We start from the raw sequence: 55,534 nt of genomic DNA, 5'->3' as shown, positions 1-55,534 counted from the left end.
ATGTCCGCCACCGCCTCCGCCACCCGGCTGCCCGACCTGCTGCGCCGGCAGGTCGCGGCCCGCCCCGACGCGGTCGCCGTCCGCTGCGCGGACCGGCAGCTGACGTACCGCGGCCTCGACGCCGCCGCGGGCCGCCTCGCGGCGCGCCTGACCCGGCTCGGCGCCGGCCCCGGCACCCCCGTGGGCCTGTATGCCGAGCCCTCCCTCGACCTGATGACCGGGGTGTGGGGCATCCTCGCCGCGGGCGGCGCCTACCTGCCGCTGTCGCCGGACTACCCGCAGGACCGGCTGCGCTACATGGTCGAGCACGCCGCGCTGGGGTACGTGGTGACGCAGAGACATCTGGCGTTGCGGTTACGCGAGTTGGTCCCCGACGGCACACGGATCGTGGTGGTGGACGAGCCCGACGCGCACGACGCCGACCCCACCGGCACGAGCTACGAGGGCTACGACGGCTCCGAGAGGTACGAGAGGTACGAGAGCTGCGACGGCTCCGAGAGGTACGGGAGCTACGACGGTTCCGCGGCCCATGGCGGCGGCCCGCAGGCCCCCGGCGGCGGCCCGGCCGAAGCCCGTCCCGACGACCTCGCCTACGTCATCTACACCTCCGGCTCCACCGGCCGCCCCAAGGGCGTGATGATCGAGCACCGCAGCATCGTCTCCCAGCTGCGCTGGCTGACCGACTGCGGCCACCTCGGCCCCGGCACCACCGTGCTCCAGAAGACCCCCATGAGCTTCGACGCCGCCCAGTGGGAGCTCCTCGCCCCCGCCGCCGGCGGCCAGGTGGTCATGGCGGCGCCCGGCAGCTACCGGGACCCCGAGGCCCTGGTCGACACGATCACCGCGTACGACGTCACCACCCTGCAGTGCGTCCCGACCCTCCTCCAGGCCCTCCTCGACACCGAACGCCTGCCCTCCTGCGCCTCCCTGCGCCGGGTGTTCTCCGGCGGCGAGGCCCTCACCGTCAAGCTGGCCCGCGCCTTCGCCGCCCAGCTGCCGCACGCCTCGCTGGTCAACCTGTACGGGCCCACCGAGTGCACGATCAACGCCACCGCCCACCAGGTCGACCTCGCCGCCCTCGCCGACGAGGACCCGGCCGCGATCGTCTCGATCGGCGTACCCGTCGACAACACCCGCTGCTTCATCCTCGACGAGAACCTGCACCCGGTGAACATCGGCGAGAAGGGCGAGCTGTACATCGGCGGCGTCCAGCTGGCCCGTGGTTATCTCAACCTCCCCGAGCAGACGAAGGAACGGTTCCTCACCGTCCCCTTCCTCCCCTCCGAGCGCCTCTACCGCACCGGCGACCTCGCCGCGTGGAACACCGACGGCACCATCCGCTTCTGCGGCCGCGCCGACACCCAGGTCAAACTGCGCGGCTACCGCGTCGAACTGGAGGAGATCACCTCCGCCATCGAGGAGCACACCTGGGTCCGGCGCGCGGCCGCGCTCGTCGCCGACGACCCCCGCACCGGCTTCCAGCAGCTGTGCGCCCTCGTCGAGCTCAACCCCAAGGAAGCCGCCCTGATGGACCAGGGCAATCACGGCTCCCACCACCAGTCCAAGTCGAGCAAGCTCCAGGTCAAGGCCCAGCTGTCCAACCCGGGCCTGCGCGAGCCCGCCGAACTGGCCGGCCGCCCCGCCGTCGCCCTGCCCGGCTTCGCCGAGACCCCGCGCCAGCGCCGCGAGGCGTTCGCCCGCAAGACCTACCGCTTCTACGAGGGCGGCAAGGTCACCCGCGACGACCTGCGCGAACTGCTCGCCGCCCCGGGCCGGGTGCCGGCGTACGCGCGGGGCGTCGAGGAACTGACGTACGCCGAACTCGGCACGATCCTGCGCTGGTTCGGCCCCTTCCAGAGCCTCGAGCGGCTGCTGCCGAAGTACGCGTACGCCTCCCCCGGCGCCCTGTACGCCACCCAGCTGTACCTGGAGACGGACGGCTCCGTCGCCGGAGTCGACGCCGGCGTCCACTACTTCCACCCCGTCGACCACGCCCTCGTCCGCGTCGGGGACGGCACCGGCACGGGCGGCGGACTGCGCGTGCACTTCCTGGGCAAGCGGCGCGCGATCGAGCCCGTGTACAGCAACAACATCCTGGAGGTCCTGGAGTTCGAGACCGGCCACATGCTGGGCGTCTTCGACGAGGTGCTCCCCGCGTACGGGCTCACGATCCGGCCCTGCGCCCACGAGGAGACCGTCAAGGCCGCCCTCGACGTGGCCGCCGAGGACCACTACCTCGGCACGTTCGCGATCGTGCCCCACACCACCCCGGCCGACGGCCCGGCCACCGACCCCGTCGAGCTGTACGTCCAGGCCCACCCCGGCCACGTGGTCGGCCTGCCCGGCGGCCTGTACCGCCACGAGGCGGCCGCACCGGGCGCCGACGGTGGCATGGGCGGCGACGGGGGCGACTTCGTCCGGATCTCCTCCGGCATCGTCGAGAAGCGCCACGTCATCGCCATCAACCAGGGCGTGTACGAGGACGCCGCCTTCGGCATCACCGCCGTCAGCCGCGCCGCCGACGAGGACGGCTGGCTGGAGTACATCCACCTCGGCCGCACCCTGCACCGGCTCCAGCGCAACGCCCTGCGCCTGGGCCTGATGTCGTCCGGCTACTCCTCCAAGACCGGCAACCCGCTGCCGTCCGCCCGCCGCGCCGACCACCTCCTCGCGGCCGCCGGCATCGCCCCCGGACCCTCGTACTTCTTCCTCGGCGGCAAGGTCAGCGAGGAGCAGGTCTCCTCCACCGGCATGCGCGAGGACTCCGTCCACATGCGCGGCCCGACGGAGATGATCCGCGACGACCTCGCCCGGCTGCTGCCCGACTACATGATCCCCAACCGGGTGGTCGTGCTCGACACGCTCCCCCTGACCGCCAACGGGAAGATCGACTACGCGGCGCTCGCCGCCCGCGAGGACCTCACCGGCCCCACCTCCCCGGGCACCGCCCTCGTCCCGCCGCGCACCCCCCTCGAAGAACGGCTCGCGGAGGCCTGGGGCAAGGCGCTCAAGTACGAGGCCGTGTCGATGGACGACAGCTTCTTCGCCTCCGGCGGCAACTCGCTGATCGCGATGACCCTGACCCGCTGGATCAACCGCGAGTTCGGCGTCACGCTGCCCATGCAGACCCTCTTCGACTACCCGCGCCTGGCCGACCTCGCCGGCCGCCTCGCCGACGGCGACGCCGCCGCCCGGCCCGCCTCCCGCCTGGTCCGCCTGCACGACGGCGGCCCCGGCGCCCCCGTCTTCTGCTGGCCGGGCCTGGGCGGCTACCCCATGAACCTGCGGTCGCTGGCGCGCGAGGCGGCCACCGGCGGGCCGTTCTACGGGGTCCAGGCGGCCGGCATCAACGCCGGCGAGACCCCCTTCGCCACCATCGGCGCCATGGCCGCCGCCGACATCGCCGAGATCCGCCGGATCCAGCCCGAGGGCCCGTACACGCTGTGGGGCTACTCCTTCGGCGCGCGCGTCGCCTTCGAGACCGCCTGGCAGCTGGAGCAGGCCGGGCAGCGGGTCGCGGACCTGCTGCTGATCTGCCCCGGCAACCCCGAGGTGCGCGCCGCCGACGGCAGCGCCTACGGCCGGCAGTGCTCGTACGACAACCCCGGCTACCTGACGATCCTGTACTCGGTGTTCGCGGGCACCCTCTCCGGCCCCGGACTGGAGCGCTGCCTGGCGGCCGTCCGGGACGAGGACGCCTTCGTGGACTTCGTCGCCGGCCGCTACCCGGAACTGGACCCGGAAGTGATCCGCCGCATCACGCGGATCGTCGGTGAGACGTACGAATTCGACTACACCTTCCACGAACTGGCCGAACGCCGGCTGGCCGCCCCCGTGACCCTGGTCCGCGCGGCGGGCGACGACTACTCCTTCATCGAGGGCAGCTCCGGCTACAGCGCCGAGCCGCCCCTCGTCCTCGGCCTGGCCGCCGACCACTACCAGGTGCTCAAGGAGGGCCAGGGCCTGGCGGAACTGGTGACGTCGATCAGCACCCGCGAGAACACCGCCGCGAACACCGGCGCGAACAACGGCGCGAACCCCCATGAGACCGAATCCGACTGACTGACCGTTGAAAGGAACCCCGCTCATGCCGCACGTCCACGTCCAGCACTACCCGAAGGACGACCTGACCCCCGAGCGCCTGAAGGCCTTCGACGACGCGGTCACCGCCGCCGTCACCGACACCTTCGGCGTCACCGAGGACAAGGTGTCCATCGCGCTCGAAACGGTGGCGCCGCAGGACTGGCGCGACCAGGTCGTGGCCGTGTTCGCCGCGCGCCGGGAGCTGCTCATCAAGGCCCCCGGCTACTGGAAGGAGGCGTGAGCCCGTTGAGCCCGCACATGAGCCGCGTCGCGCCTCCGGTGGAGTACACCGAGGAGGTCCACGAGGCCCTCCACGAGGGCCGGGCGGTCGTGGCGCTGGAGTCCAACGTCATCACGCACGGCCTGCCGTACCCGGACAACGCCGCCACGGCCCGCAAGGTCGAGGACGCCGTCCGGGCCGGCGGGGCGGTGCCCGCGACCGTCCATGTCGACCGGGGCGCGATCCGCGTGGGCATGACGGACGCGGACATCGAACGGTTCGCCGCCCTGCCGGGCATCCCGAAGGTCTCCAGCCGGGACCTTCCGGTGGTGCTCGCGCGGGGCGGCCCCGGCGCCACCACCGTGGCCTCCTCGGTGGCGGCCGCCGAACTCGCCGGGATCCGCTGGTTCTCCTCGGCCGGTATCGGCGGCGTCCACCGGGGCGCGCAGGAGACGTTCGACATCTCCTCGGACCTCGTCCAGTTCACGCGCTCGCGGGTGGCGGTGGTCTGCGCGGGCGCGAAGATGATCCTGGACCTGGGCCTGACCCTGGAGTTCCTGGAGACCCACTGCGTGCCCGTCGTCGCCCACCGTTCCGACGACTTCCCCGCCTTCTACTGCCGTACGAGCGGCCACCGCGCGCCGCACCGGATCGACGACGAGGCCGTCCTGGCCCGGGCGGTGGCGACCCACTGGGCGCTGGGCAGCCCGACCTCGTTCCTGATCACGACCCCGGTCCGGGAGACGGACGCCATCGACGCGGCCGAGGTCGAGGCCGCGATCGGCGAGGCGGTGGCGGCCGCCGAGCGCGACGGCGTCGTCGGCCAGGGCCTGACGAAGTACCTTATGCGGGCGGTCGACACGGCCACCGGTGGGCGCTCGGCCCGTGCCAACATGGCGGTGCTGGCGACCTGCGCCCAGACGGCGGGCCGCCTGGCCGCCGCGTACAGCACGGCAGGGACGGACTCATGACGAGCACGGCACGCACCCCTCTCACCGTCACCGCGGACGAGATCACGGCCACCGCCGACATCCGCCTGGCGGTCTTCGACCTGGACGGCACCCTGGTCGACACCCCGCGGGCGATCGTGACCACCTTCGAGGCGGCCTTCGCCGAGCTCACCTCCCGTGATCCGATGGCCGGGAAGGCCGTGGCCCCCTCGGCCATCCGGGCGACCATCGGCCTGCCCCTGCCCCGCGCCTGGTCCACGCTGCTGGAGCTGCCCGAGTCCGACCCGCTCGTCACCGCCGGCGTCGAGGCGTACCTGCGGCTCTTCCGCGAGATCGTGCTGCCGCGCTCGCGCGAACTGCTCTTCCCCGGCGTCGAGTCGGGACTGGCGCGGCTGCGGGCGCGCGGGGTCGTCCTCGCCGTCGCCACCAGCAAGCTCCAGGCCAGCGCGGAGGCGCTGCTGGAGGCGGCCGGGCTGCGCGGGCTGTTCGCGGTCGTGGTCGGTGCCGACCGGGTCAGCCGTCCCAAGCCGGACCCGGAGTCCGGCCAGGTGATCCTGGACCGCCTCGGCCTGCCGGCCGCGCGCGCCGTGATGGTCGGCGACACCACGCACGACCTGCTGATGGCACGGGCGGCGGGGATGCGGTCGGTCGCCGTGACGTACGGCATCCACCCGGCGGACCGGCTCGCGCAGGCGGAACCGACGTGGGTGGCCCACACGTTCGACGAGGTGATCGGCGCGATCGTGTCGGCACGTTGAGGTACGGCAACGGAGGGGGCGGGGCCATGGTGACGGTGGACGTTGACCTGCGGAAGCTGACGGAGCGGGACCTCCCGGCCGTCTGGGAGATGTCGACCGACCCGGTCGCCCTGCGCATGGCGGCGTTCACCGCCCCGGATCCGTACGACCGGGCCGCCTTCGACACGTTCTGGACGCGGACCCTGGGTGACCCGGCCGTGGGCGCGCACGCGATCGTGCTCGACGGCTCGATGGTGGGCTCGCTCATGCTCTTCGGCCCGCCCGAGCGGCGGACGGTGGGCTACTGGGTCGCCCGCGCCCACTGGGGGCGTGGCATCGCCACGGCGGCCCTGCGCGAGCTGCTCGCGCGGGAGCCGCACCGGCCGCTGCACGCGCGGGTGGCGACGGACAACGCGGCATCGCTGCGGGTGCTGACCCGATGCGGCTTCGTCGTAACAGGTACGGAAACGAACTGGGCGCACGGACGGGGCGCGGACACGGAGGAATACATGCTGAGCCTTGGAGCGGTGACCCTGACCCCGTGGTCGGACGCCGACTTCCCGCTGCTGGAGCGCCTGAACGCGCCCGACATGACCGTCTACCTGGGCGGCCCGGAAGCGGCGGACCGCCTCGCCGACCGCCAGCGGCGCTACGTCGCCCTGAGCGCGGCGGCTCCGGCGGCGGGCCGGATGTTCCGGGTGTCGCTGACGGAGACGGGCGAGGACATCGGGTCGGTCGGCTACTGGGAGCGGGAATGGCGCGACGAGGAGGTGTACGAGACGGGGTGGGGCGTGCTGCCGGAGTTCCAGGGACGGGGGCTGGCGGTGGCGGCGGTCGCCGCGGCGGCGTCCCACGCGGCCGCCCACGGCACACGGCCGGCGCTGCACGCCTTCCCGGGCGTGGACCACGCGGCGTCGAACGCGGTGTGCCGCCGGGCGGGCTTCACGCTGCTGGGCGAGACCCAGTTCGAGTACCCCCCGGGCATCTTCCACACCACCCACGACTGGCGCCTCCCCCTGACGCCCTGACCGCCCGCCGGCCCGGCCTCGCCGCGCCGGGGGGCGGAGCCCCGGGGCCGGCACCGCCGGGGGGCGGAGCCCCGGGGCCGGCACCGCCGGGGGGCCGCCGGCCCAGCCGGAGGGTCACGGCGTCAGGACCAGGCGGCCCCGAGTCCCCGGCTTCGCCAGGTGCGCGTGCGCCTCCGCGGCCGCCGCCAACGGATACGTCTGCCCGACCCGCAGGGTCAGCACCCCCGAATCCACCAGCCGAGCCAGCCGCCCCAGCAGCTCGCCGTCGGCCACGACCTCCTGCTCGACCACCCGCACCTCCCGCACCCCCGCCGGCCCAGCCCCCGGGTGCAGCCCCACGTACACCCCGCCGTCCCGTACGAAGCCCAGCGCCGCCTGCCCCAGCACCGCCGCGTCCAGCACCCCGTCCACCACCGGCGCATCCCTCTCCTCGCCCCGCGCCACGAACCCCACCGCCCCCAGCGACCGCACCAGCTCCTCGTCCTGCGCTCCCGCCAGGCCCGTCACCACCAGCCCGGCCGCCGCCGCGAGCTGGACCGCCAGCCCGCCCACGACCCCCGCCGCCCCGGTGACCAGCACCGACGCCCCGGCCGGCAGCCCCAGCAGGTCCACCGCGCGGGCCGCCGTCAGCCCGCTCAGCGGCAGCACCGCCGCCTCCGCCACGCCCACCGACTCCGGCGCCGCCGCCACCGCCGAGGCGTCCAGGACGACGTACTCCGCGTGCGATCCCAGCGGCTTCACCGGCCCGTAGTGCAGGCCCACCACCCGCTGCCCGGCCGTCCAGCCCGTGACTCCCTCGCCCACCGCGTCGACGTCGCCGGCGACGTCCCAGCCCAGCCCGAGCGGACCGGCGTCGCCGCCGCCGAAGACCCCGGCGCGCACCGCCCCGTCCACGGGGTTGAGCCCCGCCGCCCGTACCCGGATCCGTACCTGCCCCGCCGCCGGCACCGGCACCGCGACCTCCGCGATCCGCACCTGCTCCGGGCCGCCGAAACCCTCGACCACGACCGCCTTCATCATGGAATTCTCCCTCTCACGTGCTTCGTTCGTTCCGATGCGCACTAACTTAGGGAGAGGTACTTTCCTTTCGTAAGTACGCACTCCAAAGTGCGTACCCCACCCCGGCGTTCGCCGGGCCGTGACACAGAAAGCAGGCCGCCGCCCATGCCCACCCGCACCGCCGCCGCCCGCCGCGAAGAGGCCCGCAGCGCCTACGACGCCTTCCTCAAGGACTGCCCCACCAGCCAGCTCCTCGCCCGCATCAGCGACAAGTGGGTCAGCCTCATCGTCCCGGCCCTCCAGCAGGCCCCCGGCCCCCTGCGCTACAGCGACCTCGGCCGCCGCATCCCCGGCGTCAGCCAGAAGATGCTCACCCAGACCCTCCGCTCCCTCGAACGCGACGGCATCGTCACCCGTACCGTCACCCCCACCGTCCCCGTCCGCGTCGACTACGCCCTCACCCCGCTCGGCTCCAGCCTCGGCTGCCTGCTCTCCTCCGTGAAGCTCTGGGCCGAGAACCACTTCGACGAGGTCAGCGCCCACCGCGCCACGTACGACGCGTCCGAGACCGAGTCCGCGGCCGAGTCCGGGTCCGCCCCCTGAGGACCCCGGAAAACCCCGCCCCCGCCCCGCCCCCCAATGGCATGCTGATTTCGTGAACGGTCCCGACATCCACCTCACCCTCGCCCCCGAGCTGCGCCTGTTCGCCCCGCCGAGCCGCCGCGCCGACCGCGTGCCGACGCCCACCGACGGCTCGTCCAGCCTCGGCCACGTCGTCGAGTCCGCCGGAGTCCCGCTCACCGAGGTCGGCCGGCTGCTCGTCGACGGCGAGGAGGTCCCGGTCAGCTACGTCCCCACCGGCGGCCAGTCGGTCGAGGTGCTCAGCGTCAGCCGCCCCCAGGAGGTGCCCGGCGCGCCGCTCCGTTTCCTCCTCGACGTCCACCTCGGCACCCTCGCCCGCCGCCTGCGCCTGCTCGGCGTCGACGCCGCGTACGACAACGAGGACCCGGGCGACCCCGCCCTCGCCGCCCGTTCCGCCGCCGAGCAGCGCGTCCTGCTCTCCCGCGACCGCGGCCTGCTGCGCCGCCGCGAGATCTGGGCCGGCGCGTACATCTACAGCGACAACCCCGACGAGCAACTGCGAGACGTCCTCAGCCGGTTCGCCCCCGCCCTGACCCCGTGGACCCGCTGCACCGCCTGCAACGGCCCGCTGCACGACGCCGACAAGGACAGCGTCGGCGACCGCCTCCAGGGCGGCACCCACCGCTCGTACGACGTCTTCGCCCAGTGCTCCGCGTGCGAGCGCGTCTACTGGCGCGGCGCCCACCACGCCCGCCTGGAGCGCATCGTCGACGCGTCCGTGGCCGAGTTCGGCGGCGCCCGCGCCTGACCCGGGCCGCGGGGCCGGGCCGGACCGTACCGGCCCGGCCCCGTGCCTCAGAAGGCGTACGCGTCGCCCGTGTCCAGTGCCAGCACCGCGTGCTCGTTGTTGACCAGGTTGCGGTCGGTCGCCCCGCCGTTCCACCACGTGTCCACCCGGACCACCACCTCCGAGGGCCGGTCCGCCAGCGCCAGGACCAGCCCGATGTGCCGGCCCTGCCCGTGCAGCGGCATCGAGCCCGTCTCGCACAGCACCTCGCGCATCCCGGCCCGGGCGCAGCCCTCCGTCAGCCGCTGCTCGGCGGCCAGGTCCGCGGACAGGCGCAGGCGCAGCGTGGCGCCCGGCACCACCGCCGGCCCGTTGTTCTCGGGGACCAACCAGACCGCCAGTCGGCCCCGCGTCAGCGACACCCGGCCGTGGTACGCCACATCGGCCTCGGCGTCGGCCTCCGCCGGCCCGACCGGCCCGACCGGCCCCGCGGGCCGGTCGGCCGGAGCCGCCCCGGCCGCCCCGGCCACCCCGGCCGTCCCGGCGACTCCGGCCAGCCCGAGGACCAGCGACGCGACCACACTTCGTACGACGACGGCTGCTGCTGCACGCACCGCGACCACCTCCACGCGCGGACGCTAGCCCCACCCGCACCTCACAAGTCGGACCATCACACGAACGAGGGCGCGCCCACCCCCATCCGCACGCACACCCCGCACCCCCGCCGCCCCCTCATCCCCACCACCGCCCCACCTCCTCATGCCACCCTTGCCCCCATGCTGATCACCCGCTCCGTCGCCCTCTTCGCCCTCGCCGCCGTCCTGGAGATCGGCGGCGCATGGCTGGTCTGGCAAGGCGTCAAGGAGCACAAGGGCTGGATCTGGATCGGCGCCGGAGTCATCGCCCTCGGCCTCTACGGTTTCGTCGCCACCCTCCAGCCCCAGGGCGACTTCGCCCGCGTCCTCGCGGCGTACGGCGGCGTCTTCGTCGCCGGGTCACTGGCCTGGGGCGTCGTCGCCGACGGCTACCGCCCCGACCGCTGGGACGTCATCGGCGCCCTGGTCTGCCTGGCCGGCATGGCCCTGATCATGTACGCGCCCCGCGGCCGCTGAGGCCCGCCCGGACAGCGTCCTATGCTGGCCGGGTATCGATCGCCTGACCGAGGAGAGCGCCCCCATGACCAGCCGTACCGCCGTCGTCACCGGGGCCAGCAGCGGAATCGGCGCCGCCACCGCCCGGCAGCTCGCCGCCGTCGGCTACCACGTCGTCCTCACCGCCCGCCGCAAGGACCGGATCGAGAACCTCGCCGCCGAGCTCACCGCCGCCGGCCACGCCGCCACCGCCCACGCCCTCGACGTGACCGACCGCGCCGCCGTCGACGCCTTCGCGGCCTCCCTCTCCCGCTGTGACGTCCTCGTCAACAACGCCGGCGGGGCCATCGGCGCCGAGCCCGTCGCCACCGGCGACCCGGCCGACTGGCGCACGATGTACGAGGTCAACGTCATCGGCACCCTCAACACCACCCAGGCCCTGCTGCCCGCCCTCGTCGAGAGCGGTAACGGCACGGTGGTCGTCCTGTCCTCCACCGCCGGCCACGCCACGTACGAGGGCGGCGCGGGCTACGTCGCCGCCAAGAACGGCGCCCGCGTACTCGCCGAGACCCTCCGCCTGGAGATCGTCGGACAGCCCGTACGCGTGATCGAGATCGCCCCCGGCATGGTCCGCACCGAGGAGTTCGCCACCACCCGCTTCCGCGGCGACAAGGAGAAGGCGGCCAAGGTCTACGCGGGCGTCGCCGAGCCCCTCACCGCCGACGACGTGGCCGACACCATCACCTGGGCCGTGACCCGCCCCAGCCACGTCAACATCGACCTCCTGGTGGTCCGCCCCCGCGCCCAGGCCTCGAACACCAAGGTCCACCGCGAGCTCTGACGCTCCGACCGCCCCGCCCGACGCCCGGCCCCGAAACGTACCGGGCGCCGGGCGCGGTCAGCCGACGCCGTCAGTCGGCCTCAACCCCCACCGCCTCCAGCAGCTGCGGCGTGAGGCAGTTGCACCCCGCCACCTCGTCTGTCAGCGGCCCCGGCGCGAACTCCGTGCTCTCCGGTTTCCCGTCCGGCGCCGTGAAGCTCAGGTAGTCCGCGAACCGGCCGCACACCCCCGTCCGCCGCCGCGGTCGGCGACAGCACCGCCGCCCCCGCCGCATCCCGGCGCACCGCCGCCACCGGGGCAGCGCGCACCTGCACCTTCACCCCGGCGAACGGCCAGACGTCCCCGCTGTCCAGCAGCACCGGCTCCGCCATTGGCAGCCAGCTCTCCACCGCCGTGGCCTGCCCGTCGTCCCGCCACTCCGGCTTGCTGAACACCGCGAACGACGGCGCCACCAGCCCCGCCACCCTGCGGCTGTGATCCCCCGTCGCCCTGCGCAGCGCGGCATCCGCCTTCCGCTCCGCCCACAGTGCGCCGGTCGTCACCCTGACCACGCTCTCGGCGTCCTTCCAGTCCGCGGCGGTACGGCGCTCCCACTCGTACGCGCTGAAGACCTTCTCTGCCTCCGCCTGCGTGATCACCAGCGCCGGAGCCGCCGCGACCGACGGCTTCGCCGCACCACCACCCCCGCCACTCCCGCCACGGCACCCGGCCACCCCGGCCACGACCACGCACACGACAGCGGCCGAGACCGACCGCGTACCCCACCTCCACAGGCCCATCCGCCTGCCCCCTCCCCCTGGACCGGCTCTTCCGGGTCTTGCCTCACCCCACCGGGTCGGGACGCGGTACCGGCAGCAGCTGCGGCCGCTTGGCCGTACGCCCGTCGCCCGACGAACGGCCCCGCAGCCGCCGGCCCAGCCACGGCCCCAGGAACGACGCCACCCACCGGGCCTCGTCCACCGCCATCCGCCAGCCCGTGGGCACCGCCACCGGCCCGCCGGGCAGCGGCAGGGTCCACGTGCCGTCGCTCCCCGGCAGCCCCAGGGCGTCCGCCAGCGCCGCCGCGATCCGCTCGTGCCCCAGCGGCGCCGCGTGCAGCCGGTCCGCCGCCCACAGCCGCCGGTCGGTGACCACCGGGTGACCGGCGCACTCGGCCACGGCCACCCCGTGCCGGTCCGCCGCCTCCCGGATCCGCTCGTTCAGCGCGACCACGCGCGGACCCAGCGGACGCGCCACCGGCGTGATCATCGCGATGTCGGGGAACGTCACCGTCGCGACCCGCGCCCCCTGCGCGGTCAGCGCCGCGAACATCGCCTCCAGGTGCCCGGCTACCTCGTCCGCGTCGAACCGCGGCCGCAGCACGTCGTTGACCCCCGCGACCACTGTCGCCAGACCGGGCCGCAGCGCCAGGGCCGGCGCGAGCTGCTCGGCCCGGACCTGCCCGGCCAGCCGGCCGCGCACGGCCAGATTGGCGTACCGCACGCCCGGCCGGTGCGCCGCGAGCCCCTCGGCCAGCCGATCCGCGAACCCCCGCAGCCCCACCACGTCGTCACCGTCGCCGACACCCTCGGTCTGGCTGTCCCCGAGCGCGACGTACCGCAGCTCCGCCTCACCCATGCCCGGCCCGCCGCTCCTCCAGAACCGCCACCGTGCGCACGTACCAGTCCCGGTTGGCCCGCTCGAACTCCAGCCCCCGCAGACACGTCAGGTACGGCCCGATCCGGTCACCGTGCCGCAGGAAGTCCTCCTCGCCCCGCTCCCCGCGCATCGCCCGCAGCAGCCCGCCGAACAGCTCGATCCGCCCCTCCGCGAACGCGATCCGCTCCGTGAGCTGCGCGATCAGCGCCCCGGTGTCCACGTGATCGGCCGCCTGCACCTTGACCAGCAGGTCGTCACGGATGAACACGGGCTTGGTGGCGGCGGCCGTGAACCGCTCCAGCTCCGCCAGCCCCGCCTCGGTGACCGTGAACAGCCGCTTGTTGGGCCGGGTGTCCTGCACCACCTCCCGCCCCGCGATCAGCCCCTCGCGCTCCAGCTTGGCCAGCTCGGCGTACAGCTGCTGCGGCAACGCGTGCCAGAAGTTCGCCACCCCCATGCCGAACGCCTTGGCCAGCTGATACCCGCTCAGCTCCTCGTCGAGCAGCGCCGCGAGCGCCGCATGACGCAAAGCCACAGCCGCCACCTCCTCCTCTGCCTCTACCCAGGACCCTCACCCCCATGATAGTCAAGAATCTGACTATTCCCATGCATGACTATGCCAGGAGAAGCCATGACGACACCGACAGTGGCCCGCTTCCGCGCAGCGGTCGAAGCCCAGGACCTCACCGCCATCGGCGACCTGTTCACCGACGACGTCCGCCTCTACAGCCCCGTGAAGTTCACGCCCTTCGAGGGCAAGCCGATGGTGCTGGGCCTCTTCGGGGTCCTCCTGCGCACCTTCGAGGACTTCCGGTACGTCGGCCACTTCGACGGCGCCGCCGAAACCTGCACCGACGGCACCGCGACCCCGGCGGCGGGCCTGGTCTTCCGCGCCACGGTCGACGGCAAGCAGATCCACGGCATCGACCTGATCCACCTCGACCCCGAGGACCGCATCCGCGAGTTCACGGTGATGGTCCGCCCCCAGTCAGCGGTCCACACCCTCGGCGAAGCGGTCCTCAAGGGCCTCACCGAAGCCGGCCTGACCTGACCCACCCGCCCGCCCCGGGACCCCTCACTCGAAGGGGTCCCCCTCGGCGGACAGCAGCTGCGGATCCCGGCAGTTGCACCCCACCACCTCGGCCGCCCCACCCCCACCACCCGGCACCTCGATCAACACGGTCATGCTCCGCTTCACGTCGACCCGGCTCCACTTCGCCTGCTTGCCACCGAGGAGGACGTCCACGGGATCGCCCTTGCCGAGCCGGATGTACGCACTCGCCTTCGCGGCCACCGTCCGCTCGTTCTGCACGAGGGAGCAGGCAACCAGGGCCTTGCCGTTCTCCAGCCGCAGCACCGGCAGTTCCGGGCCGCTCGTGGCGTAGTCGTAGCCGGACGCGACCGTCCCCTCCTCCGACTTCCTCGGCTTGAAATGCTCGACCGTGCCGCTGGTCAGCTCACCCGGCGCGAACCAGTCGCCCTTCGGGCCCCCGTCGGCAGGGGCGGTGCCGAGATACTCCGCGTAGCGCTCGCACACCTGCCGATCCGCCGTCGCGGTCGGCGACAACACCACCGCGCCCGACAGGTCGCGGCGCACCGCAGACAGCGGCGTCGGCCGCACCTTCACCTCCACCGGCTGGTACGGCGATGCGTTGGGGAAGCCCGAGGGATCGAACCCCGGTCCGGCAGCCACCCACGACGCCAGGGCGGCCTTCCATTCCCCACCGGGCCCCTCCTGCACGAAATAGTGCACGCCGGACTGCGGATCGTTGTCCCGGCCGTCCGGCTTGCCGAAGACCGCGAACGACCTCGGATAGCCGGGCTGGTCCCGTTCAGCGGGGATCATGAACACCAGCCGGGTGAACCTGGCCGCGTTGACCCTCTTGTCCGACACCCGCCGACGGTCGTAGCCCGCCTGCTGCTCCGCCAGCAGCGGACCGGTCGCCACTTTGGCGATCCCCTCCTTGTCCCGCCAGTCAGTGGACGCCAGGCTCTCCCGCTCGAACCGGTCGAACACCTTCTCCGCCTCGCCCACCGTGAGGACCAACGGCACAGCCACCGGCTCCGCCGCCCCCGACGTACACCCACCCGTCCCCGCGACCAGCGCCGCCAGCACAACCCCGACGGCCACCCCCCTGCCCCACCCCATCCGGCACTCCCCTCCCCAGGCACCTCACCCACACGGGCGAATTCGCACCAAACGCCGAAAACATCCGCACGCCAGATCTAGCGTCGGTCACAAGAACGGCCCCCGCCCGGGATGGCAGTCCTGAGCGAGGGCCTCACCGTCAAGGAAGAAAGGCCTTCCTCGTGGCTGACCAGGACCCTAGCGCGCCCATACGGTTCATGGACCTGACCGACCCCCAATACGCCTACATGTTCGGCTTCTTGCAGGCCGACGGGCACCTCGCACAGGGCGCCGGGCAGAAGGGGCGTCTCACCGTGGAGATCAACGCGCGGGACATCGACATCCTGCGCGAGTTCCAGCAGCTCACGCCGTACCGCAGCACAATCACCGAACGCACGCGCAGCACGAACTTCGCCGCGAGCCACCACTCCGCGACCTGGACCCTGTGCGCCCTCGAAGCACGGATCACGCTCAACCGGCTCGGGCTGCCCTACGGCCGCAAGTCCACGAAGATCGCGCCTCCGCGCTGCGCGTTCTCCCGCCGGGACTACATCCGCGGTGTCATCGACGCCGACGGGTCCGTCGGCTACACCGGCAAGGGGCTTCCCTTCATCTCGCTGACCACCTCGAGCACTGCCGTCGGCGCCTACCTGTGCCACTACGCGAAGAAGGTCACCGGCACAGAACGGCTCATCAGGCGCAACGCGCGCGACGGCGTGTACAACGTGCTCTACACCAAGGAGGCGGCCCAGGAGCTCGCAGAGCACCTGTACTACCCGGGCTGCCTCGCCCTCCGCCGCAAGGGGACCGCCGCCGCGTCCCTGGCCGCGTGGGAGCGACCCGCCGGCATGAGGAAGCAGGGGCCGCAACGGCGGTGGAGCATGGCCGACGACACCACCCTGCTGGAGATCGGCGACCCGGCAGTCGCCGCCACCGCACTCGGTCGGTCCGAGTCCGCCTGCAGGCAGCGCCTGGGGCGCCTGCGCACCGGCTGCGGCCCCTGGCCCGCATCGCCGTAGCGCACCGCAGCACGAGGGGGGGTGCCGCACACGCGGCACCCCCCCTCGGCATTGCATCTCAGCCCTTGACGCAGATCAGCGCCTTCAGCTTGGCCACGACCTGCACCAGGTCGCGCTGCTGGTCCATCACCTGCTCGATCGGCTTGTACGCGGCCGGGATCTCGTCCAGGACACCGGAGTCCTTACGGCACTCCACGCCCCTCGTCTGCTCCGCCAGGTCCCGCACGGAGAACCGCTTCTTCGCCGCCGTCCGGCTCATCTTCCGGCCCGCTCCGTGCGACGCCGAGTTGAAGGCCTTCTCGTTGCCCAGGCCCTTCACGATGTACGAGCTCGTCCCCATCGACCCCGGGATGATCCCGTACTCGCCGCTGCCGGCGCGGATCGCGCCCTTCCGCGTGACCAGCAGGTCCATGCCGTCGTACCGCTCCTCCGCCACGTAGTTGTGGTGGCAGCTGATCTCCTGCTCGAAGGAGACCTTCGCCTTGCGGAACTCCCGCCGCAGAACCTCCTTGAACAGGCTCATCATCACGGCGCGGTTGTACTTGGCGTACTCCTGCGCCCAGAACAGGTCGTTGCGGTACGCCTCCATCTCCGGAGTCGCCGCGAGGAACACCGCGAGGTCGCGGTCGACCAGGTTCTGGTTGTGGGAGAGCCCGCGGGCGACGTTGATGTGGAAGTCCGCCAACTCGTTGCCGATGTTGCGCGACCCCGAGTGCAGGGTGAGCCAGATCGAACCCTCACTATCGAACAAAAGTTCGAGATAGTGGTTTCCCGTGCCCAGCGTCCCCATCTGCCGCAGCGCCCGGTCCCGCCGGAACTTCACCGCGTCCGCGACGTAGTCGAACCGTTCCCACAGGTCCCCGAAGCCCTGGCCCCCGAAGCCGTACAGCCGGTCCGGGTCCACCGCCTCGCGGTGCATGCCCGCGCCCACCGGGATGGCCGCCTCGATCTTCGACCGCAGCTTCGACAGGTCGCCCGGCAGGTCGTCGGCCCTCAGGGACGTCTTCACCGCCGACATCCCGCAGCCGATGTCCACCCCGACCGCCGCCGGACACACCGCGTCCTTCATCGCGATCACCGAGCCGACCGTCGCGCCCTTGCCGACGTGGACGTCCGGCATGACCGCCAGGCCCTTGATCCACGGGAGGGTGGCGACGCCGCGGAGCTGCTCCATGGCGCGGTCCTCGACCGTCGCCGGGTCCGTCCACATCCGGATCGGAACCTTCGCCCCGGGCACCTCTACATACGACATATCGTCCCCACTACCCCGTAAACCACAGAAAAGTCTGAATACGCAAAAAGCCTCGCTCAACGTCCCACATACGACAGGGGACCGGCGTCAGCACCAGCGTGTGCGATAGACATTGTGTCCATCTGCCGTCCAACCGCGGCAACGGATTTATCCCCACCGAAGGGAGCCACGCGACGTGCAGCGCAAGGCGGCGGTACGGCGGACAGCCCTGCCGGGCATCGCATTGGTGACGGCGCTCATGGCCGCCGGATGCACCGGCGCGTCCGGAGGCGGCGGCACCGGTGACGCGAAGGCGGGCGGCGCCACCAGCAACCCCGCGCCCGCGCCGCCGGGCAAGTACCGGAACCTGCCCTCCCCCTGCAAGGCCGTCGACCTCAAGCGACTGAAGGCCATGCTGCCGGCCGCCGACACGCTGACCTCCCAGCAGCGCGACCAAATGTACGCGGGCGTGGCCGACACCTCCTACGACTCCGACCGCCGCGTCGGCTGCCGCTGGAACGCCCAGGGACCGGAGGAGAACCGCCTGCTCCACGTCGACTTCGAGCGCGTGGTCTCCTACGACCGGGCCCTCACCAGCGACGACGACAAGGCGAAGGGGGTGTACGAGCGCCTGCTCGCCGACGCCCATCTGCCCACCCCGGCACCCACAGCGCCCGCCACCCCCACCGCCCCCACCGGCTCCACCGCCCCCACCGCCCCCGCCCCGACGGGCCCGACGGCAACGCAGGCCCCCACCACCGCGCCCGCGTCCCCGCCCGCCGGCACCCCCGGCACCCCCGGCACCCCCGACCCCACCGGCAGCCCGGCCGGTGCCACCGCCGGCGCCACCGGCTCCGCCCCGCCCCCCGAGCTCGGCTCCCGCGTCCTGGAGGGCCTCGGCAGCGCCGCGTTCCTCGACGACAAGCTGAGCGCCGCCGGCGCCATGGCCCAGTCCCGCAGCGTACGGATCGTGTTCCGCACCTCTAATGTGATTGTCACGCTGGAGTACGTCGTCCAGCCGTCCGTCCCCGGCGTGGTGCCCCCCAGCGGCGAAACCCAGGACCGCGCACGGCAGTTGGCGAAGGAACTGGCCGACCGTTTCAGCGACTGACGGCGGCCGGCCGGGCCCCGCGTGACGGCGCGCACAGCATGCCGCCGCCCGGTCGGGCTACCGTTGCCGGGTCCCGCTGCTCCCCTGGATGAAGGAACCATGCACCGATCAGCCTCGCGCCTCACCCGCGTTCTCGCTTGCGCAGCCGTCCCGGTGATCCTCACCGTCGCCGGCTGCTCCTCCGACTCCGGCAAGGGCTCGGGCTCCGGCTCGGGCTCCGGCGGCGACAAGAAGTCCGGTTCGTCGGCTTCCGGCGCCGCGCCGAGCGCGAAGCCGTCGGCGAAGGTGGAGAAGGCCGCGTTCGCGACGCTGCCGGACCCCTGCAAGACCCTGGCGGCCAAGACCATCGAGTCGCTCGTCCCGGAGGCCAAGGACAAGAACGGCACGGCGACCAAGTCGAACGACCTGGCCAGCCGGGCGAGCTGCTCCTGGAACGGTCTGGACGAGGACGGCCTGAAGGGCTCGGACTACCGCTGGCTGGCGGTCTCGCTGGTCCGCTACGACTCCCACGAGACCCTCGGCAGCGGCAACAAGCGCGCCGAGGAGCAGTTCACCAAGCAGGTCGAGACCTCGAAGGCCACCGAGGGCGCGCAGAACGTCAAGGCCGAGCAGGCCGGCGGCGTCGGCGACCAGGCCGTGACGGTCATGTACAACAAGAAGCAGGACGTCGACTTCTTCAACACCACCGTCGTGGTCCGCACCCAGAACGCCGTGATCACGCTCGACTACAACGGTGCCTCCTACGAGGGCCGGCAGGCCCCTGACCACGCGAAGCTGCTCGAAAACGCCGTCGCGGCGGCGCGTGAGGCCGTGGCCTCGGTCGGCACTGCCAACCAGCAGCAGCCCCAGCAGTAGTTGGCCGTACGCTGTGCCTGCCATAGCTCGATAAGGGGAGGGGATCGCGGGTGGCCGCGATGCAGCTGACTCGTACGCACCGAATACTGATCGGTGTCGTGGTCGCCGGAGCCGTGATCATCGCCGCGATCGGTTTCGCGGGTTCGTACTCCGCGGTGCGGGCGCTTGCCCTGAAGAAGGGCTTCGGCGACTTCTCGCTGGTGTTCCCGATCGGTATCGACGCGGGCATCTGTGTGCTGCTCGCCCTCGATCTCCTCCTGACGTGGATCCGGATCCCGTTCCCGCTGCTGCGCCAGACGGCGTGGCTGCTGACGGCGGCGACGATCGCGTTCAACGGCGCGGCGGCCTGGCCGGACCCGCTGGGCGTGGGCATGCACGCCGTGATCCCGGTGCTGTTCGTGGTCACGGTGGAGGCGGCCCGGCACGCGGTGGGGCGGATCGCCGACATCACGGCGGACCGCCACATGGAGGGCGTCCGCATGACGCGGTGGTTCCTCTCGCCGATCCCGACCTTCAAGCTGTGGCGCCGGATGAAGCTGTGGGAGCTGCGCAGTTACGAGCAGGCGGTCGGTATGGAGCAGGACCGCCTGATCTACCAGGCGCGGCTGCAGGCTCGTTACGGCCGGGCGTGGCGCCGCAAGGCTCCGGTGGAGGCCCTGATGCCGCTGCGGCTGGCGCGGATCGGTGTGCCGTTGTCGCAGACGGCTCCGGAGGGTCTGGCGGCGGCGGGCATCGACCCGGCGCTGCTGCCTCCGGCGGCCGCGGAGGTGGCGGGCCCGATGGCCGTTGCCGGGGCGGTTCCGGGCGCCGTTCCGATGGCGGGTCCGGGTGCCGTTCCGGGCGCCGTACCGGTGGCGGCTCCGGTACCGGGCGCGGCCGCCGTGCCCGCGCTGGAGCCGGGCGTGGCAGCAGCCGCAGTGCCGGGCCAGGCGCCCGCCGCTGCGGTGGCGCAGGCCGTGCCGGGCGCCGCGGATCAGCGGGCCGCGGCGGGGAACCAGGCAGCTCCGGCGTTCGCGGTGGAGCCGACGGCCATGCCGGGCCCGCACCCGAGTTCGTGGTTCGCGGCGCACGCGGATCCGCAGGCGGCGCGCGACGCGGCGTACAACCCGAGCTACGTCGAGGGCCTGGAGCCCACTCCGGTGCTGCCCCCGACGGGCCCGGACGAGCAGGAGGCGGAGGTCCGCGCCGCGGTCCCGGCACCGTCCCCGCACCCCGACACCCAGCCGCAGCAGCCCGGCGCGCCCGGCGCGCCGGGTGAGCCCGTCCAGCAGCAGCTGCCGGCCGAACCGGAGCACGCGGACGAGATCGAGTTCGCCGAGGCGGCGTACAAGGTGTTCTTCGCGTACGTGGAGGAGCACAACGACTTCCCCACGACCGAGGCGCTCGACATACACCTCGCCGACCGCTACGGCGTGACCCACCCGCGCAGCGCGTCGCTGCTGCGCCGGCTGATGCCGCAGCTGAAGCAGCGCTACCAGACGGACCTGGAGAACGAGCACATCGCCTGACCCTGCTCACAGGGGCGGATACGCGAAGAGGGCCGGTACCCCGCGGGGTACCGGCCCTCCCTCACGCAGGGGGCGTCACGCCGCCAGCAGCTTGCGCACCCGGTCGGCGCCCACGGCCAGCAGCAGCGTGGGCAGGCGGGGGCCGGTCTCGCGGGTGACCAGGAGGCGGTACAGCAGCGCGAAGAACGACCGCTGCGCGACCTTGAGCTCCGGCGTCGGCTTGGCGTCCGGCTCCAGTCCGGCCATCACCTTCGGTACGCCGTAGACGAGCGTGGTCAGGCCGTCGAGCGACCAGTGCGAGTCCAGGCCTTCCAGGAGCAGCGCCAGGGAGCGGCGGCCCTCGTCGTCGAGCGAGGAGAGCAGCTCGGTGTCGGGCTCCTCGCGTACCAGCGTGCGCTGGTCGGCCGGGACCTGGGTGGTGATCCAGTTCTCGGCGCGGTCCAGGCGCGGGCGGACCTCGTCGAGGGAGGTCAGCGGCTGGGTGGGGTCGAGGTCGCTGAGGATGCGCAGCGTCTGCTCGTCGTGGCCGGCGGTGATGTCGACGACCGAGGCGAGCGTGCGGTACGGCATCGGGCGGGCGGTGCGCGGCAGCTCGTGCGAGGCGACGCGGACGGCGCGGGCGTGGGCGGCGGCGTCGGCGGGCAGCACGGAGCCGTCGGCGACCTTGGTCTCCAGCTTGTCCCACTCGTCGTAGAGGCGCTGGATCTCCTGGTCGAAGGCGATCTTGAAGGACTGGTTGGGCTTGCGGCGGGCGTAGAGCCAGCGCAGCAGCTGCGGCTCCATGATCTTCAGCGCGTCGGCGGGGGTGGGGACGCCGCCCTTGCTGGACGACATCTTGGCCATGCCGCTGATGCCGACGAAGGCGTACATCGGGCCGATGGGCTGCTCGCCGCCGAACAGCGGCACGATCTGGCCGCCGACCTGGAAGGAGGAGCCGGGCGAGGAGTGGTCGACGCCGGAGGGCTCGAAGACGACGCCCTCGCGGGCCCAGCGCATGGGCCAGTCGACCTTCCAGACGAGCTTGCCGCGGTTGAACTCGGACAGCTTGACCGTCTCGGTGAACTCGTCCTCGGTGCAGACGTAGGTCAGCTCGGTGGTCTCGTCGTCGTACGCCGTGACGGTGGTGAAGTCCTTGTTGCAGGAGCCGCAGTAGGGCTTGTAGGGGAAGTACTCGGCGCCCTCGGCGCTGCCGTCGTCCTCGGCGGCCGCGCCGGAGCCCTCGGCGGCCTCCAGCTCGGCCTCGTCGACCGGCTTCTGCGACTGCTTCTTGCCGCCCGGCTTCTGCTTGGTGCGGTACTGGTCGAGCACGGCGTCGATGTCGCCGCGGTGCTTCATCGCGAACAGCACCTGCTCGCGGTAGGCGCCGGAGGTGTACTGCTCGGTCTGGCTGATCGGGTCGTACTCGACGCCGAGCTCGGCCAGCGCCTCGACCATGGCGGCCTTGAAGTGCTCGGCCCAGTTCGGGTACGCGGAGCCCTCGGGGGCGGGCACGGCGGTCAGGGGGCGGCCGATGTGCTGGGCGTGGGACTCCTCGCTGACGCCGGGGATGCCCTTGGGCACCTTGCGGTAGCGGTCGTAGTCGTCCCAGGACAGCACGTGGCGGACCTCGCGGCCGCGGCGGCGGATCTCGTCGGCGACCAGGTGCGGGGTCATGACCTCGCGCAGGTTGCCGAGGTGGATCGGGCCGGAGGGGGACAGGCCGGAGGCGACGACGACAGGTTTGCCCGGCGCACGGCGGTCCGACTCGGCGATGACCTCGTCCGCGAAACGGGAGACCCAGTCGGTCTCGGTGCTGCTCTGGGCGCTCTGAGCCACGTCACGTCCTTCTATCTCGTCTGCCGGCCCGTATGCCGAATGCCGGATGCCGGCCTAGGCCATTCTCCCAGACGAAGGGGCCCGCTCCGGGGTTGCTTTTCTCCCGCGAAATGGGGAGGCCCCCCGTGGGATACTCGTCACTCGTAGGAACACCCAGTACCAGGAACACCCAGTACCGGGAGCACCCGGTACCCGGTACCCAGACTCACAGGAACGGCAGCTCATGGCCTCGGTCCCTTCCCTCGCTTCCTCCGTCGACCAGCGTGTCTCGGCCGCCCTCGTCTCCGCCCTGCCGGAGGCCGGTGCCGCCGACCCGCTGCTGCGACGAAGCGACCGGGCCGACTTCCAGGCCAACGGCATCCTGGCGCTCGCGAAGAAGGCGAAGGCCAATCCGCGTGAGCTGGCGGCGACCGTGCTGGAGGGCCTGGACAAGGGCGGGGTGATCGAGGAGATCGAGGTCTCCGGCCCCGGCTTCCTCAACATCACCGTCTCCGACCGCGCCATCGTCGAGACGCTGGCCGCGCGGGCCGCCGACGACCGGCTGGGCGTGCCGGTCAACCCGGCCGCCGGCACCACGGTGATCGACTACGCGCAGCCGAACGTGGCCAAGGAGATGCACGTCGGCCACCTGCGGTCGGCGGTCATCGGCGCGGCGATGGTGGAGATCCTCGAGTTCACGGGCGAGACGGTGGTCCGGCGCCACCACATCGGCGACTGGGGCACCCAGTTCGGCATGCTCATCCAGTACCTGATGGAGCACCCGCACGAGCTGGACCACAAGGCGGCGGCGTCCGACGCGGAGACCTCGGGCGAGGAGGCGATGTCGAACCTGAACCGCCTCTACAAGGCCTCGCGCGCGCTCTTCGACTCCGACGAGGAGTTCAAGACGCGGGCCCGGGCCCGGGTGGTGGACCTCCAGGCCGGCGACGCCGAGACCCTCGCGCTGTGGCAGCGGTTCGTGGACGAGTCGAAGATCTACTTCTACTCGGTCTTCGACAAGCTGGACATGGACATCCAGGACCCGGACATCGTGGGCGAGTCCGGCTACAACGACATGCTGGTGGAGACCTGCCGGCTGCTGGAGGAGTCGGGCGTGGCCGTCCGCTCCAACGGCGCGCTGTGCGTGTTCTTCGACGAGTACAAGGGCCCGGACGGCAACCCGACCCCCCTGATCGTCCAGAAGTCGGACGGCGGCTTCGGCTACGCGGCCACCGACCTGTCGGCGATCCGTGACCGGGTGGGCCACCTCAAGGCGAGCACGCTGCTGTACGTGGTGGACGCGCGCCAGTCCCTGCACTTCAAGATGGTCTTCGAGACCGCCCGCCGGGCCGGCTGGCTGAACGAGGACGTCCACGCCCACCAGCTGGCCTTCGGCACGGTGCTGGGCGCGGACGGCAAGCCGTTCAAGACCCGTGAGGGCGAGACGGTGCGGCTGGTGGACCTCCTGGACGAGGCGGTGGACCGGGCGACGTCGGTCGTCCGCGAGAAGGCGGAGAAGGTCGGCCTGACGGAGCAGGAGATCGTCGAGAACGGCCGGTACGTGGGCATCGGCGCGGTGAAGTACGCCGACCTGTCGACGTCGGCGGCGCGGGACTACAAGTTCGACCTGGACCAGATGGTCTCGCTCAACGGCGACACGTCCGTGTACCTCCAGTACGCGTACGCCCGGATCCGCTCGATCCAGCGCCGGCTGCCCGACGTGACGCCCAAGGCGCACCCGGAGCTGAAGCTGGCCCCGGCGGAGCGCGCCATGGGCCTGCACCTGGACGCCTTCGGCGAGCTGGTGGCGGATGCGGCCAAGGAGTACGCGCCGCACAAGCTGGCCGCGTACCTGTACCAGCTGGCCTCGCACCTGACGGCGTTCTACGACCAGTGCCCGGTCGCCCAGGCCGAGACGGCGGAGCTGCGGGAGAACCGCCTCTTCCTGATCGACCTGACGGCCCGCACCCTGTCGAAGGGCATGGCCCTGCTGGGCATCCGCACCCCCGAGAAGCTCTGACTCTGACCCCTCGGGGCCGCGTCCCGTAGACCGTGAAGGCACCGCCGGCGCCCGCGCCGCCGGTGCCTTCGCGCTCTGCGAGCGCGCTCCGCGGGCGGGCCGCTCAGCCGAGGATGCGCCGTACGGGCTGCCCGGTGACCCGGGCGATGGTCTCGAAGTCGTTGTCCTGGTGCAGGACGGTCAGCCGGTGGTGCTGGGCGATCACCGCCACGAGCAGGTCGACGGGGCTCGCGCACTGGTGGGCTCCCGCGTCCGCCAGTCGCTGCTGGAGGGCCGCCGTGTCGTCCCAGACCGCATCGCGTGCCGGCCAGTACGGGAACACCGAGCGGAGCAGGCCGTCGGCCTCGTAGTAGGCGGCCCGGCCGCCCACCGCCCGCAGGTACTCCTGACGGACCGGCTCGCACAGGCCCACACGCCCGGACTCGATGAGCCTGTCCCATTCAGGTCCGGCCTGGCGCCGGTACACGTGCACCAGAGCGCTCGTGTCGATGAGAAAGCTCTCGCTCACGCAGCCGACTGCCCTGTGGCCTCCGGGCCCTCGGCCTCCGGGCCGTTGGTCTCCGTGTCTCCGGAGTCGCCGTAGCCGATCACCCCGAAGTCGATCTCGCCGTCGTCGACCATCTGCCGCATCCGCTCGATCGCGGCGGCCCGGCGCCGACGGTCGGCGACCTCCCGGAGCGCGGCGTTCACCGTGTCCTTCTTCGTCGTCGTTCCGAGGAGCTGGGCGGCCTCGGCGAGCGCCTCGTCGTCCAGGTCGATCACCGTTCTGGACATGGCGGCCTCCGAAGGAAGTCGGCGTATATACGATTCCCAAACAAGATATCACCGCCCGCCCTCCCTCGGATGGCGGGATTCCACCCCCGGTGGCCGGGTAGGGAAGGCCCGTCCTTCCCCGCCCCACCCCCCTGGAGGCCCCGTGCCAGAGAAGAACGGCCCCTACCTGCCCGGCACCCCCTGCTGGGTCGACCTGATGGTTCCCGACCAGCAGGCCGCGATCGACTTCTACTGCGACCTGTTCGGCTGGCAGGGCCAGGTCGGCCCGGCCGAGACCGGCGGCTACGCCGTCTGCTCGCTCAAGGGCAAGCCGGTGGCCGGGATCATGGCCGCCATGAACCCGGACGGCAGCGTGCCGGACCCGATGCCGCCGTCGGTGTGGACGACGTACCTGGCCACGGACGACGTGGACGCCACGCTGACCTCCATCGGCGACGAGGGCGGCAAGGTGGTCATGCCCGCCATGGACGTGACGACCATCGGCCGGATGGCGGTCGTGGCCGACCCGCAGGGCGCGGTGTTCGGGCTGTGGCAGGCCGGGGAGTTCACCGGCGCGGGGATCGTCAACGAGCCGGGCGCGGTGATCTGGAACGAGCTGAGCACCAGCGACACGGACGCGGCGGGCGGCTTCTACCGCAAGGTCCTGCCGATCACGCCGGCCCCGGCGGAGATGGAGGGCGCGGAGGGGTACACGGAGCTCAAGGTCGGCGGGCGCGGGGTGGCCGGGATGATGAACCTGGACAAGGTCCCGCCGGGCACGCCGCCGCACTGGCTGACGTACTTCCAGGTGGACGACGTGGACAGCGTGTCCGACGCGGCGGTCCGCGCGGGCGGCAACCTGCTCCAGCCGCCGTTCGACATGGTGGCGGGCCGCATGGCGGTCCTGTCGGACCCCCAGGGCGGCGTCTTCGCCATCATCACGGAACCGAACCCGGAACAACCGGCCTGACGCCCCCGCCAGGCGGTCCCATTCAGCCCGGCCCCAATCCGGCTCCGCCGGGCCCCCTCCAGCGCCACCGGGCACCAACCCGGCCCCGCCGGCGTTTGAGGCGCGGGGGGCCGGGGGCGGAGCCCCCGAAACCCTGCCCCACCGGGCCCCCTCCAGCGCCACCCGGCACCCAACCCAGCCCCGCCGGCGATTGGCGCAGAGGGCCCGGGGGCGGCGCCCCCGAGACCCTTAGGCCCCGCCACCCCCGGCGCGCCGCCGCACAAGGGCCTCCAGGCCGTCCAGGATCCGCTCCAGCCCGAAGCTGAACTCCGCATCCGGCGCGTCCGCCCCGCCCAGCACCCCCGACCGCAGCAACCGCGTCACGGCAGGGTGCCGGTCCGGATCCGTCAGCACGGTCAGCGTGTTGGTGTAGCGCGCCAGCACCTGGTCCGGCGACACCCCGCTCTTGATGATGGCGTCCATCATGTCGGCCATCAGCGTCGCCTCGTTCCGCACGAGGCCCCCGACCAGCATCAGCGCCGAGAGCTTCTCGCCCTCCTCCAGCCCCGAGTGCGCCAGCGCCGCGAGCCCCCGCTCCATCCAGGCGACCTGGTTCGGCGTCGCGGGCGGCCCGGTGATCGGGATGCGCAGGATCCAGGTGTTCTGCTGGAGCATCGCCCGCTGCTGGCAGGCCCATTCGCCGAACGCCGCACGCCAGCCACCGGGCCCGCCCGGGTCCGCCGAGGCCGGCGGCGGCTGACCCACGCCCACGTCCGCCATCAGCACGTACAGCTCGTCCTTCGCCGCGACGTACCGGTACAACGACATGGTCGAGGCGCCGAGTTCCTTGGCGACCCGCCCCATCGACACGGCCTCCACGCCCTCGGTCGCCGCGAGCCGCACGGCCGCCGCCACGATCCGGTCGAGGGTCAGCGCGGGCCGCGGCCCCTTCGTACGGCGTTCCCGCAGCCCCCAGGCCACCTCCAGGCTCGCCTCGCCCTGACGGGAGCCCCGCGATGACCACCCCGACCGCCGCCGCCCGCCCCCCGGCCGCCCGCCCCGCCGCCGGGGCCGCCGCCCCCGCCCGTACGGCCACCCCGCGCACGGTCGCCGCCCGCACCATGGCCGCGCGCAGTCTGAACATCAGCCGCCGCAGCCCGGACGCGCTGATCACCGCGCTGATGCTGCCGGTCATGCTGATGCTGATCTTCGTGTACTTCTTCGGCGGCGCCATCGACACCGGCACCGCGTACGTCACCTACGTGGTCCCCGGAGCGATGCTGCTCTGCGCCGGCTTCGGCGCCGCCTCGACCGCCGTCAGCGTCGCCGACGACATGAGATGCGGCATCATCGACCGCTTCCGCGCCCTCGACATCGGCGGCATCCCCATCCTCGCCGGCCACGTCACCGCCTCGGTGCTGCGCAACCTGGTCTCCACCACCCTGGTGCTGGCCGTCGCCCTCGCCATCGGCTTCCGCCCGCAGGCCGGTCCCCTGGCCCTGCTCGCCGCCGCCGGCCTCCTGACCGCGTACATCACGGCCATCTCCTGGCTCGCGGCCGCGCTGGGCCTGGCCGCCAAGTCGCCCGAGGCGGCAGGCGGGTTCACCTTCCTGATGATGTTCCTGCCCTACCCCTCCAGCGCCTTCGTCCCCATCCACACCATGCCCACCTGGCTCCACGGCTTCGCCGAGCACCAGCCGCTGACCCCGGTCATCGAGTCCCTGCGCGCCCTGCTCCTGGACCGGGACCCGGGCACCACCCCCTGGGTGGCGCTGGCCTGGTGCGCCGGCATCACGCTGGCCGCCCTGGCCCTGACGGCGCTCCTGTTCCGCCGCCGCACGGCCTGAGGCTCCGGCGGGCGCCGAGACCCTGGTCCCCTCCACGTCGGGCGTCGGAGGGGTTCCGGGGTCATCCCGTCAGCCCTCACTGTCCTTCCGTGCCGGGACGGCCTGTCAAGAGCGCTCCTTCGTCGCGTCGCTGCGCGATTCCGCTTCGCTCCACTCCTGACAGGCCGTCCCGTCCCGGAAAGACAAGGACTGTCGGGACGCCCCCGAAAGAACGAGAGGTCGGCACTCCACCAAGCCGGGGTGTCGAAGGTCTGCCCAGGAGCCAGGCCAGTCCGTTTCCCGGCACGCCAGGGTGCGCCGGCCGCCCCCTGGGAAGGGCACGCGCCAGATCGCTACGCGCTCCTGCCGGCATAGCGGGCGCGGACCGGCCGTGGCCGGACTGAGGTCGACCCGGACACCCGCCGTCAACGCTCGATGCCGCCGTTGCACGCGGCGACAACAAACCCTGCGCTGTCCGCTAACGACCGGGCACCACCGCCGTCGGCACACTTCAGGAGTCGGCTGCTCCCCACACGCCCGTCCGCGGCGGCGGAGGACGCACCGGCAGCACCGCACATCGGCACCACATGTCCGCACGACGTCCGATCGACGGTCCGAACGACAAGGGGAACCGCAATGCGCAGGACGCACAAGCTCGCACTGTCCGCCGTGATGGCCGGCGCCGCATTCTTCGCCATGGCCGCTCCGGCCTCGGCCTCGTCCATCTCCACCCCGGGAGGCGGCGCCTTCGCCTACTACGACCCGAACAGGAACATGTTCGGCCTCCAGGACTCCAAGTCCGACGGGAACAGCGTCTTCATCGAGTACTGGGTCAACAACAAGAAGCAGCCCCGAATCGTGAACTACAACGGCAGCGGCTCGTGGCGCGACTACTACATCAGCGGCGACGGCCAGCCCCTGCGCTGGAAGCTCTGTGTCGACATCTCGTGGTCCCCGGACGTCTGCTCCGGGACCCTCTACGAGACGGTCTGACCGGCACCAAGACCGGTTCCTGTTCCGGTCCGGCAAGCCGACCCGTCACACGCTGAGGCCGTCCGCCCTCCCCTACGCGCTGCGTGAGGGATTCTCATCCAGGCACTCAGGCCTCTGATGCCCGTCTGGCGATATGCGGCGCGCAGGCAGCGGGGGGTGCGGGCCCGGAAATGATCGCCATAGTGTGACAATCCAGGCATTCTGAGGGCTCTGGAGAGACCCCCGCGCGGAGTGGATCAGATGACCTCCCGCCAGTGCCCATCTCTCGCAACTTCCGGCCCCGGCAGGCTCCCTGCGGCTCCTTGGGGCTCCTGAAGAGGCTTCCGGCCCAAAACCGGGCCGCAGCCGCCCATCCGCAGGAGCGCGTAGCGATCGATGGCGGCCTGTGTCCGGGCACAGGCGGGCCGGAGACGCTGAGAGGCAGGAGCGCGTAGCAATCGGGCGCGCCCCCTCGCCAGGGGCCGGCTTCCGCACCTGGCGGGAGGGGAAACCTGCTGGCCGGGCCACTGGGTGGGCCTTGGAACCCCTCGCCTTGGTGAATTGCCGACCTCCCGTTCTTTCGGGGGCGTCCCGACAGTCCTTGTCTTTCCGGGACGGGACGGCCTGTCAGGAGTGGAGCGAAGCGGAATCGCGAAGCGACGCGACGAAGGAGCGCTCTTGACAGGCCGGCCCGGCACGGAAGGACAGTCAAGGACTGACGGGATGACCCCGGAACCCCCACAACGCCCAACGTGAAGGGGACAAACGTCCTCAGCGCCCGCCGAAGCGCCTGACCAGCCAGTCCCACGCCCGCCGCCACCGCCTCCGGCGGCTGGCGGCTCCGCGCTGGGCGTTCTCGTACGCCTCCCGGGCGAGCGCCGCCCGTTCGTCGTCGCCGGCCTGATCGAAGAGCGCTTGCGCGGCGAGGAAATGCCGTGCGGCCGCGCCGAAGTCGCCCGTCCACTCGACGGTGAGACCGAGCGCCGCAAGCACCGCTCCCCGCAGCGCCGCGTCATCGGCCCCGTCACACAAGGAAAGGGCGTGCCCCAGCTCCGTCAGCGCCGCCGCTGACTCTCCCCGGGCCGACAGAACACCGCCCAGTTCGGCCCGGCTCACCACCTCGCTATGGAGGTCTCCGACCGCCGAATGGGCCTCGATAGCCGCCCTCAGCACCACCAGGAACTCGTCGTACCTCCCCGCGTCTTCGAGGACCGTCCCGAGCGTGCCTGCCACGACGCGGACCCGGTGCCAGTCCGGAACGCTCCTGTACATGGCCAGAGCCAGCTGGTAAACGGGAATGGCCTCGGCGGGATATCCGGCCCTCACCACCCCGGCCGCGAGGCTGTCATGTGCCTGTGCGGCCTCCAGTACCGCCCCCTGTTCCAGCAGGAGAGCCACACTCTCCTGATGCATCGTCAGCGCTTCTTGCAAGCGGCCCTGCTCCATCAGGATGGCGCGGAGGCTCGCCAGTACCGTGCCTTCGTGCCGCCGCGCACCGAGTCTGCGGTAGATCGCGAGGGCGTCCTCATTGGCGACGACCGCCTCGGTCAGCAGACCAGCCTCTCTCCTCGCCTCCGCGAGATTGAACAGTGCGGCGGCCTTGTTCTCGGTGTCGTCCTCTTCACCGTAGAAGGCGGCGACCTGCTCCAGAAGTTCACATGCTTCCTCCAGTCGAGAGGCCTGCCGCAGGGCCACCCCGATCCGGCTCAGGACAGCATGCTCGGTCCTGCTCTTTCCGATCCGCCGCGCCTCCGCCAGGGCGACCCGCCCGATCGCGATCGTGTCCTCGAACAGCCCCCTTCGGATCAGATGGTCGGCCAGGTACGTGGCAAGGAAGATCGCTTCCTTCGGTCTGCCGACGGCCACGCAGAAGGGCACCACGGCGAGCAAGTTGGCCCGCTCCGTGTCGAGCCACCGCAGAGCGGTCCCAGGATCGGAGAAACGCGCCGCTTGCCCGTCGGGATCTGCGTCGACAGCGCTCTGGGCCCCGTACAGGAACCCCGTGTAGAGCGACAGGAGGCAGTCCACGGCCACGTTCCACCCGTCGGCCGCAGCCTCCCGCTTCGCGTGCCCAGCGGCGTAGAGCCGGACGAGGTCGTGCATGCGCCAGCGATCGGACCCGCGCGGCTGCTCCGTGAGCAGCCCCGCACCAGCGAGCGCGGCCAGCAGCGTCCTTGTGCTGCTGGACCCGTCCCGCACCGCGTCCCGCCCGAGCCTGAGCACCGCGGCCGTGGTGGTCGCCACGTCCGGTCCCGGGTTCGCCGTCAGCAGCCGTAGCAGCCGTGCCTGATCGGCCGGCAGCCGCGCGTACGACAGGTCGAACGCGGCCCGGACCCCCGTCGGCACCCCGGCCCGGTCCTTCGGGCTCAGCGCCTCCAGCCGCGTCCGGGCATCGGCCAGCTGCGCGGCGAACTCGGCGCACCGCATCCCCGGATCCCCCGCCAGTACGGCCGCCGCCACCGTCAGCGCCAGCGGCAGCCGTCCGCAGTGCCCCGCGATCTCCGCCAGCGCCCCGGCTTCCGCGTCCGGACGCGGGTCGTCCGCCCACACCCGGCGCAGCGCGTCCGCCACCAGCTCCGCCGCCGCCCGCTCCGGCAGCCCGTACAGCGCCAGCACCCGCGCCCCGAAGTCCGGCGCCACCAGCCGGTCCCGCGAGGTCACCAGCAACCGGTGCGCCTCGCCCGGCGGCACCAGGTCCCGGACCTGCCCGACCTCCCCCGCGTCGTCGGCGACGATCAGGACCCGCCGCCCCGCCTCGGCCCGCGCCGCCAGCTCCGACCGGTACCGCGCCAGCCGCCCCTCCGCCGTCGCGGGCAGCTCCGCGTCCCGTACGCCCAGCTCACCCAGCAGCGTGTCGACGGCCTGCCCGATGCCCACCGCCCCGCCGGGGTCGTACCCGCGCAGGGCCACGAACAGCACCCCGCCCTCGAACCACCCGAGCTCCGCGGCCCGCTCGGCCACGTGCACGGCCAGCGCGCTCTTGCCCACCCCGGCCAGCCCCGCCACCACCACGGCCCGCCTCGCGCTGTCCGGCGCCAGCACCCCGAGCAGTTCCTCGACCTGTGCGGTACGCCCGACCAGCGCGACCGGCCCCTCGGGCAGCGCCCGGGGCGCCACCCCATCGGGCTCGGGCCCGTAGTAGTCACGGCCGACGAAGTACTGGTTGACCTGCCCGCCCCGGTCGGCCCGCGCCCCCTGCTCCACCTGCCCGGACTCCACTACGGCTCCTCACGCCGCCCGGCACCCGGCGCCCGGCGCGTCCGTCCACCGGTCTGCCGGATCCGCGCGTCCCCGGAGGCGTCGGCCCACTGGTCCACCCGGTCCGGAGCGTCGGCCCCGCCGCTCTGGGTGATCTGCGCACCGCCCGACGCCCGTGCCCGTTGCCGTACCGAGCGGCCGCCCCCGCCCCCGGCGGCCCACCAGGCCCCGGCGGCCACGGCGGCGGCCGCCACGGCCCCGGCGAAGGCACCGGCGACCGCGACGGCGTCGCTGTCCTTGTCCGGCAGCCAGCCGAACGGATCCGCACGGGCGAGCGCGAAGCACACCCCGAACACCACGGCCGCCGCTGCCACGACGACCGCCCACCGCATCGATCGAGCCATACGCCCACGATCCCACCGGGGTACTGCACTCGGCAGCCGTATGACGCAACCTCACATCAGCCTCGGGTCACCCCGCGAACTCGCACCACACCACCTTCCCCGGCGACCTCGCACCCACCCCCCACGCATCCGCCACCGCCGCCACCAGCAGCAGCCCGCGCCCGTGCTCGTCCGACGCCCCCGCCCCGGCCCCGACCCGGGGCAACCCGCCACCGCTGTCGTGTACTTCGACCCGCACCACGCCCTCGAAGCGCAGCAGCCGCAGGCGGTAGCCGCGGCCCGGGGGTACGCCGTGCAGCAGGGCGTTGGTGGCCAGTTCGCTCACGCAGAGCAACATCTCGTCCCGGCGCGATGTCACACCCCACGCGTCAAGCGTGACAGCCGTGAACTCCCTGGCAGCGCCCACTGTTTGACGGCTGCGCGGGTAGAGTCGGTCCCGCATCAGAGCGGGTTGAATATTTACGTTCACGCCCCGATCGTCGCGATGCGTGACTAGCGTGGCTGAGACGAACAACCCGTACTCCTCGCCGAGTACGGGTTGGTACGGCCTAGTTCCACGTCTCCAGTGGGGAGCCCCCAGTCATGCCACCACGGAAGCGGCCACGGCCCAACGCCACAGCGATGAAGATGGTCGGCGCACTCGTCGCCACGGCCCGCATCGCCGCCAAACTCACCCAGCGCGCGCTCGCCGAACTCGTCCCGATGGACGTCGAGACCCTGGCCTCCATCGAGCAGGGCCGGCGCGTCCTGATGCCGGACGTCGCCGAGAAACTCGACCGGATCCTGCGCCTGCCCGGCCTCCTGACGGTCGCCGCGAACGGCCTGCCCGAGGTCGACACGATCCCGGCCTGGGCGGAGGAGTACATGGAGCGCGAGTCCGAGGCCCTCGCGCTGTCCTGGTACGACACCCTGACCATCCCGGGTCTGCTCCAGACCGAGGCGTATGCCCGCGCGGTCTTCCGCTGCCGCGTCCCGTACGTCGGGGAGGAGAAGATCGAGCTCCAGACCGCCCGCCGGATGAAGCGTCAGGAGATACTGCGCCGTCCGGCCCCGCCCACCCTCAGCTTCATCATCGCGGAGGCGGCCATCCGCGACCGGATCGGCGGGGTGGAGGTCTTCCGTGAGCAGCTCCGGCACCTGCGCGAATGCGCCGACCACCCCAGCATCTCCATCCAGGTGCTGCCCCTGGGCGTCACCGCCCACGCGGGCCTCGCAGGCCCGTTCACGCTCCTGGAGACCCCCGAACACCAGTACCTCGCCTACTCGGAAACCCAGCGCGGCAGCATCCTCGTCCGGGACCCCAACGAGGTCAGCATCCTCCAGCAGAAGTATGCGATGCTGCGGTCACAGGCCCTCAACTGCGAAGCGACGAAGGACCTGTTCGACCAGCTGCTAGGAGAGCTATGAGCACCGAACTCACGTGGTTCAAGTCCAGCTACAGCGGCAGCGAGGGCGGCGCGTGCCTGGAAGTCGCCGCCACCTGGCGCAAGTCCAGCTACAGCAGCGACGAGGGCGGCCAGTGCGTCGAAATGGCCACCTGCGCCGCCGACCGAGTGCACGTGCGGGACTCCAAGGTCCCGCACGGCCCCACTCTCACCCTTTCCCCTTCGACGTGGTCGCACCTCACTCAGTGGGTCAGCGGGTAGGAGTGCCTGCCCGTTGCCTCGTCGATCTCGGTGTGTGCCTTGCTGAGCAGCTGGGACGCGAGATCCATGAGCGCACGGGCGCCCGCGATCTCCTCTCCGACCCGTAGCTGCTCCGGGTCGGAGGGGTGGCGCATGGCATAGCCACGCGCCTTCAGCTCGGTGCCGTCACCGAGTCTGAGCATGGCCGCCGCGCTGGTGCGGTGGCCTTCCTCGGAGAACTCCATTTCCACATGCCACCCGACGAGCGTGGGCATCGCGGACCACCTCCAGAGGTCGACCTCTATCCCTCCAGGGTGCGCCCACCCCTCCGCTACGGCCAGTCGATCAGACCCCAGAAGACGACGTAGTTGACCACCACGAAGCCCGGCGCCCACAGCGCGAGCGCCACGCGCCGGGCGGCGTACCGCCGCTGCCAGGGCAGCGCCCACGTCGCGATCAGCAGCACCAGGACGATCACCAGCCCGCCGCCGAAGATCGGGAACGCGGTCTCGAAGCTGGCGTCGAACCGGTCGCTGTCCGCCTCCCCGCACGAGTCGCAGGCCATCGGGGACAGCCCGGCGACGAAGAGCGAGAGCAGGCCCAAGGGCAGCGTCAGCAGCGTGCTGAGCAGCGGCGCGATGTAGGCGCGCCGGTCACGGGCGGTGTCAGGGGCGGTGTCACGGGTGTCGGCGAGGTGCGTCGAGGTCATGGCCCCAGCAAACCGTTCCGCACGGCCCCGGGCATGAGTCGCGGTACTCATCCGACGTACTCACTCATCCGCCGTGCTCACTCACCCGCGCGCGACGCCCCCTCCGCGTTGCGCGAGATCCGGGTGAGCAGGTCGCGTACGGCGGCCGCCTCGGCCTCGGACAGCCCCTCGGCGAGCCGGGCGTCGAGCTGCGCCACCAACGCGTCGGCCTGGGCGAAGACTTCCTTGCCGCGTTCGGTCAGCCGGATCTCGATCAGCGTGCCGTGGATCGGGTGCGGGGTGCGCGCGACCAGGCCGCGCGCCTCCAGCCGGCCGAGCAGGCTGTTCATGGTCTGCGGGGTGACCGACAGCCGCCGTGCGAGCTCGGCGGCGTTGATCCCGGGGTTGTCGCTCAGCACGGCCAGCGCGCCCTGCTGCGCGGCGGTGATGCCCGCCTCGCGCACCGCTGCCTCCTTCGCGGCCTGGGTCGCGCGCTCGGCCTGCTTGATGAAGACCAACAGTCGCTCGGAGTAGTGCATGCGCCGAGTGTAGGAGCGACGGGCAGCCACCACCAAGACAGCGGTGAGCTTGCGTAAGCCTATTCGCATGCTGTTAGCTGCATGCGTACGAACACCAGCACGCACCAACCCACCCAAGGAGTGCCTGATGACGGCTGCCCGGATCCGCCCCGCTCTCAGCAACGACCTCGCCCGCTCGATCGTCGACGCCGCCCTCGCCGCCGCCCGGGAGACCGACCTGCTCTTCTCCGTCGCGGTGGTCGACGAGTCCGGCCACCTGAGTGCCTTCGCCCGCCAGGACGGCTCGGGCCTGATGACCATCCAGATCGCCCAGGACAAGGCCTACACCGCGGCCGCCTTCGGGCTGAGCACCACCGACTGGCACGAGCTCGCCGAGAACGACGCCCAGCTGTCGGCGGGCGCCCGGACCGGGATCGACCGCCTCGTCACCTTCGGCGGCGGGCTGCCGATCGTCGTCGACGGGCACCTCGTCGGCGGGATCGGGGTCTCCGGCGGGCACTGGTCGGACGACGTGAAGATCGCCGAGGCCGGCCTGGCCGCCATCCCGGCGTAGCTCCCCGCGCGACTGCCCGCGTGCGCAACTCCCCCTGGCCGCAACGGACGTAAGACTTCCGTAACCGGCCAACCGGGAGGTGAGAGGGGCGGTGCGTGATCGACTGTGAGGACCTTCCCGCAGCACTCACCCGCAGCACTCACCGAGAGGCGACACATGAAGCGCGACCGCGCACGGTCCGGACGTCTGGGCCGGGTGGCCACCACCGGTGCCCTCGGCGCCGCCCTCGCCCTGGCCTTCGTGAGCCCGGCGTTCGCCGTCGACAACGGGGGCGGCATGGCGACGCCCGCGCAGCCCAAGACGAACAGCCCCGCCACCGCCTATGGCTCCATCTACGGGTCCACCCCGCAGAACCGCATGGGCACGATCTGGGCGGGCACCAAGGTCGACATGCGGTGCTGGGCGGACGGCGCCTGGGCCAACGGCACCAACCGCTGGTTCTTCGTCCACGCGCCCGGCGTCAGCACGAACGGCACGTCGGTCCGGGTCTCCGGCTGGATCAACGCCAACAAGGTCTCGAACCAGAAGGTCGTCCCGCACTGCTAGGACAGTGCCCCTAGGGCAGCGCCCCACCCCCGTGACGCCGTGACCTGCCGGTCACGGCGTCACGGGCGTACCGGCGGCAGAGGACCGTGACAAATGACAGGACCGGGCCCGCCCCGCCCGCCTACGCTCACCCCATGCCCAGCCCGCAGACCCTCACCGCGTACGCCAGGACCAACGCCTTCCAGTCCGCGTTCGCCCGCCGCGCCGCCGAGCGGACGGTCGACGTACCGGGCGGCTTCGCCGCGCTCGACGACACGTACGCGCACTCGCGCGCGAACAACCAGGTGTTCATCGACGGGGCCCCCGGCTCCCTGGATCCCCGCGCCCTCCCGGCGGTCGTGGACGAGGTGCTCGCCCACCTGCCGCACCGGATGGTGTCGGTCCTGGACGACGCGACGGGCCGGGCCTGCGCGCCGTACCTCACGGAGGCGGGGTACACCCACTCCCGGTACGTCGTCATGCTCCACGAGGGCCCCGTCCCCGCGGCGGGCGCGGTGCGCGCGGCGCGTGCGGCGGGTGCGGCGGCCCCGGCCGGGCCCGTCGGCCTGGAGGCCCTGCGCCGGCCGCTCGCCCGCCGCTGGCGCGGCTTCCTGCCCGTCGCCGGCGACGAGGAGATCCACCACCTCGTCGAACGCCGGCAGACCCGCCTGCGCGGCGCGGACTCCGTCCGCTTCATCGGCGCCCGCACACCGGACGGCGAGGTCGCCGCGTGGGCGGACCTCTACGCGGACCCGGCCGCGGGCACCGCCCAGATCGAGGACCTGGTCACCTCCGAGGCCCACCTCGGGCAGGGCTACGGCACCGCGGTCCTGCACGCGGCGCTGCGCCTGGCGGCGCACCTGCCGACCCGCTTCCTGATCGCGGACGCGGACGACTGGCCGCGCCACTGGTACGCCCGCCACGGCTTCACCGTGATCGGCCACAGCCACAACTTCGACCGCTCATAGGCCCCGTGGGCGCGTGCTGTCGGTGCCAGGGGCGAAGATGGCCCGCATGAGCCACGTGATCAGCATGAAGACCGCCACGATGAGCCGCATCCTCGCCTACCTCCCGGTGGCGGGCGAGCTGACGGACAACCAGGAGCGGGTCCTCGGCATCATCCGCGAGCACGCCCGCGCCGGCCAGGCCTCGCTGGACCACGAGGGCATCGACTGGGGCATCACCGTGCCCGAGGCCCTGGAGCACCTCCTGGCCGGCCGCCCGGAGGCGACGGGCCCGTACGTGGGCAACGCGTACTACACGGCCCTGCAGAACATCATCGAGTGCCACGGCTCGGACCCGACCGACGTGGGCGTCTACTCCAAGCCGTCCACGTTCTTCGGGCTCCTGGACGAGGAGCTGGCCGGCCTGGGCGTCCCGGCCGACCTGCTCCCGCACGGCTTCCTCTACGCGGGCGTCCCCGAGGAGATCCCCTTCCCCATCCCGTCCCCGCTGGACGGCTACCCGGCCATCGGGCACCTGCCGATGGCCCGGCTGAAGGAGGTCATCGACGCGTACAACGCGGTGCTGGACCGCCTGGACGGCTCGTTCACGTACGACCTGAAGCAGCTGCTGGAGCTGCTCCAGGTCGAGTACGACGAGCTCCAGACGTCCCTGAAGTACGGCCACGCCCCGGACGCGATCCTGTTCTGGATCCAGGGCTGAGACCCGCCCCCGGCCCCGCTCAGCGCTCCTGGCGCAGCCAGCCGGCCGCCTCGGTCGCCCAGTACGTCAGGATCGTGTCCGCGCCAGCCCGCTTGATGCCCATCAGGGTCTCCATGACGGCCCGGTCGCGCTCGATCCAGCCCTTCTCGGCGGCCGCCTCGACCATCGCGTACTCGCCGCTGATCTGGTACGCCGCCACCGGCACGTCCACGGCCTGCGCGACCCGGTGGAGGATGTCGAGGTAGGGGCCGGCCGGCTTGACCATCACCATGTCGGCGCCCTCCTCCAGGTCGAGCGCCAGCTCCCGCAGCGACTCGCGCGCGTTCGCCGGGTCCTGCTGGTACGTCTTGCGGTCGCCCTGGAGGGAGGAGGCGACGGCCTCGCGGAAGGGCCCGTAGAAGGCCGACGAGTACTTCGCCGTGTAGGCCAGGATCGCCACGTCCTCGTGCCCGGTCTCGTCCAGCGCGTCCCGGATGACGCCGACCTGGCCGTCCATCATCCCGCTGGGCCCCACGACGTGGACGCCCGCGTCGGCCTGGACCTGCGCCATCTCCGCGTACCGCTCCAGCGTCGCGTCGTTGTCGACACGGCCCTCGGCGTCCAGCACCCCGCAGTGGCCGTGGTCGGTGTACTCGTCCAGGCACAGGTCCGACATGATGACCAGGTCGTCCCCGACCTCCGCCTTCACGTCACGGATCGCGACCTGGAGGATCCCGTCCGGCTCGGTGCCCGCCGTACCGAGGGCGTCCTTGTTCTCGTCCGCCGGGACCCCGAAGAGCATGATCCCCGCGACGCCCGCCTCGACCGCCTCGACCGCCGCCTTGCGCAGCGTGTCACGGGTGTGCTGGACGACGCCCGGCATCGCCGAGATCGCCAGCGGCTCGCTGATGCCCTCCCGTACGAAGGCCGGAAGGATCAGGTCCGAGGGGTGCAGCCGGGTCTCCGCGACCATGCGCCGCATCGCCGGGGTGGTGCGCAGCCGTCGCGGCCGCGAGCCGGGGAAGGATCCGTACGCGCTCATACTCAGTCGCCTCTTCGAGCTTCGAGAACAGTCGGCGTCCAGCGTAGGCCGTCCCCCTCGCCGTGCCCGAAAGCGCCCCGTCCGGCCCCGTTCCCGAAAACGGGTCGGGGCCCGGACGCACCGCGTCCGGGCCCCACACCCTCTTCATCGACCTCAGGTGGTGCGCCGCCTGCGCGCACCCGGCCGGCGCTCGCTCGGCCGGGCGACCGGCTCCCCGGCCTCCCGCGCCGCGTCGCGGCGCGCCGCGCCGTACTCCGCCAGCGCCTCGGCGAGCTTGCCCACGCTCGGCTCCGGCGACAGCACGTCCACGCGCAGGCCGTGCTCCTCCGCCGTCTTGGCCGTCGCCGGCCCGATGCAGGCGATGACCGTCACGTTGTGCGGCTTGCCCGCGATCCCGACCAGGTTGCGCACGGTGCTCGACGACGTGAAGAGAACGGCGTCGAAACCGCCGCCCTTGATCGCCTCGCGGGTGTCCGCCGGCGGCGGCGACGCGCGCACCGTCCGGTAGGCGGTGACGTCGTCCACCTCCCAGCCCAGCTCTATCAGGCCCGCGACCAGCGTCTCCGTCGCGATGTCGGCGCGCGGCAGGAAGACGCGGTCGATCGGGTCGAAGACCGGGTCGTACGGCGGCCAGTCCTCCAGCAGCCCGGCCGCCGACTGCTCACCGCTGGGCACCAGGTCCGGCTTCACGCCGAACTCCACCAGCGCGGCCGCGGTCTGCTCGCCCACCGCCGCCACCTTGATCCCGGCGAAGGCGCGGGCGTCGAGCCCGTACTCCTCGAACTTCTCGCGCACCGCCTTCACGGCGTTGACCGAGGTGAAGGCGATCCACTCGTAGCGGCCCGTCACCAGGCCCTTGACCGCCCGCTCCATCTGCTGCGGGGTGCGCGGCGGCTCCACGGCGATGGTCGGCACCTCGTGCGGCACCGCGCCGTACGAACGCAGCTGGTCGGAGAGCGACGCGGCCTGCTCCTTGGTCCGCGGCACCAGCACCCGCCAGCCGAACAGCGGCTTGGACTCGAACCACGACAGGTCCTCGCGGCGGGCGCAGGCGCTGTGCTCCCCGACCACGGCTATGACCGGGCGCGCGCCCTCCGGCGAGGGCAGGATCTTGCCCTGCTTGAAGACCTGGGCGATCGTGCCGAGCGTCGCCGACCACGTGCGCTGCCGGGTCGTCGTACCGGCGACGGTGACGGTGAGCGGCGTATCGGGCTTGCGCCCGGCCGACACCAGCTCCGCCGCCGCGGCCGCGACCGTCTCCAGGGTCGCGGAGACGACCAGGATGCCGTCGCTCGCGCCGGTCTCGGTCCAGCAGCGGGCCGAGGCGGTGCGGGCGTCGAGGAAACGGACGTCCGCGCCCTGCTTGTCGCGCAGCGGCACACCGGCGTACGCGGGCACGCCCACCGCCGTCGCGACACCGGGCACGACCTCGAAGGGGATCCCCTCCGTGGCGCACGCGAGCATCTCCTCGGCGGCGCTGCCGTCCAGCCCGGGGTCTCCGGTGACGGCACGCACGACCCGCCTGCCGGAGCGCGCGGCCTCCATGACAAGATTGGCGGCGTCCCGGATCACCGGCACCCCGGCGGCTGCTGACAGTTCGTCAGTGACCGTCAGCTGCGGCGTGTCGACGCCCGGGCGGGCGTGCGCGACGACGACTTCGAGCACCTCGGGCTCCGCGATCAGCACGTCCGCGGCGGCCAGGGCCTCCACGGCGCGCAGCGTGAGCAGTCCCGGGTCGCCCGGACCGGCACCGAGGAAGGTGACGCGTCCTTGGGCCACAGCGGCCGGAAACGCGGAGGTGGACGGACTTGAGGGGTTCAAAGCGATCGCTCCCCCATCAGACCGGCCGCGCCCTTGGCCAGCATCTCGTCCGCGAGTTCGCGGCCGAGTGCCATCGCCTCGTCGTACGACTGGGGCACGGGACCGGTGGTGGACAGCTGCACCAGCGTCGAGCCGTCGAGGGTGCCGACGACGCCGCGCAGGCGCATTTCGTTGACAATCTGCCCGTCGGCCAGAAGGTCGGCGAACGCGCCAACGGGCGCGCTGCAGCCGGCCTCCAGGGCGGCGAGCAGGGACCGCTCGGCGGTCACGGCGGCCCGGGTGTGCGGGTCGTCGAGTTCACCGAGGGCGGCGATGAGCTCCGCGTCGGACGCGAGGCATTCCACTGCGAGTGCCCCTTGGCCGGGGGCGGGCAGAACCGTGTCGACCGACAGGTATTCGGTCACTTCGTCGCTGCGCCCGATCCGGTTGAGGCCGGCCGCGGCCAGGACGACCGCGTCCAGCTCGCCGTCGCGCACGTACCCGATCCGGGTGTCGACGTTGCCGCGGATGGCGACGGTCTCGATGCGCTTGCCCAGCGCGCGGGCGTGGTGGTTGAGCTGCGCCATGCGGCGCGGCGAACCGGTGCCCACGCGGGCGCCGTCGGGCAGCTGCTCGAAGGTCAGGCCGTCGCGCGCCACGAGCGCGTCCCGGGCGTCCTCGCGCGGCGGCATGGCCGCGACGACGAGCTCGGCGGGCTGGGCGGTGGGCAGGTCCTTCAGCGAGTGCACGGCGAAGTCGACCTCGCCGCGCACCAGGGCGTCGCGCAGCGCGGTGACGAACACGCCGGTGCCGCCGATCTGCGCGAGGTTCTCCCGGGAGACGTCCCCGTACGTCGTGATCTCCACGAGCTCGACGGGGCGGCCGGTGACGGCCCGCACCGCCTCCGCGACATGGCCGGACTGGGACATGGCCAGCTTGCTTCGCCGCGTGCCGAGCCGGAGCGGCTGGTCGAGACGTGAATTCATGATGCCCGTCCTGGGTCGTCGTTCCTGTCGGCCTGGCTGACGGAGGCCACCGTCTGCGGGTCGAGATCGAAAAGTTCGCGCAGCGCCTCGGCGTACCCGGCGCCGCCGGGCTCGCTGGCGAGCTGCTTCACGCGCACGGTCGGTGCGTGCAGCAGCTTGTCGACGACACGGCGTACGGTCTGCGCCACCTCGGCGCGCTGCCGGTCGTCGAGGTCGGGGAGCCGTCCGTCGAGCCGGGCCACCTCGCCGGCCACGACCTCGGCGGCCATGGCCCGCAGGGCCACCACGGTCGGGGTGATGCGGGCGGCGCGCTGGGCGGCGCCGAAGGCGGCCACCTCGTCCGCGACGATCCCGCGCACGGCGTCGACGTCGGCGGCCATCGGGGCGTCGGCGGAGGCCTCGGCCAGGCTCTCGATGTCCACGAGCCGTACGCCGGGGATCCGGTGGACGGCGGCGTCGATGTCGCGGGGCATGGCGAGGTCGAGCAGCGCCAGCCGTACGGGGGCGGCGCCGCCGTCGGCGACGGCCCGCCCGGCCCGCCGGGGCTGCCGCTGCGCGGCGGCCTCACCCTGGTCGGCCCAGGTCCCGTGCAGCTCCAGCGAACTGGCGTCCACCCCGGCGAGCGCGGCCCGCCCGTCGAGGTCGACGGGGCATTCGTCGGCGACGGCCTCCACGGGCGCGGTGATCGTCCGCGCGGCGCCCCCGTCGGCGAGCCGCCCGAACGTCTGCGCGGCGGCGGCGAGCCGGGCGACGACCTCGTGCTCGCCGTCGGCGGGGCGCTGCCCCGCACCCCGCGCCTCAATCGCCGGCGAGGCTGAGTTTGCCTCCGCCAGCCGCGAGGCCACACCGACCCGAAGGTCGTCCTCCGACGCCCGAGGCACCGGGGGCGCCCCCAGCGCTGCCCGAGGCAGGTCCAGGGCAGCGCCCTGCCCACCCAGCCCGGCCGACCCATCCAGCCCCGCCGACCCATCCAGCCCCGCCGGCGTTTGAGGCGCGGGGTCCGGGGCGGAGCCCAGCCCACCCAGCCCCGCCGGCGTTTGAGGCGCGGGGTCCGGGGCGGAGCCCCGGGAGGGGGTCCGGGAGGGGGTCCGGGGCGCAGCCCCGGTTCCGGGAAGGGGCGGGGTGGGGAAAGAGCCGCCCGCAGGGCCCCCGTCCACCGCAACCGCACCGGCAACCGCATCGGCGTCCAGCACCAGCCCCGTGGCTCCCGTGCACGACACCACCACGTCGACTCGTGTCAGCTCAGCCGGCACGTCCGCCATGGACACGGCCCGGGCGGAAACCTTCTCCCCCAGCAGCTCGACCAGCCGCGCCGCCCGCTCAGCCGTCCGGTTGGCCACCACGATCTCGGCCACCCCGACCCGCGCCAGCGTCGCCGCCGCCAGCGACGACATCGACCCGGCGCCGATCACCAGCGCCCGCTTGCCCGCCGCCCACTCGCCCACCGGCGTGTGCACCGCGAGCTGCTCCAGCCCGAACGTCACCAGCGACTGCCCGGCCCGGTCGATACCGGTCTCCGAGTGCGCCCGCTTGCCGACCCGCAGCGCCTGCTGGAAGAGGTCGTTGATCAGCCGGCCGGCGGTGTGCAGCTCCTGCCCCAGCGCCAGCGCGTCCTTGATCTGGCCGAGGATCTGCCCCTCGCCGATCACCATCGAGTCCAGTCCGCACGCCACCGAGAACAGGTGGTGCACCGCACGGTCCTCGTAGTGCACGTACAGGTACGGGGTGAGCTCCTCCAGAGCGACCCCGCTGTGCTGCGCGAGCAGCGTGGACAGCTCGGCCACGCCCGCGTGGAACTTGTCGACGTCCGCGTACAGCTCGATCCGGTTGCACGTGGCGAGTACCGCCGCCTCGGCCGCCGGCTCCGCCGCCAGCGTGTCGTGCAGCAGCTTCGCCTTCGCGTCGGCGGACAGGGCGGCGCGCTCCAGCACGCTCACCGGCGCGCTGCGATGGCTCAGCCCTACGACCAGCAGACTCATGCCGGCATCACCGCCGGCACGTCACCATCGGGACGGCCCTTGCGCGCCGCCGGCGGTACGGGGGCGGCCGTGCCCGGCGCCGCCTGCGCAGCCGGAGCAGACGCCGCCGAAGCAGACGCCGCCGGAGCGGACGCCGGAGCCGGCGCCGGCGCCGCCGCGTCCTCCCCCGCCTTGCGCTGCTCATGGAACGCCAGGATCTGCAGCTCGATCGAGAGGTCGACCTTGCGCACGTCCACGCCCTCCGGCACCGACAGCACCGTCGGCGCGAAGTTCAGGATGGAGGTGACCCCGGCCGCGATCAGCCGCTCGCTGACCTGCTGGGCCGCACCGGCCGGCGTGGCGATGACGCCGATCGAGACGCCGTTCTCCTCGATGATCTTCTCCAGATCATCGGTGTGCTGCACGGGCATGCCCGCGACCGGCTTCCCGGCCATCGCCGGGTCCGCGTCGATCAGCGCGGCGACCCGGAAACCGCGGGAGGCGAAGCCGCCGTAGTTGGCCAGGGCGGCGCCGAGGTTACCGATGCCGACGATGACGACCGGCCAGTCCTGGGTCAGGCCCAGCTCGCGGGAGATCTGGTAGACGAGGTACTCGACGTCGTAGCCGACGCCCCGGGTCCCGTAGGAGCCGAGGTAGGAGAAGTCCTTGCGCAGCTTCGCGGAGTTGACGCCGGCCGCCGCGGCGAGCTCCTCGGAGGACACCGTCGGGACCGATCGCTCGGAGAGCGCGGTGAGTGCCCGCAGGTACAGCGGGAGCCGGGCGACAGTGGCCTCGGGAATGCCTCGGCTGCGGGTCGCCGGTCGGTGAGTTCGGCCAGTTGCCACGATGCTCCTGCGGGATGAGCGGGGCTGCAGGCGGTCACTTGTCCCAAGACCGCCCCGTCGACAGCAGGCTATGTCTTTGTGAACGCGTGCACAAAGATTGTGTCCGCTTTGTCCGACCAAAGTGACCGGGGTCACGCGCCTCCCCGCCGTGGGGGCGGAACCAAGAACGGGCCGAACCCGTTCAAATCCCGAGGGGGGCAAAACCGTACACACTCCTCATCGATACGCCCCCGAGTCCCCACAAATCGCCCACGATGGTAACCGTGGAACGGGTCAGTCCTCCAACGCCCGCCGCAGCCGGTCGGGGTTCACCCTCCAGAAGGTGTGCTGTTCACCGTCCACCAGCACCACCGGGATCTGCTCCCAGTACAGCCGGTAGAGCTCCTCGTCCTGCGCGATGTCCTTCTTCTCCCACCGCGCGCCCGTCTCGGCACAGACCTTCTCGACCACCTTCTCCGCGTCCTCGCACAGGTGGCACCCCTGCTTCCCGACGAGCGTGACCACCCGGTCCGCGGGACTCTTCTTTTCCTTACGGCGCAGCAAAGGACTCATGCCCTCATTCTCCTCCGCCCGCGTAACACGGGGGCCCCGCAGTGTTCACGCATCCGCATCCCCGCGGTTCGGGAACCACCGAACACAGTGGCTATGCTCGCGTCATGGCCGCTCCCGGATGGCTCACACCCCGTAGGCGCTCCGCGACCGCGCGGAGCGTACTGGCAGGCGAGGCCTCGGCGGAGGCAGCCCGCAAGACCGCGCTGACCGAACCCGCCGGACCGGAGTCCGCGCCGACGTCCGGACCGGAGTCCGGACCGGAGTCCGCGCCGCAGGCCCCGCCCGAGCCGGAGTTCCCGGTCGCCGGCGACGACCTCGCCGCCGCCTTCTTCGACCTCGACAACACCGTCATGCAGGGCGCCGCGATCTTCCACTTCGGCCGCGGACTGTACAAACGCGAATTCTTCCGCCGCCGCGAACTCGCCCGCTTCGCCTGGCAGCAGGCCTGGTTCCGGCTGGCCGGCGTCGAGGACCCCGACCACATGCAGGACGCCCGCGACAGCGCCCTGTCCATCGTCAAGGGCCACAAGGTCTCCGAGCTGATGGCCATCGGCGAGGAGATCTACGACGAGTACATGGCCGAGCGCATCTGGCCCGGCACCCGCGCCCTGGCCCAGGCCCACCTCGACGCCGGACAGAAGGTGTGGCTGGTCACGGCCGCCCCCGTGGAGACCGCCACGATCATCGCCCGCCGGCTGGGCCTGACCGGCGCCCTGGGCACCGTCGCCGAGTCCGTCGACGGCGTCTACACCGGCAAGCTCGTCGGCGAACCCCTGCACGGACCCGCCAAGGCCGAGGCCGTACGGGCCCTGGCCACCGCCGAGGGCCTCGACCTCGAACGCTGCGCGGCGTACAGCGATTCGCACAACGACATCCCCATGCTGTCGTTGGTCGGGCATCCGTACGCGATCAATCCCGACACAAAACTGCGCAAGCATGCCCGGGCACACGACTGGCGGCTGCGCGACTATCGGACCGGCCGCAAGGCCGTGAAGGTCGGCGTCCCGGCGGCCGCCGGGGTCGGCGCCCTGGCCGGCGGCGCGGCCGCCGCGATCGCCCTGCACCGCCGCCGCCGCTAGGCGCACCCCGCGCGCGGCCCGCGCCACGGGCATTCCCGCAGGTCTACCCGTACCCCCGGTACGGCACTCAGGCCTGCCCGAATCGGTCGCGAGGCACCCCCGAAGCATCCATTCCGGAACCCCAAACGATCAACAATCGATCACGGTCCGCGACTGAATATGCCCTCGACACGCAACAGAAGTGTCGGAATCGATGATTTGCGCAACTGGGTGTAGCGCTGCCTGTACGAAGCGTTATTCTCCTCAAACGCATGCCGCCGCCCATCTGTCGCCACGACGGGTGAACGGTCCCGCACTGCACGTGATGGAAGCTCTGCCTCTGGGAGTCCCGTGTACCCACCTGTCGGGGTTGACGCCTCGGGCCTGGCTACGCTGCGCGCAACGGTCCTCGACCACTTGCGCGGCTTCGTCCCCACCGCGTACGCCGTCCCCGCCTTCGCCGCCGCGGTCCCTGCCGGCCTCGGCCCTGCCGGTCCTTGCTACGCCCTGACCGACGGTGGAGCGACGGTGGGCAGACGCGGTCGTACGAGCGGCGGCGCGGGCACGGCCGCCGGCGCGGCCACCACCACCCGCCGCCCCAGCGCGGACAGCGACAGCGCCCGCATGATGGACCTGGTCGAACGGGCCCAGGCCGGCGAGGCCGAGGCCTTCGGCCGCCTCTACGACCAGTACAGCGACACGGTGTACCGCTACATCTACTACCGCGTCGGCGGCAAGGCGACCGCGGAGGATCTCACCAGCGAGACCTTCCTGCGGGCCCTGCGCCGTATCTCCACCTTCACCTGGCAGGGCCGCGACTTCGGCGCCTGGCTGGTGACGATCGCACGCAACCTGGTCGCGGACCACTTCAAGTCGAGCCGTTTCCGCCTGGAAGTGACCACGGGCGAAATGCTGGACGCCAACGAGGTGGAACGCTCCCCCGAGGACTCCGTCCTGGAGTCCCTCTCCAACGCGGCCCTGCTGGAGGCCGTACGGAAACTCAATCCGCAGCAGCAGGAGTGCGTGACCCTGCGCTTCCTGCAGGGCCTCTCGGTCGCCGAGACGGCCCGGGTGATGGGAAAGAACGAGGGTGCGATCAAGACCCTCCAGTACCGGGCGGTCCGCACCCTGGCCCGCCTGCTCCCGGACGACGCCCGCTGATCCTCCTCGACCCATGACACAACCGGTGACCCCTCGATGACGCTGTGGTCCGATCATCCTTCGTCCGTAACCCAAGTGCCGCGCCGCTCGTTGTGCGGAATGCAGGCTCCCTGTGGACACGCCATGCCCGAAGTCGCTCACTCGAAAGAGTGGACGCGCTCAGGGAAGGCAACCTTCCGGACACCTTGGGGAGTCGATCGTCATGACGAGAGGAGGTGCCGCCAGTGATCGCGAACGTTTCTCCGCACCGGCGGGCGAACGCCTTCGCCCAGGCCCTGGAGGATCGGACCCCATCCGACCTTTCGGAACCGGACCCGGCGGCCGAGCAGTCCGAGGCACCTGCCGAACCTGCCGAGCACGACCGGCTGTTGGCCCTGGCGAGCGCGCTCGGCGAAATGCCGCGCCCGAAGCTGGACGCCGAGGTCAAAGTGGTGCAACGAGCCCAGCTCGTCGCCGCCATGGAGGCCATGGTGATGGAGGAGAGGGCCGGGGGCGGTGCCGCCCCGGACCCTCTGGTGCCCGAGCAGCGGACCGGCCGCGGCGCCCACCGGGCGACGACGCTCCGGAAATTGCGGCCCCGCTCCCGCTGGTCCAAGGGCATCGCGGCGGGGGGGCTCACGGTCGGAGTGGCCGCGGGGGCGTTCAGCGGTGTAGCCGCTGCCAGTACGGACGCGCTGCCCGGTGAAACGCTGTACCCGCTCAAGCGGGGCATGGAGGACCTCCAGCTCGGCATGACCGACGACGAGTCGGACAAGGGCGAGCTGTACCTCGACCACGCGTCGAGGCGGCTGTCGGAGGCCCGGCGCCTGATGGAACGGGGCCGCTCCGGCCCCCTGGACCACGAGGTCCTCGGCGAGATCCGCAAGACGCTGTCCTTCATGAAGCGCGACGCGGCCGAGGCCCACCGGCTCCTCCACCTGGCCTACCAGCGGGACGGCTCGCTCGGCCCCATGCAGGCGCTGTCGTCGTTCTCCCGCTCGCACCGCGACGCGTGGGGACGGCTCCGGTCGAACCTGCCGCCCCAGCTCACCGACGTGGGCGACGAGGTGAGCTCGGTCTTCCAGGCCATAGACGATGACGTCGCGCCGCTCGCGAACCTGCTGCCGAAGCCCCCGGAGCAGAACCGCGGCGCGCCCCCGTCCAAGCCGGCCACCGGCACACCGCCGGGCAAGCAGCACACCACGCCCCCGGCGGCCGCCCCCGGCGGCGGCCCCGCCCCGGCGACCCCGACCACGCCCGCGGCGAACACCCCGCCGGGCAAGGACGGCGGCCTCCTCGGCGGCGCGGAAGGCCTGCTCCCCCAGCGCCCGCCGGGCGGCACGGGCGGTCCCTCCGCGACCCCGCCCGAAGCGGCGAAGCCGGAGATCACCCTGCCGCCCCTGCTCCCGGGCATCCTCCCGGGCCTGGGGCTGAAGGCGGAGGACGCGGGCGAATGACCGGACGGCCCGGTGGGACAGCTCACGAGCTGCCCCACCGGGCCGTTTCAGAAGAACACCGTCAGAAGAACACCGAGCGACGCTGCACCAGCAGCTTGTACAGGGTGTGCTGGATCTGTTCGCGCACCTGGTCCGTCAGGTTGAACATCAGCATCGGATCCTCCGCCGCCTCCGGCGGATACCCGTCCGTCGGGATCGGCTCCCCGAACTGGATCGTCCACTTCGTCGGCAGCGGCACCGCACCCAGCGGCCCCAGCCACGGGAACGTCGGCGTGATCGGGAAGTACGGGATCCCCAGCAGCCGCGCCAGCGTCTTGGCGTTGCCGACCATCGGGTAGATCTCCTCCGCGCCCACGATCGAGCACGGCACGATCGGTGTGCCCGCCCGCAGCGCCGTGGACACGAAACCACCCCGGCCGAAGCGCTGGAGCTTGTAGCGGTCCCCGAACGGCTTCCCTATCCCCTTGAAGCCCTCCGGCATCACCCCGACCAGCTCCCCGGCCTCCAGCAGCCGTTGCGCGTCCTCCGCGCACGCCAGCGTGTGTCCGGCCTTCCGCGCCAGCTCGTTGACCACCGGCAGCATGAACACCAGGTCCGCCGCCAGCAGCCGCAGGTGCCGCCGCGCCGGATGGTGGTCGTGGACCGCCACCTGGAGCATCAGACCGTCCAGCGGCAGCGTCCCCGAGTGGTTGGCCACGATCAGCGCCCCGCCCTCCGACGGGACGTTCTCCAGGCCCTTCACCTCCACCCGGAAGTACTTGTCGTACAGCGGCCGCAGCAGCGACATGAGCACCTGATCGGTGAGCTCCTTGTCGTAGCCGAAGTCGTCGACCTCGTACTCCCCGGTGACCCGCCGCCGCAGGAACGCCAGCCCGCCCGCGATCCGCCGGTCCCAGCCACCGCCGGCCGCCGGAGCCGGCTCGACCGCCGGCTCCACCGCCGCCTCCCCGGGCCCGTCGGGCGGCCGTACCTCGCCGCCCGGCGGGGCCGCCGGCTCCGGGACCGCGCGTACCCGCCGCGCCCGCCGGCGCGGCCGCCGCTCCTCGTCGAACGGAATGACCTTGGCGTCCGCCACTATCGCTTCGCTCCCTCGTCCACCAAGCCGCCGCCCGGGCCCTTGCCCGCGCCGTCCACGTCGATGTCCAACAGCTCCGCCATCCGGTCCACGGCCCGCGCCGCCCGCTCCGGCGGCAGCAGCCCGTTCCCCCGGCTGCGCGCGAAGTCCGCGAAGGTCTCCGCCGTCGTGTACACCGGTTCGAACCCGAGCACGTCACGCATCTGGGCCGTCTCCACCACCCGCCCGTGCGTGAGCAGCCGGATCTGCTCCGGCGAGAAGTCCGTCACCCCCACCGCCCGCAGCGCCGACCCCACCCATGTCACCGCCGGCAGCAGCAGCGGCACCGTCGGCCGCCCCAGCCGCCGCGCGCACTGCGACAGCAGCAGCACCCCGTCACCCGCGATGCTGAAGGTGCCGCTGTTCAGCGTGCCGCGCCGCGGCTCCGCCGCCGCCAGCCGCAACACGTCCAGTACGTCGTCCTCGTGCACGAACTGCAGCCGCGGGTCGTACCCGAGCACTGTCGGCAGGACCGGCATCGAGAAGTACTCGGCCAGCGCCGAGTCCGCGAACGGCCCCAGGATGTTCGCGAACCGCAGCACGCACACCGCCACATCCGGCCGCCGGCGCGCGAAGCCCCGTACGTATCCCTCGACCTCGACCGCGTCCTTCGCGAACCCGGACGACGGCAACGCCTTCGGCTGCGAGGTCTCGGTGAAGACGGCCGGATCCTTCGGCGAGCCGCCGTACACGCTCGTGCTGGACTTCACCACCAGCCGCCGTACGGTGGGCGACTTCTGGCACGCCCCGAGCAGCTGCATCGTCCCGATGACGTTGGTCTCCTTGACGGCGCTGCGGGCCCCGCCCGCTCCCGCGCTGCCCCCGGTGACCGCCAGATGGACCACCGTGTCGACCGCGTGTTCCGCCAGCACCCGCGCGATCGCCGACTGCCGGATGTCCGTACGCACGAACTGCGCCGCCCCCAACCGGTGCGGCGGCTGCACCGCGTCGACCGCGATCACCCGTTCGACATCCGGGTCGCGCTGGATCCGCCGCACGAAGCGGCCTCCCAGCTGCCGCGCAGCCCCGGTCACCAGCACGACCTTGCCCACCGCTCAGCGCCTCCCTCGGTCAACACCGCGGACGAAGTACCCGGCTGCACCGCAGCCCCTCCACCAGGATGGTGGAGGGGCTGCGGAAAACACGTACAGCTGCCGTCTACTTCTTGTTACGACGCTGAACGCGGGTGCGCTTGAGCAGCTTGCGGTGCTTCTTCTTAGCCATCCGCTTGCGCCGCTTCTTGATAACAGAGCCCACGACTACCCTCGCTCACTTCTCTTCACTCGGTGCGGGGCGTCTGGGCCCACACGACCTACGTCGGCCTAGCCTACCCGCCTGAGAGCCGAGCTTGTAATCCGAGGGCAACCCGGGGGTCAGACTCAGGCCGACTCCACCCCCACAAACGACTCCCGGAGGTACTCGTGGACCGCGTTCTCGGGGACCCGGAAGGACCGGCCCACCCGGATCGCGGGCAGATGGCCGTTGTGCACCAGGCGGTACACGGTCATCTTCGACACTCGCATCACCGAGGCGACCTCCGCCACGGTCAGGAACTGAACCTCACTGAGAGGCCTCTCGCCAGCAGCCATGACACACCTTGACCTTCCGCGCATGACGGGGCACCGGCTTCCCCTCCGGTTACTCCACGTCGTCGCACGCTCACTCCCCAGATTAGGGGCGCATGATACGAGTGGGGAAGAGGAGCTACGGCTCCTCGTACCGCCCCGACAGCCGCGCCCGGTCGAGGACATAGCGCGTGAGGGGCACGTAGTAGTCCGAGCGGACCCCGTCATCGAGCGGAACGGCCACCGCCACCCGCCCCTCGGCCTCCCCCACGAACAGCGCGGGATCGTCCGTATCCGCCAGCCCGATGGCCTCAAAACCCAGCTGACCTGCTCCGCAGACCCATCCGTGATCCCCCACCACCAATTCCGGCAACGGCCCGCCGGACTCCGCCAGCGCCCCCAGGGCCACCCGGACCGGCAACGGCGAATGGGAGTGCGCGCCGGTGGCACTCCCGGACGGCCGCACGCCGGGTTCCCGCACCAGTGCGACCCCCCGTACGTAGTCGAGGCAGTACGTGCGTACGCCGAACCGGGTCGCCACGTCCATCAGGGACCCCTGCGCCGGAGTGAGCACCACACAGCCCGCCGCCGACAGGGCCCGCGCCAAAGTGGCGTAGAAGTCCAGGAGCCGGTGCGGGTGCCCCGTCCCCAGCAGGACGGCCGCCCGCACGCCCGCGGCCGCCCGCAGACGCTCCGCGAACGCCTCCAGCGCCGCCACCGTCCGCTCCGGATCGATCACGTCCGGGCCGCTGACGTGCGCCGGATCCCCCGAGACCCCGCACTTGTCGGCCATCAGCCGCAGCAGATCACCCTCGCCCCACCGCCACTCCGGATCAAGCCCCAGTAACACCCGCGGGTCGCGCGCCGCGAACAGCCGGTAGCTGCGCAGGCTTTCCTCGCGCGAGGTCGCGACGGGCCCGGCCAACCGGGCGGCCAGCAGATGCGCTCGCAGGGCGCCGGTGCTCAACACGCTCCGATGCTGCCGCACCCGCCCAGGCCGCTCACCGATTCCCGCGAACAGCCCCACCGTTGGCCTAACCAGCCACATCCGGGTGCAGCAACCGTGATAAGCGCCGCACCCGCCCCGCCCTCCCCGCGGGCTACAGCAGCATCCCCCGCAGCGGGAACACCGCCCGCCGCGTCGCCAGCACCGCCTGGTCCGTCCGGTCCGCCGGGTCGTACCCCGCCTCCCAGTCCCGCCAGCCCACCGACCGCCCGTCCGTCATCCGCGCCGGCGCCAACTGCCGCGTGCGCGCGTACACCTCGTCGCGCCACGACGACGGCACGGCCGTCTCCGGATCGATCGGCCGGTGCGCCGCGATCGCCACCAGGTGCGTCCACGACCGCGGTACGACGTCCACCACCGCGTACCCGCCGCCGCCCAGCGCCAGCCACCGCCCGTCCGCGTGCTCGTGCGCCAGCGCGTGACACGCCTCCTGCACGGCCCGCTGCGCGTCCAGCGACACCGCCAGGTGCGCCAGCGGGTCCTCGAAGTGCGTGTCGGCCCCGTGCTGCGTCACCAGCACCTGCGGCCGGAAGTCCGCCAGCAGCTCCGGCACGGTGGCGTGGAAGGCCCGCAGCCACCCCTCGTCCCCCGTGCCCGCCGGCAGCGCCACGTTCACGGCGCCGCCCTCGGCCCCCGGCCCGCCGGTCTCCTCGGGCCAGCCCGTCTGCGGGAACAGCGTCCGCGGATGCTCGTGCAGGGAGATCGTCAGCACCCGGGGGTCGTCCCAGAACGCCGCCTGCACCCCGTCCCCGTGGTGCACGTCGACGTCCACGTACGCCACCCGCTCGGCCCCCAGCTCCAGCAGCCGCGCGATCGCCAGCGACGCGTCGTTGTACACGCAGAACCCGGCCGCGCCCCCCGGCATCGCGTGGTGCAGCCCGCCGGAGAAGTTCACGGCGTGCGCGGCCTCCCCGCGCCAGATCGCCTCCGCGGCTCCCACCGACTGCCCGGCGATCAGCGCCGACGCCTCGTGGATCCCGTGGAACGCCGGATCGTCCATGGTCCCCAGCCCGTACGAGCCGTCCGCCACCCCCGGGTCCGCGGACACCTCCCGTACGGCGGCCACGTAGTCCTCGCGGTGCACCAGCCGCAGCGTCGAGTCCCCGGCCGACCGGGCCGAGCGCACCTCCATCTCCCGGTCCAGCCCGAAGGCGCGCACCAGGCCCATGGTCAGCGCCAGGCGCACCGGATCCATCGGATGGCTGGGCCCGAAGTCATACTTCGTTACCGCCTCGTCCCACATCAACAACCCGCGGCCGCTCATGCCCGACACCGTATCGGGCGCCTTGAGCACCGAACGAGCGGGCGTGGAACAGCGTCACCAGCACGAGCAGCATCGGCACCACCATGGCCCACCGGTAACTCCAGGCGTCCCCGAGCGCCCCGACGAGCGGCGACCCGACCAGAAACCCCACGTAGTTGAAGATGTTCAGCCGCGCGACGGCCGCGTCGGAGGCCCCGGGGAACAGCCGCCCGGCGGCGGCGAAGGTCTGCGGCACGATCACGCACAGCCCGAGCCCCAGCAGCGTGAACCCGAGCATCCCCACCCACGCCCCGGGTGCCACCGCCACCACCGCGAACCCGCCGGCCGCCACCAGCGTCCCGCCGCGCACCACGGCCACCGCCCCGAACCGCCGCACCCCCAGGTCCCCGACGGCCCGCCCGATCAGCGTGGTCACCATGTAGACGTTGTAGGGGACGGTGGCCAGCTGCTCGGAACTCCCCAGCACGTCCTGGAGGTACTTGGCACTCCAGTTCGCCACGGTCGAGTCCCCGATGTACGCGCACGCCATCACCAGGCACAGGGGCAGCAGCATCCGGAACCCACCGCCGCCAAGCCCCGAGGCCCCCTCCCCCTCGTCTCCCCCCACTCCCCCATCGACGTAGAACCGGCTGCCGAGGAGCGCGCAGGGCAGCAGCACGGCCACCGCCGGCAGGTACGACACGAACAGCCCCAGCTGCCAGTGCGCCCCCGCCCACGCCGCCGACGCCCCGACGATCCCGCCGAGGCTGTACGCGGCGTGGAAGCCGAGCATGATGCTCCGCCCGTACGCGTGCTGGAGGCTGACGCCCAGCATGTTCATGGACGCGTCCAGCGCCCCGACGGCGAGCCCGAACGCCCCCAGCGCGACGGCCACATGCCACATCTGCGTACCGGCCCCGACTGCCAGCAACGACAACAGCACCAACGGCTGCGCCCACCGCAGGACGACACTGGGCGGCACCCGCCGCACGAGCTTCTCGGTCCCCACACTCGCCACGCCGGCGAGGACGGGCACGGCGGCGAGGAAGACGGGCAACAGCCCGTCGGATATCCCGTACCGGTCCTGGATGGCGGGGATCCGCGTCACCAGGAGCGCGAAGGTCACGCCCTGCACGAAGAAGCTGAACCCCAGCGCCCCGCGCCCCCGCCCGAGCCGCACGCCCGCCGTTCCCGTTGCCGTCATGGCGGCACAGCGTAGGGCCTCTCCCTACTCCCGGGTAGAGATCTCACACACCCGTCCGGCACCTACGAGCGGAACACACGTTCACACGCTTCAGGTGGACCCGGCACCGATGGGGGATGGTCTGGTACCAGACCGGACCTCCCAGCGTACCCATCGGAGAGGCAGGAGCGTGCCCTGAACGCAGAAAAGCCCCGCACCATAAGGTGCGGGGCTTTCCCACAATGATTGTTCGGCGGCGTCCTACTCTCCCACAGGGTCCCCCCTGC

Annotated in this window: 57 protein-coding genes and 1 pseudogene (1 of these 58 cut by a window edge); 28 read left to right on the top strand and 30 right to left on the bottom strand. The window is 72.4% G+C overall.

Annotated features, from left to right (window positions below):
* The 6 genes and pseudogenes from ACIPXB_RS32745 to ACIPXB_RS32720 all read left to right on the top strand — a co-directional run.
* Positions 1-4,062, top strand: the 3' portion of a protein-coding gene (locus tag ACIPXB_RS32745) for an amino acid adenylation domain-containing protein (RefSeq protein WP_401455846.1). Its footprint begins 27 nt before the window's first position; only the last 4,062 of its 4,089 coding nucleotides appear in the window; its start codon lies beyond the left edge, outside the window; the stop codon is at positions 4,060-4,062.
* A gap of 25 nt (positions 4,063-4,087) precedes the next feature.
* Positions 4,088-4,324: a tautomerase family protein gene (locus ACIPXB_RS32740; protein ID WP_401455843.1), complete on the top strand. Its 237-nt coding sequence runs from the start codon at positions 4,088-4,090 to the stop codon at positions 4,322-4,324.
* Between the two features lie 17 nt (positions 4,325-4,341).
* Positions 4,342-5,274, top strand: coding sequence for a pseudouridine-5'-phosphate glycosidase (locus ACIPXB_RS32735; protein WP_401455929.1), 933 nt, complete (start codon positions 4,342-4,344; stop codon positions 5,272-5,274).
* On the top strand, positions 5,271-6,011 hold the full coding sequence (locus ACIPXB_RS32730) for an HAD family hydrolase (protein WP_401455841.1): 741 nt from the start codon (positions 5,271-5,273) through the stop codon (positions 6,009-6,011). Before ACIPXB_RS32735 ends, ACIPXB_RS32730 begins: the two co-directional genes overlap by 4 nt.
* 26 nt (positions 6,012-6,037) lie before the next feature.
* Positions 6,038-6,430 (top strand): annotated as a pseudogene (locus ACIPXB_RS32725) (GNAT family N-acetyltransferase); the annotation flags it as partial.
* Positions 6,431-6,499: 69 nt separating this feature from the next.
* A complete protein-coding gene (locus ACIPXB_RS32720) occupies positions 6,500-7,018 on the top strand; it encodes a GNAT family N-acetyltransferase (protein WP_401455926.1) in 519 nt (172 codons plus the stop codon).
* Positions 7,019-7,132: 114 nt separating this feature from the next.
* Here the strand turns inward: ACIPXB_RS32720 and ACIPXB_RS32715 are convergent, their stop codons facing one another.
* Positions 7,133-8,035, bottom strand: coding sequence for an NADP-dependent oxidoreductase (locus tag ACIPXB_RS32715; RefSeq protein WP_401455924.1), 903 nt, complete (start codon positions 8,033-8,035; stop codon positions 7,133-7,135).
* A 147-nt stretch (positions 8,036-8,182) separates the two neighbouring features.
* On the opposite strand from ACIPXB_RS32715, the gene ACIPXB_RS32710 reads away from it, so the two are divergent.
* Entirely contained in the window at positions 8,183-8,620 is a 438-nt protein-coding gene (locus tag ACIPXB_RS32710) for a winged helix-turn-helix transcriptional regulator (protein WP_401455839.1), read from the top strand.
* A 52-nt stretch (positions 8,621-8,672) separates the two neighbouring features.
* Entirely contained in the window at positions 8,673-9,407 is a 735-nt protein-coding gene (locus ACIPXB_RS32705) for a Mut7-C RNAse domain-containing protein (RefSeq protein WP_401455837.1), read from the top strand.
* 47 nt (positions 9,408-9,454) lie between these two features.
* Here the strand turns inward: ACIPXB_RS32705 and ACIPXB_RS32700 are convergent, their stop codons facing one another.
* A complete protein-coding gene (locus ACIPXB_RS32700) occupies positions 9,455-10,000 on the bottom strand; it encodes a hypothetical protein (protein ID WP_401455835.1) in 546 nt (181 codons plus the stop codon).
* A 162-nt stretch (positions 10,001-10,162) separates the two neighbouring features.
* Here ACIPXB_RS32700 and ACIPXB_RS32695 point away from each other — a divergent pair, with 162 nt between their 5' ends.
* Both ACIPXB_RS32695 and ACIPXB_RS32690 read left to right on the top strand, forming a co-directional pair.
* Entirely contained in the window at positions 10,163-10,498 is a 336-nt protein-coding gene (locus ACIPXB_RS32695) for a YnfA family protein (RefSeq protein ID WP_401455833.1), read from the top strand.
* Positions 10,499-10,562: 64 nt separating this feature from the next.
* On the top strand, positions 10,563-11,318 hold the full coding sequence (locus ACIPXB_RS32690; protein ID WP_401455832.1) for an SDR family NAD(P)-dependent oxidoreductase: 756 nt from the start codon (positions 10,563-10,565) through the stop codon (positions 11,316-11,318).
* An 80-nt stretch (positions 11,319-11,398) separates the two neighbouring features.
* On the opposite strand, the gene ACIPXB_RS32685 is transcribed toward ACIPXB_RS32690, so the two are convergent.
* From ACIPXB_RS32685 to ACIPXB_RS32675, 3 genes are all read right to left on the bottom strand, one after another.
* Positions 11,399-12,040 (bottom strand): hypothetical protein, encoded by a 642-nt coding sequence (locus ACIPXB_RS32685; protein WP_401455831.1) that lies wholly within the window; start codon positions 12,038-12,040, stop codon positions 11,399-11,401.
* A 100-nt stretch (positions 12,041-12,140) separates the two neighbouring features.
* Positions 12,141-12,935 carry an SGNH/GDSL hydrolase family protein gene (locus ACIPXB_RS32680; RefSeq protein ID WP_401455830.1) on the bottom strand — a complete coding sequence of 265 codons (795 nt, stop codon included), beginning with the start codon at positions 12,933-12,935 and terminating at the stop codon, positions 12,141-12,143.
* Positions 12,928-13,491: a PadR family transcriptional regulator gene (locus tag ACIPXB_RS32675; RefSeq protein ID WP_401455828.1), complete on the bottom strand. Its 564-nt coding sequence runs from the start codon at positions 13,489-13,491 to the stop codon at positions 12,928-12,930. Before ACIPXB_RS32675 ends, ACIPXB_RS32680 begins: the two co-directional genes overlap by 8 nt.
* Positions 13,492-13,587: 96 nt before the next feature.
* Between ACIPXB_RS32675 and ACIPXB_RS32670 the strand changes: the two genes are divergently transcribed.
* Positions 13,588-14,007 (top strand): nuclear transport factor 2 family protein, encoded by a 420-nt coding sequence (locus tag ACIPXB_RS32670; protein ID WP_401455827.1) that lies wholly within the window; start codon positions 13,588-13,590, stop codon positions 14,005-14,007.
* 24 nt (positions 14,008-14,031) lie between these two features.
* Here the strand turns inward: ACIPXB_RS32670 and ACIPXB_RS32665 are convergent, their stop codons facing one another.
* Positions 14,032-14,991, bottom strand: coding sequence for a hypothetical protein (locus ACIPXB_RS32665; RefSeq protein ID WP_401455826.1), 960 nt, complete (start codon positions 14,989-14,991; stop codon positions 14,032-14,034).
* A 311-nt stretch (positions 14,992-15,302) separates the two neighbouring features.
* Between ACIPXB_RS32665 and ACIPXB_RS32660 the strand changes: the two genes are divergently transcribed.
* Entirely contained in the window at positions 15,303-16,103 is an 801-nt protein-coding gene (locus ACIPXB_RS32660) for an LAGLIDADG family homing endonuclease (protein ID WP_401455824.1), read from the top strand.
* 58 nt (positions 16,104-16,161) lie between these two features.
* On the opposite strand, the gene ACIPXB_RS32655 is transcribed toward ACIPXB_RS32660, so the two are convergent.
* Complete coding sequence (locus ACIPXB_RS32655; protein ID WP_401455822.1) at positions 16,162-17,355, bottom strand: RtcB family protein; 1,194 nt, start codon at positions 17,353-17,355, stop codon at positions 16,162-16,164.
* A 175-nt stretch (positions 17,356-17,530) separates the two neighbouring features.
* On the opposite strand from ACIPXB_RS32655, the gene ACIPXB_RS32650 reads away from it, so the two are divergent.
* From ACIPXB_RS32650 to ACIPXB_RS32640, 3 genes are all read left to right on the top strand, one after another.
* Positions 17,531-18,445 carry a DUF3558 domain-containing protein gene (locus tag ACIPXB_RS32650; protein ID WP_401455819.1) on the top strand — a complete coding sequence of 305 codons (915 nt, stop codon included), beginning with the start codon at positions 17,531-17,533 and terminating at the stop codon, positions 18,443-18,445.
* Positions 18,446-18,544: 99 nt separating this feature from the next.
* On the top strand, positions 18,545-19,300 hold the full coding sequence (locus ACIPXB_RS32645) for a DUF3558 family protein (RefSeq protein ID WP_401455817.1): 756 nt from the start codon (positions 18,545-18,547) through the stop codon (positions 19,298-19,300).
* A 50-nt stretch (positions 19,301-19,350) separates the two neighbouring features.
* Positions 19,351-20,808: a DUF2637 domain-containing protein gene (locus tag ACIPXB_RS32640; RefSeq protein ID WP_401455815.1), complete on the top strand. Its 1,458-nt coding sequence runs from the start codon at positions 19,351-19,353 to the stop codon at positions 20,806-20,808.
* Between the two features lie 75 nt (positions 20,809-20,883).
* Here ACIPXB_RS32640 and lysS read toward each other — a convergent pair whose 3' ends face one another.
* Positions 20,884-22,623: a lysine--tRNA ligase gene (gene lysS, locus ACIPXB_RS32635; RefSeq protein WP_401455813.1), complete on the bottom strand. Its 1,740-nt coding sequence runs from the start codon at positions 22,621-22,623 to the stop codon at positions 20,884-20,886.
* 223 nt (positions 22,624-22,846) lie between these two features.
* On the opposite strand from lysS, the gene argS reads away from it, so the two are divergent.
* Entirely contained in the window at positions 22,847-24,622 is a 1,776-nt protein-coding gene (argS, locus tag ACIPXB_RS32630) for an arginine--tRNA ligase (RefSeq protein WP_401455811.1), read from the top strand.
* Between the two features lie 103 nt (positions 24,623-24,725).
* Here argS and ACIPXB_RS32625 read toward each other — a convergent pair whose 3' ends face one another.
* Positions 24,726-25,130, bottom strand: a complete 405-nt coding sequence (locus ACIPXB_RS32625; protein WP_401455810.1) for a PIN domain nuclease — start codon at positions 25,128-25,130, stop codon at positions 24,726-24,728.
* A complete protein-coding gene (locus ACIPXB_RS32620; RefSeq protein WP_401455808.1) occupies positions 25,127-25,396 on the bottom strand; it encodes a type II toxin-antitoxin system VapB family antitoxin in 270 nt (89 codons plus the stop codon). Before ACIPXB_RS32620 ends, ACIPXB_RS32625 begins: the two co-directional genes overlap by 4 nt.
* Before the next feature lie 142 nt (positions 25,397-25,538).
* Between ACIPXB_RS32620 and ACIPXB_RS32615 the strand changes: the two genes are divergently transcribed.
* Positions 25,539-26,345, top strand: coding sequence for a VOC family protein (locus tag ACIPXB_RS32615; protein WP_401455806.1), 807 nt, complete (start codon positions 25,539-25,541; stop codon positions 26,343-26,345).
* Between the two features lie 228 nt (positions 26,346-26,573).
* Here the strand turns inward: ACIPXB_RS32615 and ACIPXB_RS32610 are convergent, their stop codons facing one another.
* Positions 26,574-27,305: a TetR/AcrR family transcriptional regulator gene (locus ACIPXB_RS32610; protein WP_401455804.1), complete on the bottom strand. Its 732-nt coding sequence runs from the start codon at positions 27,303-27,305 to the stop codon at positions 26,574-26,576.
* A gap of 140 nt (positions 27,306-27,445) precedes the next feature.
* On the opposite strand from ACIPXB_RS32610, the gene ACIPXB_RS32605 reads away from it, so the two are divergent.
* Positions 27,446-28,171: an ABC transporter permease gene (locus ACIPXB_RS32605; protein WP_401455922.1), complete on the top strand. Its 726-nt coding sequence runs from the start codon at positions 27,446-27,448 to the stop codon at positions 28,169-28,171.
* 615 nt (positions 28,172-28,786) lie between these two features.
* Positions 28,787-29,143, top strand: a complete 357-nt coding sequence (locus tag ACIPXB_RS32600) for a hypothetical protein (protein ID WP_401455802.1) — start codon at positions 28,787-28,789, stop codon at positions 29,141-29,143.
* A gap of 750 nt (positions 29,144-29,893) precedes the next feature.
* On the opposite strand, the gene ACIPXB_RS32595 is transcribed toward ACIPXB_RS32600, so the two are convergent.
* From ACIPXB_RS32595 to ACIPXB_RS32585, 3 genes are all read right to left on the bottom strand, one after another.
* Positions 29,894-32,341, bottom strand: a complete 2,448-nt coding sequence (locus ACIPXB_RS32595) for a tetratricopeptide repeat protein (protein ID WP_401455800.1) — start codon at positions 32,339-32,341, stop codon at positions 29,894-29,896.
* On the bottom strand, positions 32,341-32,724 hold the full coding sequence (locus ACIPXB_RS32590; RefSeq protein WP_401455799.1) for a hypothetical protein: 384 nt from the start codon (positions 32,722-32,724) through the stop codon (positions 32,341-32,343). The genes ACIPXB_RS32595 and ACIPXB_RS32590 overlap by 1 nt, the downstream gene beginning before the upstream one ends.
* Positions 32,725-32,791: 67 nt before the next feature.
* Positions 32,792-33,166 carry an ATP-binding protein gene (locus ACIPXB_RS32585; protein ID WP_401455919.1) on the bottom strand — a complete coding sequence of 125 codons (375 nt, stop codon included), beginning with the start codon at positions 33,164-33,166 and terminating at the stop codon, positions 32,792-32,794.
* Between the two features lie 140 nt (positions 33,167-33,306).
* Here ACIPXB_RS32585 and ACIPXB_RS32580 point away from each other — a divergent pair, with 140 nt between their 5' ends.
* Positions 33,307-34,131 carry a helix-turn-helix domain-containing protein gene (locus tag ACIPXB_RS32580; RefSeq protein WP_401455796.1) on the top strand — a complete coding sequence of 275 codons (825 nt, stop codon included), beginning with the start codon at positions 33,307-33,309 and terminating at the stop codon, positions 34,129-34,131.
* The gene (locus tag ACIPXB_RS32575; RefSeq protein ID WP_401455795.1) at positions 34,128-34,370 is read left to right on the top strand and encodes a DUF397 domain-containing protein; all 243 of its coding nucleotides are present in this window, start codon (positions 34,128-34,130) and stop codon (positions 34,368-34,370) included. Before ACIPXB_RS32580 ends, ACIPXB_RS32575 begins: the two co-directional genes overlap by 4 nt.
* On the opposite strand, the gene ACIPXB_RS32570 is transcribed toward ACIPXB_RS32575, so the two are convergent.
* The 3 genes from ACIPXB_RS32570 to ACIPXB_RS32560 all read right to left on the bottom strand — a co-directional run bounded on the left by ACIPXB_RS32570 (position 34,352) and on the right by ACIPXB_RS32560 (position 35,576).
* Positions 34,352-34,624, bottom strand: a complete 273-nt coding sequence (locus ACIPXB_RS32570) for a DUF1876 domain-containing protein (protein WP_401455794.1) — start codon at positions 34,622-34,624, stop codon at positions 34,352-34,354. The two genes, ACIPXB_RS32575 and ACIPXB_RS32570, sit on opposite strands and share 19 nt — an antisense overlap.
* A 56-nt stretch (positions 34,625-34,680) precedes the next feature.
* Positions 34,681-35,058 (bottom strand): hypothetical protein, encoded by a 378-nt coding sequence (locus ACIPXB_RS32565; RefSeq protein ID WP_401455792.1) that lies wholly within the window; start codon positions 35,056-35,058, stop codon positions 34,681-34,683.
* 77 nt (positions 35,059-35,135) lie between these two features.
* On the bottom strand, positions 35,136-35,576 hold the full coding sequence (locus ACIPXB_RS32560) for a MarR family winged helix-turn-helix transcriptional regulator (protein ID WP_401455790.1): 441 nt from the start codon (positions 35,574-35,576) through the stop codon (positions 35,136-35,138).
* Between the two features lie 127 nt (positions 35,577-35,703).
* On the opposite strand from ACIPXB_RS32560, the gene ACIPXB_RS32555 reads away from it, so the two are divergent.
* From ACIPXB_RS32555 to ACIPXB_RS32540, 4 genes are all read left to right on the top strand, one after another.
* Positions 35,704-36,129 carry a heme-binding protein gene (locus ACIPXB_RS32555; RefSeq protein ID WP_401455789.1) on the top strand — a complete coding sequence of 142 codons (426 nt, stop codon included), beginning with the start codon at positions 35,704-35,706 and terminating at the stop codon, positions 36,127-36,129.
* A gap of 156 nt (positions 36,130-36,285) precedes the next feature.
* Positions 36,286-36,675 (top strand): hypothetical protein, encoded by a 390-nt coding sequence (locus ACIPXB_RS32550; RefSeq protein WP_401455787.1) that lies wholly within the window; start codon positions 36,286-36,288, stop codon positions 36,673-36,675.
* A 134-nt stretch (positions 36,676-36,809) separates the two neighbouring features.
* Positions 36,810-37,622 (top strand): GNAT family N-acetyltransferase, encoded by an 813-nt coding sequence (locus ACIPXB_RS32545; RefSeq protein WP_401455786.1) that lies wholly within the window; start codon positions 36,810-36,812, stop codon positions 37,620-37,622.
* 46 nt (positions 37,623-37,668) lie between these two features.
* Positions 37,669-38,319 (top strand): hypothetical protein, encoded by a 651-nt coding sequence (locus ACIPXB_RS32540; RefSeq protein WP_401455785.1) that lies wholly within the window; start codon positions 37,669-37,671, stop codon positions 38,317-38,319.
* Between the two features lie 19 nt (positions 38,320-38,338).
* Here ACIPXB_RS32540 and hemB read toward each other — a convergent pair whose 3' ends face one another.
* The 6 genes from hemB to ACIPXB_RS32510 all read right to left on the bottom strand — a co-directional run bounded on the left by hemB (position 38,339) and on the right by ACIPXB_RS32510 (position 45,481).
* Positions 38,339-39,340 carry a porphobilinogen synthase gene (gene hemB / locus ACIPXB_RS32535; RefSeq protein ID WP_401455784.1) on the bottom strand — a complete coding sequence of 334 codons (1,002 nt, stop codon included), beginning with the start codon at positions 39,338-39,340 and terminating at the stop codon, positions 38,339-38,341.
* Between the two features lie 153 nt (positions 39,341-39,493).
* Entirely contained in the window at positions 39,494-41,161 is a 1,668-nt protein-coding gene (locus ACIPXB_RS32530) for a uroporphyrinogen-III synthase (protein WP_401455782.1), read from the bottom strand.
* Positions 41,158-42,126 carry a hydroxymethylbilane synthase gene (hemC, locus tag ACIPXB_RS32525; RefSeq protein ID WP_401455780.1) on the bottom strand — a complete coding sequence of 323 codons (969 nt, stop codon included), beginning with the start codon at positions 42,124-42,126 and terminating at the stop codon, positions 41,158-41,160. Before hemC ends, ACIPXB_RS32530 begins: the two co-directional genes overlap by 4 nt.
* The gene (locus tag ACIPXB_RS32520) at positions 42,123-44,105 is read right to left on the bottom strand and encodes a glutamyl-tRNA reductase (RefSeq protein ID WP_401455779.1); all 1,983 of its coding nucleotides are present in this window, start codon (positions 44,103-44,105) and stop codon (positions 42,123-42,125) included. The genes hemC and ACIPXB_RS32520 overlap by 4 nt, the downstream gene beginning before the upstream one ends.
* Entirely contained in the window at positions 44,102-44,929 is an 828-nt protein-coding gene (locus tag ACIPXB_RS32515) for a redox-sensing transcriptional repressor Rex (protein WP_401455777.1), read from the bottom strand. The genes ACIPXB_RS32520 and ACIPXB_RS32515 overlap by 4 nt, the downstream gene beginning before the upstream one ends.
* 273 nt (positions 44,930-45,202) lie before the next feature.
* Positions 45,203-45,481, bottom strand: a complete 279-nt coding sequence (locus tag ACIPXB_RS32510) for a glutaredoxin family protein (protein WP_401455775.1) — start codon at positions 45,479-45,481, stop codon at positions 45,203-45,205.
* A gap of 104 nt (positions 45,482-45,585) precedes the next feature.
* On the opposite strand from ACIPXB_RS32510, the gene ACIPXB_RS32505 reads away from it, so the two are divergent.
* The 3 genes from ACIPXB_RS32505 to ACIPXB_RS32495 all read left to right on the top strand — a co-directional run bounded on the left by ACIPXB_RS32505 (position 45,586) and on the right by ACIPXB_RS32495 (position 49,136).
* Positions 45,586-46,560, top strand: coding sequence for an HAD family hydrolase (locus ACIPXB_RS32505; RefSeq protein ID WP_401455772.1), 975 nt, complete (start codon positions 45,586-45,588; stop codon positions 46,558-46,560).
* A 330-nt stretch (positions 46,561-46,890) separates the two neighbouring features.
* Entirely contained in the window at positions 46,891-47,700 is an 810-nt protein-coding gene (locus ACIPXB_RS32500) for an ECF subfamily RNA polymerase sigma factor, BldN family (RefSeq protein WP_401455771.1), read from the top strand.
* 224 nt (positions 47,701-47,924) lie between these two features.
* Positions 47,925-49,136, top strand: coding sequence for a DUF5667 domain-containing protein (locus ACIPXB_RS32495; protein WP_401455769.1), 1,212 nt, complete (start codon positions 47,925-47,927; stop codon positions 49,134-49,136).
* A gap of 61 nt (positions 49,137-49,197) precedes the next feature.
* Here the strand turns inward: ACIPXB_RS32495 and ACIPXB_RS32490 are convergent, their stop codons facing one another.
* The 7 genes from ACIPXB_RS32490 to ACIPXB_RS32460 all read right to left on the bottom strand — a co-directional run bounded on the left by ACIPXB_RS32490 (position 49,198) and on the right by ACIPXB_RS32460 (position 55,268).
* Entirely contained in the window at positions 49,198-50,211 is a 1,014-nt protein-coding gene (locus ACIPXB_RS32490; protein ID WP_401455767.1) for a lysophospholipid acyltransferase family protein, read from the bottom strand.
* On the bottom strand, positions 50,211-51,302 hold the full coding sequence (locus ACIPXB_RS32485; protein WP_401455766.1) for an NAD-dependent epimerase/dehydratase family protein: 1,092 nt from the start codon (positions 51,300-51,302) through the stop codon (positions 50,211-50,213). The genes ACIPXB_RS32490 and ACIPXB_RS32485 overlap by 1 nt, the downstream gene beginning before the upstream one ends.
* A 106-nt stretch (positions 51,303-51,408) precedes the next feature.
* A complete protein-coding gene (locus ACIPXB_RS32480; RefSeq protein ID WP_003948845.1) occupies positions 51,409-51,507 on the bottom strand; it encodes a 30S ribosomal protein bS22 in 99 nt (32 codons plus the stop codon).
* 122 nt (positions 51,508-51,629) lie between these two features.
* Positions 51,630-51,839 carry a helix-turn-helix domain-containing protein gene (locus ACIPXB_RS32475; RefSeq protein ID WP_162688852.1) on the bottom strand — a complete coding sequence of 70 codons (210 nt, stop codon included), beginning with the start codon at positions 51,837-51,839 and terminating at the stop codon, positions 51,630-51,632.
* Positions 51,840-51,954: 115 nt separating this feature from the next.
* Positions 51,955-52,785, bottom strand: coding sequence for a phosphatase (locus ACIPXB_RS32470; RefSeq protein WP_401455763.1), 831 nt, complete (start codon positions 52,783-52,785; stop codon positions 51,955-51,957).
* A gap of 130 nt (positions 52,786-52,915) precedes the next feature.
* On the bottom strand, positions 52,916-54,085 hold the full coding sequence (locus ACIPXB_RS32465; protein WP_401455761.1) for an acetoin utilization protein AcuC: 1,170 nt from the start codon (positions 54,083-54,085) through the stop codon (positions 52,916-52,918).
* Complete coding sequence (locus tag ACIPXB_RS32460) at positions 54,036-55,268, bottom strand: MFS transporter (protein ID WP_401455759.1); 1,233 nt, start codon at positions 55,266-55,268, stop codon at positions 54,036-54,038. The genes ACIPXB_RS32465 and ACIPXB_RS32460 overlap by 50 nt, the downstream gene beginning before the upstream one ends.
* Positions 55,269-55,534: the final 266 nt, after the last annotated feature.

This window comes from Streptomyces sp. NPDC090022 (assembly GCF_044748145.1).
In the GTDB taxonomy this organism is placed as follows: domain Bacteria; phylum Actinomycetota; class Actinomycetes; order Streptomycetales; family Streptomycetaceae; genus Streptomyces.
Note: the sequence above shows the minus strand (reverse complement) of the source record. Positions and strands in the feature narration are given on the sequence as shown.

Excerpts from the sequence above, each read along its gene's own strand:
- ACIPXB_RS32740 (WP_401455843.1), top strand. The coding sequence starts at position 4,088 with ATGCCGCACGTCCACGTCCAGCACTACCCGAAGGACGACCTGACCCCC.
- ACIPXB_RS32735 (WP_401455929.1), top strand. The coding sequence starts at position 4,342 with ATGAGCCGCGTCGCGCCTCCGGTGGAGTACACCGAGGAGGTCCACGAG.
- ACIPXB_RS32730 (WP_401455841.1), top strand. The coding sequence starts at position 5,271 with ATGACGAGCACGGCACGCACCCCTCTCACCGTCACCGCGGACGAGATC.
- ACIPXB_RS32720 (WP_401455926.1), top strand. The coding sequence starts at position 6,500 with ATGCTGAGCCTTGGAGCGGTGACCCTGACCCCGTGGTCGGACGCCGAC.
- ACIPXB_RS32715 (WP_401455924.1), bottom strand. The coding sequence starts at position 8,035 with ATGAAGGCGGTCGTGGTCGAGGGTTTCGGCGGCCCGGAGCAGGTGCGG.
- ACIPXB_RS32710 (WP_401455839.1), top strand. The coding sequence starts at position 8,183 with ATGCCCACCCGCACCGCCGCCGCCCGCCGCGAAGAGGCCCGCAGCGCC.
- ACIPXB_RS32695 (WP_401455833.1), top strand. The coding sequence starts at position 10,163 with ATGCTGATCACCCGCTCCGTCGCCCTCTTCGCCCTCGCCGCCGTCCTG.
- ACIPXB_RS32690 (WP_401455832.1), top strand. The coding sequence starts at position 10,563 with ATGACCAGCCGTACCGCCGTCGTCACCGGGGCCAGCAGCGGAATCGGC.
- ACIPXB_RS32680 (WP_401455830.1), bottom strand. The coding sequence starts at position 12,935 with ATGGGTGAGGCGGAGCTGCGGTACGTCGCGCTCGGGGACAGCCAGACC.
- ACIPXB_RS32670 (WP_401455827.1), top strand. The coding sequence starts at position 13,588 with ATGACGACACCGACAGTGGCCCGCTTCCGCGCAGCGGTCGAAGCCCAG.
- ACIPXB_RS32660 (WP_401455824.1), top strand. The coding sequence starts at position 15,303 with ATGGACCTGACCGACCCCCAATACGCCTACATGTTCGGCTTCTTGCAG.
- ACIPXB_RS32655 (WP_401455822.1), bottom strand. The coding sequence starts at position 17,355 with ATGTCGTATGTAGAGGTGCCCGGGGCGAAGGTTCCGATCCGGATGTGG.
- ACIPXB_RS32645 (WP_401455817.1), top strand. The coding sequence starts at position 18,545 with ATGCACCGATCAGCCTCGCGCCTCACCCGCGTTCTCGCTTGCGCAGCC.
- argS (WP_401455811.1), top strand. The coding sequence starts at position 22,847 with ATGGCCTCGGTCCCTTCCCTCGCTTCCTCCGTCGACCAGCGTGTCTCG.
- ACIPXB_RS32620 (WP_401455808.1), bottom strand. The coding sequence starts at position 25,396 with ATGTCCAGAACGGTGATCGACCTGGACGACGAGGCGCTCGCCGAGGCC.
- ACIPXB_RS32605 (WP_401455922.1), top strand. The coding sequence starts at position 27,446 with ATGGCCGCGCGCAGTCTGAACATCAGCCGCCGCAGCCCGGACGCGCTG.
- ACIPXB_RS32600 (WP_401455802.1), top strand. The coding sequence starts at position 28,787 with ATGCGCAGGACGCACAAGCTCGCACTGTCCGCCGTGATGGCCGGCGCC.
- ACIPXB_RS32590 (WP_401455799.1), bottom strand. The coding sequence starts at position 32,724 with ATGGCTCGATCGATGCGGTGGGCGGTCGTCGTGGCAGCGGCGGCCGTG.
- ACIPXB_RS32585 (WP_401455919.1), bottom strand. The coding sequence starts at position 33,166 with ATGCGGGACCGACTCTACCCGCGCAGCCGTCAAACAGTGGGCGCTGCC.
- ACIPXB_RS32580 (WP_401455796.1), top strand. The coding sequence starts at position 33,307 with ATGCCACCACGGAAGCGGCCACGGCCCAACGCCACAGCGATGAAGATG.
- ACIPXB_RS32575 (WP_401455795.1), top strand. The coding sequence starts at position 34,128 with ATGAGCACCGAACTCACGTGGTTCAAGTCCAGCTACAGCGGCAGCGAG.
- ACIPXB_RS32570 (WP_401455794.1), bottom strand. The coding sequence starts at position 34,624 with ATGCCCACGCTCGTCGGGTGGCATGTGGAAATGGAGTTCTCCGAGGAA.
- ACIPXB_RS32565 (WP_401455792.1), bottom strand. The coding sequence starts at position 35,058 with ATGACCTCGACGCACCTCGCCGACACCCGTGACACCGCCCCTGACACC.
- ACIPXB_RS32560 (WP_401455790.1), bottom strand. The coding sequence starts at position 35,576 with ATGCACTACTCCGAGCGACTGTTGGTCTTCATCAAGCAGGCCGAGCGC.
- ACIPXB_RS32555 (WP_401455789.1), top strand. The coding sequence starts at position 35,704 with ATGACGGCTGCCCGGATCCGCCCCGCTCTCAGCAACGACCTCGCCCGC.
- ACIPXB_RS32550 (WP_401455787.1), top strand. The coding sequence starts at position 36,286 with ATGAAGCGCGACCGCGCACGGTCCGGACGTCTGGGCCGGGTGGCCACC.
- ACIPXB_RS32545 (WP_401455786.1), top strand. The coding sequence starts at position 36,810 with ATGCCCAGCCCGCAGACCCTCACCGCGTACGCCAGGACCAACGCCTTC.
- ACIPXB_RS32540 (WP_401455785.1), top strand. The coding sequence starts at position 37,669 with ATGAGCCACGTGATCAGCATGAAGACCGCCACGATGAGCCGCATCCTC.
- hemB (WP_401455784.1), bottom strand. The coding sequence starts at position 39,340 with ATGAGCGCGTACGGATCCTTCCCCGGCTCGCGGCCGCGACGGCTGCGC.
- hemC (WP_401455780.1), bottom strand. The coding sequence starts at position 42,126 with ATGAATTCACGTCTCGACCAGCCGCTCCGGCTCGGCACGCGGCGAAGC.
- ACIPXB_RS32520 (WP_401455779.1), bottom strand. The coding sequence starts at position 44,105 with ATGAGTCTGCTGGTCGTAGGGCTGAGCCATCGCAGCGCGCCGGTGAGC.
- ACIPXB_RS32510 (WP_401455775.1), bottom strand. The coding sequence starts at position 45,481 with ATGAGTCCTTTGCTGCGCCGTAAGGAAAAGAAGAGTCCCGCGGACCGG.
- ACIPXB_RS32505 (WP_401455772.1), top strand. The coding sequence starts at position 45,586 with ATGGCCGCTCCCGGATGGCTCACACCCCGTAGGCGCTCCGCGACCGCG.
- ACIPXB_RS32475 (WP_162688852.1), bottom strand. The coding sequence starts at position 51,839 with ATGGCTGCTGGCGAGAGGCCTCTCAGTGAGGTTCAGTTCCTGACCGTG.
- ACIPXB_RS32465 (WP_401455761.1), bottom strand. The coding sequence starts at position 54,085 with ATGAGCGGCCGCGGGTTGTTGATGTGGGACGAGGCGGTAACGAAGTAT.
- ACIPXB_RS32460 (WP_401455759.1), bottom strand. The coding sequence starts at position 55,268 with ATGACGGCAACGGGAACGGCGGGCGTGCGGCTCGGGCGGGGGCGCGGG.